General features: G+C 54.3%; 57 protein-coding genes (1 of these 57 cut by a window edge). 21 read left to right on the top strand and 36 right to left on the bottom strand.

Annotated elements, in window-relative coordinates:
- The 10 genes from AAC086_RS10410 to AAC086_RS10365 form a co-directional block, all read left to right on the top strand.
- Positions 1-184, top strand: the 3' end of a protein-coding gene (locus tag AAC086_RS10410) for an ABC transporter ATP-binding protein (protein ID WP_339778510.1). It extends 917 nt beyond the left edge of the window; only the last 184 of its 1,101 coding nucleotides appear in the window; its start codon lies off the left edge, out of view; the stop codon is at positions 182-184.
- Between the two features lie 3 nt (positions 185-187).
- Positions 188-1,078, top strand: coding sequence for an ABC transporter permease (locus AAC086_RS10405; protein WP_339778508.1), 891 nt, complete (start codon positions 188-190; stop codon positions 1,076-1,078).
- A complete protein-coding gene (locus AAC086_RS10400; protein WP_339778506.1) occupies positions 1,075-1,869 on the top strand; it encodes an ABC transporter permease in 795 nt (264 codons plus the stop codon). The genes AAC086_RS10405 and AAC086_RS10400 overlap by 4 nt, the downstream gene beginning before the upstream one ends.
- A gap of 100 nt (positions 1,870-1,969) precedes the next feature.
- Entirely contained in the window at positions 1,970-3,016 is a 1,047-nt protein-coding gene (locus tag AAC086_RS10395; protein ID WP_339778505.1) for an extracellular solute-binding protein, read from the top strand.
- Between the two features lie 114 nt (positions 3,017-3,130).
- Positions 3,131-4,051, top strand: coding sequence for a nitrilase-related carbon-nitrogen hydrolase (locus AAC086_RS10390; protein WP_339778503.1), 921 nt, complete (start codon positions 3,131-3,133; stop codon positions 4,049-4,051).
- A 127-nt stretch (positions 4,052-4,178) separates the two neighbouring features.
- The gene (locus AAC086_RS10385; protein WP_339778501.1) at positions 4,179-4,904 is read left to right on the top strand and encodes a GNAT family protein; all 726 of its coding nucleotides are present in this window, start codon (positions 4,179-4,181) and stop codon (positions 4,902-4,904) included.
- Between the two features lie 193 nt (positions 4,905-5,097).
- On the top strand, positions 5,098-5,733 hold the full coding sequence (locus AAC086_RS10380; protein ID WP_339778499.1) for a CDP-alcohol phosphatidyltransferase family protein: 636 nt from the start codon (positions 5,098-5,100) through the stop codon (positions 5,731-5,733).
- 165 nt (positions 5,734-5,898) lie between these two features.
- Entirely contained in the window at positions 5,899-8,193 is a 2,295-nt protein-coding gene (locus AAC086_RS10375; RefSeq protein ID WP_339778497.1) for an EAL domain-containing protein, read from the top strand.
- Complete coding sequence (locus tag AAC086_RS10370) at positions 8,190-8,453, top strand: hypothetical protein (protein WP_339778495.1); 264 nt, start codon at positions 8,190-8,192, stop codon at positions 8,451-8,453. The genes AAC086_RS10375 and AAC086_RS10370 overlap by 4 nt, the downstream gene beginning before the upstream one ends.
- The gene (locus AAC086_RS10365; RefSeq protein WP_339778493.1) at positions 8,450-10,402 is read left to right on the top strand and encodes an ATP-binding protein; all 1,953 of its coding nucleotides are present in this window, start codon (positions 8,450-8,452) and stop codon (positions 10,400-10,402) included. The genes AAC086_RS10370 and AAC086_RS10365 overlap by 4 nt, the downstream gene beginning before the upstream one ends.
- A gap of 158 nt (positions 10,403-10,560) precedes the next feature.
- Here the strand turns inward: AAC086_RS10365 and AAC086_RS10360 are convergent, their stop codons facing one another.
- The 12 genes from AAC086_RS10360 to cyoA form a co-directional block, all read right to left on the bottom strand.
- Positions 10,561-10,908 carry a hypothetical protein gene (locus AAC086_RS10360; RefSeq protein WP_339778491.1) on the bottom strand — a complete coding sequence of 116 codons (348 nt, stop codon included), beginning with the start codon at positions 10,906-10,908 and terminating at the stop codon, positions 10,561-10,563.
- Between the two features lie 95 nt (positions 10,909-11,003).
- Positions 11,004-11,258, bottom strand: a complete 255-nt coding sequence (locus AAC086_RS10355; protein WP_339778489.1) for a GIY-YIG nuclease family protein — start codon at positions 11,256-11,258, stop codon at positions 11,004-11,006.
- A gap of 8 nt (positions 11,259-11,266) precedes the next feature.
- Positions 11,267-12,049 carry an SDR family NAD(P)-dependent oxidoreductase gene (locus AAC086_RS10350; RefSeq protein WP_339778819.1) on the bottom strand — a complete coding sequence of 261 codons (783 nt, stop codon included), beginning with the start codon at positions 12,047-12,049 and terminating at the stop codon, positions 11,267-11,269.
- Positions 12,050-12,121: 72 nt separating this feature from the next.
- Positions 12,122-12,733, bottom strand: coding sequence for a 2-dehydro-3-deoxy-6-phosphogalactonate aldolase (locus AAC086_RS10345; RefSeq protein WP_339778488.1), 612 nt, complete (start codon positions 12,731-12,733; stop codon positions 12,122-12,124).
- A 47-nt stretch (positions 12,734-12,780) separates the two neighbouring features.
- Positions 12,781-13,725, bottom strand: a complete 945-nt coding sequence (locus AAC086_RS10340) for a 2-dehydro-3-deoxygalactonokinase (protein WP_339778486.1) — start codon at positions 13,723-13,725, stop codon at positions 12,781-12,783.
- 113 nt (positions 13,726-13,838) lie between these two features.
- Positions 13,839-14,831: an Ldh family oxidoreductase gene (locus AAC086_RS10335; RefSeq protein WP_339778484.1), complete on the bottom strand. Its 993-nt coding sequence runs from the start codon at positions 14,829-14,831 to the stop codon at positions 13,839-13,841.
- A 213-nt stretch (positions 14,832-15,044) separates the two neighbouring features.
- On the bottom strand, positions 15,045-15,509 hold the full coding sequence (locus AAC086_RS10330; protein ID WP_339778482.1) for a MaoC family dehydratase: 465 nt from the start codon (positions 15,507-15,509) through the stop codon (positions 15,045-15,047).
- 160 nt (positions 15,510-15,669) lie between these two features.
- Positions 15,670-16,437 (bottom strand): SURF1 family protein, encoded by a 768-nt coding sequence (locus AAC086_RS10325; RefSeq protein ID WP_339778481.1) that lies wholly within the window; start codon positions 16,435-16,437, stop codon positions 15,670-15,672.
- A 92-nt stretch (positions 16,438-16,529) separates the two neighbouring features.
- Entirely contained in the window at positions 16,530-16,913 is a 384-nt protein-coding gene (cyoD, locus tag AAC086_RS10320) for a cytochrome o ubiquinol oxidase subunit IV (RefSeq protein WP_339778479.1), read from the bottom strand.
- Entirely contained in the window at positions 16,910-17,533 is a 624-nt protein-coding gene (cyoC, locus tag AAC086_RS10315; RefSeq protein ID WP_339778478.1) for a cytochrome o ubiquinol oxidase subunit III, read from the bottom strand. The genes cyoD and cyoC overlap by 4 nt, the downstream gene beginning before the upstream one ends.
- A 10-nt stretch (positions 17,534-17,543) precedes the next feature.
- Positions 17,544-19,547: a cytochrome o ubiquinol oxidase subunit I gene (cyoB, locus tag AAC086_RS10310; protein WP_339778476.1), complete on the bottom strand. Its 2,004-nt coding sequence runs from the start codon at positions 19,545-19,547 to the stop codon at positions 17,544-17,546.
- A gap of 75 nt (positions 19,548-19,622) precedes the next feature.
- Positions 19,623-20,723, bottom strand: a complete 1,101-nt coding sequence (cyoA, locus tag AAC086_RS10305) for a ubiquinol oxidase subunit II (protein WP_339778475.1) — start codon at positions 20,721-20,723, stop codon at positions 19,623-19,625.
- Between the two features lie 393 nt (positions 20,724-21,116).
- Here cyoA and AAC086_RS10300 point away from each other — a divergent pair, with 393 nt between their 5' ends.
- On the top strand, positions 21,117-22,457 hold the full coding sequence (locus tag AAC086_RS10300) for an MFS transporter (protein ID WP_339778473.1): 1,341 nt from the start codon (positions 21,117-21,119) through the stop codon (positions 22,455-22,457).
- 151 nt (positions 22,458-22,608) lie between these two features.
- Here the strand turns inward: AAC086_RS10300 and AAC086_RS10295 are convergent, their stop codons facing one another.
- The 3 genes from AAC086_RS10295 to AAC086_RS10285 all read right to left on the bottom strand — a co-directional run bounded on the left by AAC086_RS10295 (position 22,609) and on the right by AAC086_RS10285 (position 24,779).
- Positions 22,609-23,664: a methyl-accepting chemotaxis protein gene (locus AAC086_RS10295; protein WP_339778471.1), complete on the bottom strand. Its 1,056-nt coding sequence runs from the start codon at positions 23,662-23,664 to the stop codon at positions 22,609-22,611.
- Positions 23,665-23,816: 152 nt separating this feature from the next.
- Positions 23,817-24,293, bottom strand: a complete 477-nt coding sequence (locus AAC086_RS10290) for an Rrf2 family transcriptional regulator (RefSeq protein WP_339778470.1) — start codon at positions 24,291-24,293, stop codon at positions 23,817-23,819.
- A gap of 267 nt (positions 24,294-24,560) precedes the next feature.
- Positions 24,561-24,779: a DUF3126 family protein gene (locus AAC086_RS10285; protein WP_085589144.1), complete on the bottom strand. Its 219-nt coding sequence runs from the start codon at positions 24,777-24,779 to the stop codon at positions 24,561-24,563.
- Positions 24,780-25,089: 310 nt separating this feature from the next.
- Here AAC086_RS10285 and AAC086_RS10280 point away from each other — a divergent pair, with 310 nt between their 5' ends.
- On the top strand, positions 25,090-25,836 hold the full coding sequence (locus AAC086_RS10280) for a glutathione S-transferase (protein WP_339778467.1): 747 nt from the start codon (positions 25,090-25,092) through the stop codon (positions 25,834-25,836).
- A gap of 63 nt (positions 25,837-25,899) precedes the next feature.
- The gene (hpt, locus tag AAC086_RS10275; protein ID WP_339778465.1) at positions 25,900-26,436 is read left to right on the top strand and encodes a hypoxanthine phosphoribosyltransferase; all 537 of its coding nucleotides are present in this window, start codon (positions 25,900-25,902) and stop codon (positions 26,434-26,436) included.
- Between the two features lie 101 nt (positions 26,437-26,537).
- Here hpt and AAC086_RS10270 read toward each other — a convergent pair whose 3' ends face one another.
- The 5 genes from AAC086_RS10270 to AAC086_RS10250 form a co-directional block, all read right to left on the bottom strand.
- Positions 26,538-27,110, bottom strand: coding sequence for a hypothetical protein (locus AAC086_RS10270; protein WP_339778463.1), 573 nt, complete (start codon positions 27,108-27,110; stop codon positions 26,538-26,540).
- Complete coding sequence (locus AAC086_RS10265) at positions 27,107-27,406, bottom strand: hypothetical protein (RefSeq protein WP_339778461.1); 300 nt, start codon at positions 27,404-27,406, stop codon at positions 27,107-27,109. Before AAC086_RS10265 ends, AAC086_RS10270 begins: the two co-directional genes overlap by 4 nt.
- A gap of 127 nt (positions 27,407-27,533) precedes the next feature.
- Positions 27,534-28,706, bottom strand: coding sequence for a 4-hydroxybenzoate 3-monooxygenase (pobA, locus tag AAC086_RS10260; protein WP_339778459.1), 1,173 nt, complete (start codon positions 28,704-28,706; stop codon positions 27,534-27,536).
- A gap of 189 nt (positions 28,707-28,895) precedes the next feature.
- Positions 28,896-30,530, bottom strand: a complete 1,635-nt coding sequence (locus tag AAC086_RS10255) for a glucan biosynthesis protein (protein WP_339778458.1) — start codon at positions 30,528-30,530, stop codon at positions 28,896-28,898.
- Positions 30,511-30,717, bottom strand: a complete 207-nt coding sequence (locus AAC086_RS10250) for a hypothetical protein (RefSeq protein WP_339778456.1) — start codon at positions 30,715-30,717, stop codon at positions 30,511-30,513. The genes AAC086_RS10255 and AAC086_RS10250 overlap by 20 nt, the downstream gene beginning before the upstream one ends.
- A gap of 147 nt (positions 30,718-30,864) precedes the next feature.
- Here AAC086_RS10250 and AAC086_RS10245 point away from each other — a divergent pair, with 147 nt between their 5' ends.
- Entirely contained in the window at positions 30,865-31,692 is an 828-nt protein-coding gene (locus AAC086_RS10245) for an HAD-IIB family hydrolase (RefSeq protein WP_339778454.1), read from the top strand.
- A gap of 2 nt (positions 31,693-31,694) precedes the next feature.
- Positions 31,695-32,930, top strand: coding sequence for a glycosyl transferase (locus AAC086_RS10240; RefSeq protein WP_339778453.1), 1,236 nt, complete (start codon positions 31,695-31,697; stop codon positions 32,928-32,930).
- A gap of 85 nt (positions 32,931-33,015) precedes the next feature.
- Here the strand turns inward: AAC086_RS10240 and AAC086_RS10235 are convergent, their stop codons facing one another.
- Complete coding sequence (locus tag AAC086_RS10235) at positions 33,016-34,830, bottom strand: alpha-amylase family glycosyl hydrolase (RefSeq protein ID WP_339778451.1); 1,815 nt, start codon at positions 34,828-34,830, stop codon at positions 33,016-33,018.
- Between the two features lie 150 nt (positions 34,831-34,980).
- A complete protein-coding gene (locus AAC086_RS10230; RefSeq protein ID WP_339778450.1) occupies positions 34,981-36,699 on the bottom strand; it encodes a thiamine pyrophosphate-requiring protein in 1,719 nt (572 codons plus the stop codon).
- Between the two features lie 148 nt (positions 36,700-36,847).
- Between AAC086_RS10230 and AAC086_RS10225 the strand changes: the two genes are divergently transcribed.
- Positions 36,848-37,621, top strand: coding sequence for an IclR family transcriptional regulator (locus tag AAC086_RS10225; protein ID WP_339778448.1), 774 nt, complete (start codon positions 36,848-36,850; stop codon positions 37,619-37,621).
- A 233-nt stretch (positions 37,622-37,854) separates the two neighbouring features.
- Entirely contained in the window at positions 37,855-38,811 is a 957-nt protein-coding gene (gene coaA, locus AAC086_RS10220) for a type I pantothenate kinase (protein ID WP_339778447.1), read from the top strand.
- Positions 38,812-38,832: 21 nt separating this feature from the next.
- Here coaA and AAC086_RS10215 read toward each other — a convergent pair whose 3' ends face one another.
- Positions 38,833-39,813: an AraC family transcriptional regulator gene (locus tag AAC086_RS10215; protein ID WP_339778446.1), complete on the bottom strand. Its 981-nt coding sequence runs from the start codon at positions 39,811-39,813 to the stop codon at positions 38,833-38,835.
- A 90-nt stretch (positions 39,814-39,903) separates the two neighbouring features.
- On the opposite strand from AAC086_RS10215, the gene AAC086_RS10210 reads away from it, so the two are divergent.
- Positions 39,904-41,118 (top strand): MFS transporter, encoded by a 1,215-nt coding sequence (locus AAC086_RS10210; RefSeq protein ID WP_339778445.1) that lies wholly within the window; start codon positions 39,904-39,906, stop codon positions 41,116-41,118.
- An 89-nt stretch (positions 41,119-41,207) separates the two neighbouring features.
- Here the strand turns inward: AAC086_RS10210 and araD1 are convergent, their stop codons facing one another.
- Complete coding sequence (gene araD1, locus AAC086_RS10205) at positions 41,208-42,197, bottom strand: AraD1 family protein (RefSeq protein ID WP_339778444.1); 990 nt, start codon at positions 42,195-42,197, stop codon at positions 41,208-41,210.
- A 47-nt stretch (positions 42,198-42,244) separates the two neighbouring features.
- Positions 42,245-43,018 carry an SDR family oxidoreductase gene (locus AAC086_RS10200; protein WP_339778443.1) on the bottom strand — a complete coding sequence of 258 codons (774 nt, stop codon included), beginning with the start codon at positions 43,016-43,018 and terminating at the stop codon, positions 42,245-42,247.
- A 637-nt stretch (positions 43,019-43,655) separates the two neighbouring features.
- Here AAC086_RS10200 and AAC086_RS10195 point away from each other — a divergent pair.
- Positions 43,656-44,402 (top strand): FadR/GntR family transcriptional regulator, encoded by a 747-nt coding sequence (locus AAC086_RS10195; RefSeq protein WP_339778441.1) that lies wholly within the window; start codon positions 43,656-43,658, stop codon positions 44,400-44,402.
- A 116-nt stretch (positions 44,403-44,518) separates the two neighbouring features.
- Here the strand turns inward: AAC086_RS10195 and yjfF are convergent, their stop codons facing one another.
- The 4 genes from yjfF to AAC086_RS10175 form a co-directional block, all read right to left on the bottom strand.
- Complete coding sequence (gene yjfF / locus AAC086_RS10190) at positions 44,519-45,493, bottom strand: galactofuranose ABC transporter, permease protein YjfF (protein WP_339778439.1); 975 nt, start codon at positions 45,491-45,493, stop codon at positions 44,519-44,521.
- Complete coding sequence (locus AAC086_RS10185) at positions 45,483-46,541, bottom strand: ABC transporter permease (protein WP_339778438.1); 1,059 nt, start codon at positions 46,539-46,541, stop codon at positions 45,483-45,485. Before AAC086_RS10185 ends, yjfF begins: the two co-directional genes overlap by 11 nt.
- Positions 46,538-48,043: a sugar ABC transporter ATP-binding protein gene (locus tag AAC086_RS10180; RefSeq protein WP_339778436.1), complete on the bottom strand. Its 1,506-nt coding sequence runs from the start codon at positions 48,041-48,043 to the stop codon at positions 46,538-46,540. The genes AAC086_RS10185 and AAC086_RS10180 overlap by 4 nt, the downstream gene beginning before the upstream one ends.
- A 122-nt stretch (positions 48,044-48,165) precedes the next feature.
- Positions 48,166-49,119, bottom strand: coding sequence for an ABC transporter substrate-binding protein (locus AAC086_RS10175; protein WP_339778434.1), 954 nt, complete (start codon positions 49,117-49,119; stop codon positions 48,166-48,168).
- A 26-nt stretch (positions 49,120-49,145) separates the two neighbouring features.
- Here AAC086_RS10175 and AAC086_RS10170 point away from each other — a divergent pair, with 26 nt between their 5' ends.
- Positions 49,146-50,264: an aldose epimerase family protein gene (locus AAC086_RS10170; RefSeq protein WP_339778432.1), complete on the top strand. Its 1,119-nt coding sequence runs from the start codon at positions 49,146-49,148 to the stop codon at positions 50,262-50,264.
- Positions 50,265-50,269: 5 nt separating this feature from the next.
- Here the strand turns inward: AAC086_RS10170 and AAC086_RS10165 are convergent, their stop codons facing one another.
- The 7 genes from AAC086_RS10165 to AAC086_RS10135 form a co-directional block, all read right to left on the bottom strand.
- The gene (locus AAC086_RS10165; protein ID WP_339778430.1) at positions 50,270-50,836 is read right to left on the bottom strand and encodes a hypothetical protein; all 567 of its coding nucleotides are present in this window, start codon (positions 50,834-50,836) and stop codon (positions 50,270-50,272) included.
- A complete protein-coding gene (locus AAC086_RS10160) occupies positions 50,836-51,642 on the bottom strand; it encodes a DNA-binding domain-containing protein (protein ID WP_339778428.1) in 807 nt (268 codons plus the stop codon). Before AAC086_RS10160 ends, AAC086_RS10165 begins: the two co-directional genes overlap by 1 nt.
- A complete protein-coding gene (locus AAC086_RS10155) occupies positions 51,639-52,547 on the bottom strand; it encodes a DUF692 domain-containing protein (protein WP_339778426.1) in 909 nt (302 codons plus the stop codon). Before AAC086_RS10155 ends, AAC086_RS10160 begins: the two co-directional genes overlap by 4 nt.
- A gap of 73 nt (positions 52,548-52,620) precedes the next feature.
- Positions 52,621-52,917 carry a DUF2282 domain-containing protein gene (locus tag AAC086_RS10150; protein ID WP_339778424.1) on the bottom strand — a complete coding sequence of 99 codons (297 nt, stop codon included), beginning with the start codon at positions 52,915-52,917 and terminating at the stop codon, positions 52,621-52,623.
- Positions 52,918-53,862: 945 nt separating this feature from the next.
- Entirely contained in the window at positions 53,863-55,089 is a 1,227-nt protein-coding gene (arsJ, locus tag AAC086_RS10145) for an organoarsenical effux MFS transporter ArsJ (RefSeq protein WP_339778422.1), read from the bottom strand.
- A gap of 9 nt (positions 55,090-55,098) precedes the next feature.
- Positions 55,099-56,115, bottom strand: a complete 1,017-nt coding sequence (locus AAC086_RS10140; protein WP_339778420.1) for an ArsJ-associated glyceraldehyde-3-phosphate dehydrogenase — start codon at positions 56,113-56,115, stop codon at positions 55,099-55,101.
- A 72-nt stretch (positions 56,116-56,187) separates the two neighbouring features.
- A complete protein-coding gene (locus AAC086_RS10135; RefSeq protein WP_339778418.1) occupies positions 56,188-56,706 on the bottom strand; it encodes an arsenate reductase ArsC in 519 nt (172 codons plus the stop codon).
- A 434-nt stretch (positions 56,707-57,140) separates the two neighbouring features.
- Here AAC086_RS10135 and AAC086_RS10130 point away from each other — a divergent pair, with 434 nt between their 5' ends.
- On the top strand, positions 57,141-57,287 hold the full coding sequence (locus AAC086_RS10130; protein WP_339778416.1) for a hypothetical protein: 147 nt from the start codon (positions 57,141-57,143) through the stop codon (positions 57,285-57,287).
- Positions 57,288-57,304: the final 17 nt, after the last annotated feature.

The following is a 57,304-nucleotide window of genomic DNA, read 5'->3' as shown; positions in this document are numbered from 1 at the left end:
GCGCGGCAAAATCGCCGATGTGGTCTATTTTGGGACCGACACCACCTATCACATCGCCATCGACGATCAGACCGCACTTTTGGCCCGGGTGCAAAACCGCGATGGCAGCACAATACCCTTTGCCCAAGGCAACGATGTTAACATTACCCTGCCATCGGGTGCCATTCGCGTGCTGGTGGATTAACTCATGGAAATATTCACACGTCACAAACGTTTTTGGCTGATCGCCCCTGCCGTTGTTTATATCGGCTTTTTCATGGGCCTGCCGCTGGTGCAAATGGCCTATGTTTCAATTCTGGAACGCGGGGTCAATGGCGGGGTTGAATGGGGGAACTTCTCGTTTGAATCCTATATCTCGTTCATTTTTGAACGCGATCTGATGGATAATTTGATGGTCAATACCGACTATCTGCAAATTTTCCTTCGCTCGTTCGAACTATCTGCCATTACCACGGTTCTGGCCCTGATCCTTGGGTTCCCCACCGCGTTTTACATTGCCATGCAGCCGCAAGGCCGGCGCAACATGTTTATCTTTCTGGTCACCATTCCGTTCTGGACCAACATTTTGGTGCGCAACTATGCCTGGATGCTGTTATTGCGCAATGGCGGGCTGATTGACAATTTACTGGCCTATTTTGGCATCGATACCGGCGGGCTGGATATTCTCTATACCCCCTATGCCGTCTCCATCGGGCTGACTTACACCTATTTGCCCTTCATGGTGCTACCGATTTATGCCAGCCTTGAAAAACTGGATCATCGCCTGATCGAGGCGGCCTTTGACCTGGGTGCGAACAAGCGCAAGGCCATGACACGCATCATTCTGCCCCTGGCAGCCCCTGGCATTGTTGCCGGTGCCATCCTTGTTTTCATTCCCAGCCTGGGGGCATTTGTTACGCCCGAATTGTTAGGCGGCGGTAAATTCATGATGATCGCCAATCTGATCGGCAGCCAGTTTGGGGCGGCACGCAACTGGCCGTTTGGCTCCGCCCTTGGTTTCGTGTTGCTGGCGATGGTGTTGCTAGCGATGATGGTCTATTCACTGAAATTCAAAAAAACGGCGAAGGACGCATCATGAAAGTCGATCGCGCCAATCCGCTCTGGCGGTTTCACGGCATTACGCCCATGGCGATTTTCTTTTTCGCCTATCTGTATTTGCCAATTATTGTGTTGCTGGTGCTGTCCTTTAATGAAAACCGCCTCGCCACCATCTGGACCGGGTTTTCAACCAAATGGTACAGCGTTGTTCTGGGCAATGACGACATTCTGCGCGCGGCAAAAAACTCGCTGGTCATTGGGTTATCGGCAACCGTTCTTGCCACTTTTGCCGCCACCCTTGCGGCCATGGGCATGGCACGCGGGCGGTTTCGCGGCGAAGGCGGGGTTGCCGCCATGCTGACCCTGCCGCTGCTGGTACCCGAAATTGTTACCGCCATCGCAACCTTGCTGTTTTTCATCGTCATTGGTGTCAAGCTGGGGCTGATCAGCATCATTGTCGCCCATACAGTATTTTGCATTCCCTTTGCCTATCTGCCCATTCGCGCCCGGCTTGAGGGCATGGACCCCGCCTTGATCGAGGCGGCAAACGACCTGTATGCCAACGAATGGCAGGCCTTTAAGCGCATCACATTCCCGCTATTATGGCCGGGTATTTTATCTGGCGCGATGTTGTCTTTCATCATCTCGCTCGACGATTTTGTGATTTCGTATTTTGTTGGCGGGGCCGGGTCCACCACCTTGCCAATTTACATTTTCGGCATGATCCGCATTGGCATCACGCCCGAGGTCAATGCCGTTTCGGCCCTGATGCTGATCATATCGATCCTCTTTGTCAGCATCTCGTTTTTGATCGACCGGATACGCTATTAGGCGTTGATGCCGGTTGTTTAACCCGATGAAAACGCATGCGGTTTGGGGACGGGCCGTACGCCACAACACAAATCATTCCGTCCGTTCAGGGAGTTTTAAAATGAAACTGCGTTCTATCCTTTTAGGGGCATCCGCCTTTGCGATGCTTTGTGTTGGTGCCGGCACGGCCAAAGCCGACGGCGAACTGTTTTTCTATAACTGGTCAAACTATTTCCCGCCCGAACTGTTTGAAAAGTTTGAAAAGGAAACCGGCATCAAAGTAACGCTGGATGTCTATGATTCCAACGAAACCATGCTGGCAAAACTGCAAGCCGGTGCTTCGGGATACGACATTGTTGTGGCGTCAGACTATATGGTCGATGTCATGATCAAGGAAAAGCTGGCAACCGAGTTCGACGCCAAAAACCTTGAAAACTTCAACAATGTCGCCAAACCGCACGACACCATGAAATACGACCCGGAGCGCAAATATTCTGTCACCTATTTGTGGGGCACCACCGGCTTTACCTATGATTCCGCCGTGGCCAAAGAAAAGCTCGACGATAGCTGGAAAGAGTTTTTCGAACCGCGCGAAGAATTCCAGGGCAAAATTGGCGCATTGAATGACGAAGTCGAAATGTATGCCGCCGCCGCCTATTATGCCGGGGTCGACAAATGCACCGAAGACCCGAAGGAAGCGCAACAAATCCTCGATATTTTGCAAAAACAAAAACCCTATGTCGCGGTTTACAGTTCCGAGGGCACCATTGACCGCATGGCCGCCAAGGAAGTTTCGATGCATATGCAGTGGAACGGCGCATCCCATCGAACGAAGGAAAGCCTGCCCAGTGCCGTTTTTGTTTACCCAAAAGAAGGGCTTAGCTTCTGGTCAGATCACTTCATTATCCCGACGGGCGCACCCGACTTTGAAAATGCCAAAACATTCATTAACTGGATGATGCAGCCCGAAAATGCCGCTGCCGCGTCGAACTATACCGGTTATATGAATGGCATTAAGGGATCGGATGCCTATCTTGACGCGGCCTTAAAGGCTGATCCGGCTGTGAACATGCCCGAGAAATATGCCGATCGCCTGGTTGCCGGTAAAAACTGCACGCCCAAGGGCCGCGATTTACGCAACCGCGTCTGGACCAAGCTGAAAAGCTGATCTTGCGCGCCGCCACCGCCAAATCCCGAAATGGCCGCCGGAAATCCTGCTTTTCCGGCAGCCATCTCTAGCTTACCGACCCAGCCCCGCCCCGCACGAACAATGGACGTCCCCATGCCCCATGATCTGACCGACACCATCAATATCGCCCTGTGGGCCACCAATCTGGGCGTATCCCTGACCGGGATTGACGACTGGATCAGTCATATTGACCGTAAAATGAAACAGGCCCGTGCCGACGGGGCCAACATTTTTGTCATGCCCGAATATGCCAGCGAACAATGGATGGCCTTTAAGCCCGATGGCCTGCGCCCCGAAGACGAAATGGCATGGATGGCCGACCTTGCCCCCACAGCCATGGATGCGGCAACCACCCTTGCCACCCGCCATGACATGTTGCTGGTGGCAGGCAGTATGCCCTGGCACATTGGCGATGACCCGCGACGCGGCCAAACCAACCGCGCGCTGGCCTTTTTGCCCGATGGCAAAATCATCGCGCAAGACAAACTCAGCCTGACACCGGGCGAACAGGAACCCGATAGCTGGAACCTGACACCGGGTAAAAAATTATCGATCTTTGAATGGTGCGGTTTGCGCATTGCCATTCTGATCTGTCTGGATATCGAAATGCCTGCCCTGTCCTGCCTGCTGGCCAAACAGAATGTCGATCTTGTTCTGGTCCCTTCCATGACCGGCAAGGCATCGGGCTATCACCGTGTGTTTAGCTGTGCCAAGGCCCGCGCGGTAGAACTGATGTGCGTTGTTGCTGCTTGTGGCACCACCGGCACGGCGATTAACACCACCCAAAACCCCACCAATTACAGCGGTTGTGCTGTTTACATTCCGTGCGAACCCGATTTGGGCCATACCGGCATTTTCGCCGCAACCACCCCTGATGGCGGCGACGGGGCCGATGGCCCGGTTTTACTGGCCCGCGATGTGCCGGTCGGCAAAATTCGCCAGTTGCGCGCAGGCGATGCCGAAGTCTGGCCGGGGAACTGGTCGGCCAAACAGGTCGAAATCGTCAGTGCCTAACCTTCGGCGGTGACAACGCCCAAAAGCCTGCTCAAATGGCCCCTGCGTTATTTTTCAAATGGACCTTCGCATGGGGCCAATTTAACCCCACATTGCGCGCAACCTTTGCATTAACAGGATAAGCGCCATGACAACACCAAAGCCGCATAACACGTTCGACCAGCCCGTTGGCGTTCCCGTGCAAAACTGGCAGCCCTGTGTGCTTCCGCCCGCCACGGCCATGACCGGGCACCATTGCCGGGTGGAACCGATTGATCCGGCAAAACATGCTGCCGACCTGTTTGCCGCCAACAGAGCCGCCGACGGCGAAGACCGTTTTACCTATTTGCCAACCAGCCCATTTGAAAGCATTGAAAGCTACCGCAATTGGCTGGAGACAATGCGTGGCCCGGACCCGATGCTCCATGCCATTATTGACCTTGCCACAGAAAAGGCCGTTGGTGTTGCCGCCTTCATGCGGTTTGATACCGCAAATGGCAGTATGGAAGTGGGCCATATCAATTATAGCCCTGCCCTTGCCAAAACCATTGCCGCAACCGAAGCCATGTTCCTGATGATGAAACGTGCTTTTGAAGAATTGGGTTATCGTCGCTATGAATGGAAATGTGATGCCTTGAACGCACCTTCGCGTGCTGCTGCCACACGATACGGCTTTACATATGAAGGTACATTCCGCCAGCATCTTGTCTACAAAAACCGTAACCGTGACAGCGCGTGGTTTTCTGTTATCAGCCCGGAATGGCCCATAATCCGTGCCGCCTTCGAAGCCTGGCTTAACCCGCAAAATTTTAACGCCAGTGGCACGCAGATAGCCCGCCTGCAAGATTTGCGGCACGCCCTTGCCAACAGATAAACCTGCCCGACACAACCGCTTTGCAAACGCCGCCGCCATCAGGCGGCGTTTTTTATGGCACATTTGATACAGGCCGATGCCCCTGACAGATCAATTTTTGGCCCAAGCGCCCATTGTCATCATCCCATGATTATGCAACGGGTTAAAGGCAGGGTATAAAGGCACTTGGCCCTTTCGCAAACCGGAGCCCGTGATGTTTGATGCCCGCCTGCGCCCCCTGATCGATCCGCCGCTTAACGCGCTGGCCCGTCGCCTGTCGGGCAGTAACGTTACCCCCAACATGGTCACCGCACTGGGGTTTCTGATCGGTTTAATGGCAGCCTTTGCGCTGGTTATTCAACAATATTACACTGCGGCATTCCTGATCGTGCTAAGCCGCCTTGCCGACGGCATGGACGGTGCCATTGCCCGCCATGCCGCCCCGCGCAGTCGCCACCCCAATGCCAAAACCCAGGAAAGTGACCTTGGCGGTTATTACGACATTGTCGCCGATTTTCTGTTTTATTCCGGCATGGTTCTGGCCTTTGCCGTTGGGCGCCCGGAAAATGCGTTAATGGCGGCATTCCTGATTTTCTGTTTTGTCGGCACTGGCAGCAGTTTTTTGGCCTATGCCATTGTGGCCGCCAAACGCGGCGACAACCACGAAAAACAGGGTAAAAAAAGCTTTTACTATCTAACCGGCATTACCGAAGGCAGCGAAACCATCGCCGTCTTACTGGCTTTTTGCATTTTTCCGGCCTGGTTCACCCCGATTGCAGGCATTTTTGGCGCATTGTGCCTGATCACAACGTTTGGTCGCGTTTTGCAGGCAACCCGGGATTTTGGCTAACCCCGCCCGATAAAAATATAAAACCATATCTTTGCTTTAAATCCGACTGCCTGATCTTGACGTACCCAAAACGCGATACCTAATACAAACGTATATAAATGTGTTATCTTGTGAAACTGATATCATTCGTTTGGTCAAACGAATAAAGCAGAAGGGTTTCCTCCCTTGAGTAACGACGAATTTGTTTTTCTCGACGAAGACGATCATGCGCCGTCGCCACCCGGGCGAAAAACACACCCCGTAACATCGACGTCCTGGCGCATCCTGGTTGTCGATGACGATATTGATGTGCATGAAATCACCGGTCTGGCCCTGGACAATCTTGCCTTCCTCGGCCGCCCCGCACAGCTTTTGCACGCCTATAGTGCGCAGGAAGCCAAACAAATTCTGGCGACGGAAAAAGACGTCGCCATCATTTTGCTCGACGTTGTCATGGAAACCAGCGACGCAGGGTTAAAACTGGTTGGTCATATTCGTGAAGATTTGGGGATGCGTAATGTTCGTATCATTCTACGCACCGGCCAACCGGGCCAGGCCCCGGAAATGGACGCGATCACCAAATACGATATTGATGACTACAAAACCAAAACAGAACTCACCCGCAACAAGCTGTTTACCTCCATTACCACGGCATTGCGCTCGTTCGAGCGCATGCAAAAGCTTGATGCAAACCGGGCGGGCCTGGAAAAAATCATTGCCTCCAGCAACGAGTTTTTATCGCGGCGCGGATTACGCAATTTTGCCGAAGGTGTGATCACCCAGCTTTCCAGCCTGATGCATGTCCGCCCTGAAGGGCTGGTTTGCGCCATTGGCGGCGGCGAACATCTTGACCTTGTCGATGACCCGCCCCGTACAACCACAGGCCAAATTCAGATCATTGCCGCCGCGGGCCGATATAGCGACATGATCGGTCTCGATCTTGAAGAACTGCACGCAAACGACATTGTTACGGCGTTGCGCGAATGCATGATCCGCCAGGAAACCATTATTCTGCCCGGCTGTGTCGTTCTGTATCTTTATGTCCGCGAGGGTTACACCCTTGCCGCCTATATTGGCACGCCCGAACCGGTCAGCAGCCTTGACCAGCATTTATTATCGGTTTTTTGCGGCAACATGACCCTGTGCGCCGAAAACATTCAACTGGTCGAAAAACTGAAACGTCGTGCCTATATCGACGAGTTAACCAACCTTGCCAGCCGCACGGCCATCCTTGACGCCATGACAGCGGTTTTGAACGACCCGAACCCGGAACCCAATTCGCTGATCCTGATCGATTTGCAACTGTTTTCCGAAATCAACGATGTGCTGGGCCACACCTATGGTGACCACTTGCTCAATGCTGTCGGCAAACGTCTTTCAACGGTGTTACCTGACTGCATTGTTGGCCGAATTGCGGCCGACCTGTTTGCCGTCGTTGGTCGCAGTGAAATGCTCACCCAGGTTTCGATGTCGGCCATTTTTACCGCCCCCTTTACCATCGGGCATTTCGAAATTCCCATTCGGGTTGCCGCCGGGTCGACCCAACTGATACCCGACGGTCAAACCGCCCTGGACTGTATGAAGCAGGCCTATATTGCCCTGAAACGGGCAAAATCAAGTGGCTTTGGCCAAGTCACCAAATATGACCCGCAACTTGCCGCGGTGACCCGTGAACGGGCAAAACGGCTGGGCGATTTGCAAATGGCGATCGAACGCAACCAGCTTGAAGCGCATTATCAGCCCCTGATCGATTTTAAAACCGGTACACCCTGCGGGATGGAAGCCCTGATCCGCTGGCGCCGCGACGATGGCATTCTGGTTCCGCCATGCGAATTTATTCCGCTGGCCGAATATTCCGGACTGATCCGCCAGATTGGTGACTGGGTCTTGCGTGAAGCGCTGGACATGATCGGCAAGGTTCACGCAGCGGGTTTCCCCGACATGCGGGTGTCGATCAATGTGTCAAAGGTGCAAATGGTTGCCGACAATTTCCTCGACAACCTGCAACGCCAACTGACCCAGTCAAAAATCGCACCGCAATTTGTGGAAATCGAAATTACCGAAAGTGCCTGTGATATTGGCATCGCGGATCTTGAAACACTGCTAGGCCGTATTCGCGCCCTTGGGATTTCGATTGCCATCGATGATTTTGGCACCGGGTTTTCGTCATTGTCCTATCTGGACCGCCTGCCCGTCGACAAACTTAAAATCGACCGCTGTTTTGTCACCCCGCTTGATGACGACAACGACACCAGCCGCATTGCCGAACTGATTATCCCGCTGGGGCAACGTCTGGGCATGAAAGTGGTCGCGGAAGGCATTGAAACCGAAAAACAGGCGCAAAAATTACGCGATATGTCCTGTGATATCGCGCAGGGTTACTTCTATGGTTACCCGATGCCAGCCGACAAATTTCTGGCGTGGCTCAAAAATCCTCCTGCCGTTGTATCAGTGCTGCCAGCGCAACCGGCAACGCCATGATCCGTTTTCCCGCTTTAAAAGCCATGGTGTTGCCTGTCGTCTTGATGCGGGCGGGATGCGGCGACCCCGAACCGGTTAAGACAGGTTTTATCGCCAGGTTAAAACGCCAGGCCAGGAACGGCGTCACGCTTAAGAAAGCAGTGCTGCAATTACGCGATGTTCAAGGCTTGCAACAATTGTTGAGCTTTAACGCGCATGGCGACCGCGAACGCCAAAATTTTCACATCACCATCCAAAACGGCCAGTTTGTCAGACAATGAAAATCATCCGGCCTTATCCGTTTCGAACCTGGCTGATCATGCTGTTGTTCGCAACGTCGCTGTTCACTTTTCTGGTGGTGGGCAGTCTTATTTTGCTGGTGAAGATTCCGCAAATCCGCGCCACGCATCAATCATCCATCGTCCAGGCTGCGTCGGAAATCACCAACCGCGTCGAAACAGTGCTGAACTTTGTTGAATCGGACCTCGACCTTGTCGGTCGTATGCTGGCCCTGCTACCGCATGACGATATTCAAAAAGCCATTTCCCACACGCGCGAGGGCCGGTTTGATGCCCTTTATATCATTCACAAAAACGGTGAATTGTCGGCGGCCTATATCCGCGATACCAACGAAAACCGTCGGGGCGAGCTTTCCGGCCTCGATCTGTCAGACAATATTCTGTTTCAGGAGGCTGTGACGTCGGGCCGGACGGTTTGGAGCAACCATTACCTGTCGGTCATCACGGGTAAAATGACCGAGGCCGTCGCCATCCAGGCGTCAGAAAATGGCGATATCATAATTGGCGAGCTATCGATCCGCCAGCAGATAAAACTGGACCACAGCTTTGCCAGCAACCTGTCGATCCGTTTTTCCATCCTTGATAGCAACGGTGAAATCATCGCCGACAGCGACCACGACGCCCTTGGTCAAACCGACATACCCGAGGTTACACAATTTATCGCGCAGGACCACGGGCGCTCGGGTTTGGGACATGTCGTTATAAATGATGTCGAATATGATATGGCATCAAGATATTCCGATATTCTGGGCTGGCACTTCACCGCGCGTGTTCCCATCGGCCTCGACAACCCGGAAATTCGCAGTCTGACCGAAATAGTCATCGCCTGTTTTGGCGGGTCGCTGATCATTGGCCTGATCATGGTGTCGTTATGGGCGCATGTAATGGTATCGCCGGTAAACGGGCTTGTTGATCATGCATCCCGTATAGCGCGCGGGGCCATTTTGCCTGCCCGCAAAAAAGGCGGAGTTTACGAATTTAACCAGCTTTCTTCGGATCTCGACAGCTTGGCAACCGCCGTTCGCATTCGCCAGCAGGAACTGGGCCGATTAAATGACAGGCTGGAACTGCGCGTTCGTGAACGCACCGCCGAACTTGAACATATCAACACCGAACTGTCATCGACCCTGCAGGAACTTGGCGTGACACAGGATGAACTGGTGCAATCGGAAAAAATGGCGGCACTGGGCCGTCTTGTTGCCGGCATCGCCCACGAACTCAACACCCCGCTGGGCAACAGCCGCATGGCAGTAACCACTTTGTCCGACCAGAATACTGCTTTTGCCAAAATGCTGGCACATGGCCTGCGAAAATCGGACCTGAACGACTATCTGGCCCAGGTTCAAACCCTGACCACCATGATCGAACGCAATGTCATGCGGGCGGGGGATCTGGTCAGCAGTTTCAAACAGGTCGCGGTTGACCGGACCTCGTCGCATCGGCGCCGCTTTTCAATCACCGAAGTGGTTGATGAAACAATTCTGACCCTGATGCCGTCGCTTAAAAACCGGCCCGTCACAATCGAAAAACAGATCGAAACCGACAGTGTGCTAAACAGTTTCCCCGGTGAGTTTGGCCAGATCATTACCAACCTGATCGACAATGCCCTGATCCATGCGTTTGACCCCGATCAGCATGGGACTGTCACCGTTCGTGTCATCGACGCGACGGACCGGGAAAATGCCATCCTGCTTGAAGTGATTGATAGCGGAAAGGGCATGCCCCAGGATGTGCTGGAACATATTTTCGACCCGTTTTTCACCACCCGCATGGGCAGTGGCGGCACCGGACTGGGCCTGTCGATTGCGGCAAACGCCGTTAGCTCGCTATTGGGTGGCACCATTTCGGTCCGCAGCAAACCTGGGCAGGGCACCTGTTTTCGGATCATTTGTCCCTGTAACGCCCCCGACAATACCGACGAAAAGGCCTAAAGCGCTTTTCCTTTAATATGACGGAACTTGAATGGCTCGCGTTGAACGACAAAACCCCAAGGGCGCAAATACCGCACCTTGGGGTTTCATCTCATATTTGCCCTTAGCCAAGTTACCGCCCGATAACAAAATGCCGGTAATTGGGGAGAAAGCCGGTTTTAGTGATCAGACTCGCTGACAAAATGTTCCGCAAGCCCGGTATCATATTCCATACCTTCCGCCGTCAGGATAACGGTTTGCGGATAACCTTCCTGGGCTAACCCCTTACGTGCCAATGCGACCCAAACCGACGGGTTGCTAAACCCGCTGGCATCGCGCGCGGCGACAACAAATTCACCCACATGCACATGATCGCCATGGCCGTGCGGCAAACGGGTAATGGTGCCTTCGCCCGTTTGCGCATCAATCACGCCTGAATTGGGATTTTTGGCCAAAATCTGCGCCAAGGCAAGGGTGCGCGCCTGCAAGGCATTCAATTTTTTAGGATTGGCTTTTTGTACCGGCATTGCTGTGTCCCTGGCAAAAAGGTTAAACGAATTTATCGCCTGACTTAGCCGAAAACACCCCCCTGCATCAAGCCCGTATTTGCCGCTATCAGCCGCTATTGCCCGCGCGCCAGCTCTTTGCGCAGCTTGCGATCACGTTTTAAATGCCATTCGCGGCTCATGGCTTGGCCAAAGGTGCGAAAGCGTTCCATGTAAACCACTTCCCACTGCCGCCCCCGGGTCGTTTTGGCCCCCTTGCCGCCATTATGGGCGGCAAGGCGGGCTGTAACATCGGTGGACCAGCCAACATAGGTGCGCGGACTGGGAACCCCCAGTTCGCGCAACACATAAACAAAAGTCTGGTCGGCCATGCTGGCAATCAACCCATGGTGGAATTAAAGGCCCCACCGTCAAGCAGCACATTCTGGCCGATCATAAAGCTGGCATGTTCGCTGCACATGAAGGCACAGGTCGCACCGAAATCCAGCGGATCGCCAAATTTACCGGTTGGCAACGCCGCCTGGGCGCGCGCACGGGCTTCGTCCAGGGTAATATTTTCGGTTTTGGCCCGGTTACCCATCAACACCCCGATGCGGTCGGTATCATGCTGGCCCGGCAACAGGTTGTTCATCACAACACCGTCCCTGGCCACCTGGCGGGCCGTCCCGGCAACAAAACCGGTCAAACCGGCACGTGCCGCATTGGAAAGACCGAGTTGGGCAATCGGCGACTTAACCGAGCCCGATGTAATATTAACAATCCGGCCCCATTTGCGGGCAATCATGCCGGGCAAAACAGCCGTTGCCAGCAAAATCGGTGTTAACATATTGGACTGAATGGCAGCCTGCCATTCATCCTGGCCCCAGTCAGACCAAACACCGGGGGGCGGGCCACCGGCATTATTGACCAGAATATCCACATCCGGGCACGCGGCCAGCACCTTGTTGCGGCCTTCTTCGGTGGTAATGTCGACGGCAACCGTCTGCACAGTCACACCATAGCTATCCCGAATATACTGCGCTGTTTCTTCCAGCGGGCCTTCGCTACGCGCATTCAGTGTCAAATCAACCCCGGCTTCCGCCAGTTTGATGGCACAACCGCGCCCCAGCCCCTTTGACGAGGCACAAACAATAGCCTTGCGGCCCTTAATTCCCAGATCCAACGGATCCTCCATGGCTTGGTCGGTTTTCTCGATGGCGCAAAGATAGCCCGCCTGCCAATCCCGCGTCAAAGATCAATGACGATAAACCGCATCATAGGTATAAACATATTCCACGGCACGTTTGCCAACCTCGTCGGCACTCATGCCCGGTTTATAAATCCCCGATCCCAAACCGAAACCGTTGCATCCGGCCTTGGCAAAGCTGGAAAAATTAATCGGTTCAACACCGCCCACGGCAAAAACCGGCATGTCTTTGGGCAAAACAGCGCGCATCGCAGCAATGCCCTCTGCCCCAACCTGGCTGGCCGGAAAAATTTTAAGCCCGTCGGCACCGGACTTGATGGCGGCAAAACATTCGGTGGGGGTCATAACGCCCGGCCACGAACCCATACCGCATTTTTTGGTGTGCGCAATAACCTCGATGTCGCAATTGGGCGACACAACAAATTGCGCGTTGATCTCCTTTAGGCGATCAACGTCTTTAACTGTCAAAACAGTCCCCGCACCAATTTTTGCCGCATCGCCAACCGCTTTTTTCATAATCGGAATGGCCTCAAACGGATCGGGCGAATTTAACGGAATTTCGATCAGGGTAATTCCGGCATCCACCAACGCCCGGGCAATATCGCCCGCCTCGGACGAATGAACCCCGCGCAGAATGGCAATCAGGTTACGATGTGACATCACATTAATCCTTTCCGGTCAGAACGTTTTCCCAAGGGGGCCGATTTTTATTTTACAAGTCCATGATAGGCCCGGCGCAACCCGCCCAAGGTCACACCTTCAACATCGGCAATCGCGCTGTCAAAGCCATGCACACGCAACGCCTGGCGATAGCGTGCCGCCAGCTTGCCGTCGCCGATCAGGGCAATGGTATCCCCTTTGCCAAGTCTTGCAACAATATCAGCAATTTCACTGCCAATAACGTATCCGGACAATTGCGCAGCACCCGTTTGCCCGTTTGTTGCCCCAACCAGCCCACCGGCACGAATGGTAAACAGCCGGTGCAACAAATCCCCCGACGGCAGCGCCACATCTTTTACAGCCTGTTCAAAGGCCTGCGCGTCCTCGGCCCCTTGCATGGAATGGCGCAAAATCGATTGTTGCGACAACAGGGCAAAAACTTCGCCGCTCATATAGGTGCGAAAACCGGCAATGGTGCCATTGGCAATTTGCGCCCATTTGCTATGCGTGCCAGGCAAACAGACCCAGCCCGCAAAATCGGGGTTTTCGGCCATAAAACCCACCAGTTGGGTTTCCTCGCCCCGCATCACATCGGGGTCATCAACCTGTTTTAATCCCGGCAAAATATAAACAATCAACCCGGATGCATTTAAATCAGGCTGCACCGCCCCGGCGGCCAGTGTGGCAGGCTGTGCGGGCAGGCTGGCATAAGGCGCTTCGCGCCAGCCCTGTTTGGCACCCGCCATCCCACAGACAATCACCGCAATAGCGGCACCATCCGCACCGGGATGATCGGGCAACCAGCCTGCCACCAGATCGCGCAGCACCGTTTCAAAACCACCATCGGTAATTTTGTTCAAACCCAAATCAGACTCGCATCGCGCCAAAACCTGCCCGGCCCCATCCATTGCCCACAGGCGCAAATTCGATGTCCCCCAGTCTGCGGCGATCCATTCAAGCTGGTCGGATATTTTGCTGTGCGAGTCTGCCACGTTTGCCTGCCCCCTGTTTTTGACGGATGTCTTTGTTTCCTCACACAATTAAACCCGAATCAGGCCGATGTACATACCGCAGATAAAAACTGTCCATGCAGATATGGCTCCCGTTACAAAGTATTGATCAGGGCGATCACATCATCCTCAATCTCGATGCCGTTTTGTGCGGCCATGGCGCGCGCCGTTTGCCCCCGGCGACCTGGCAGGCGAACGGCAGGGTCGCTGGCAATTTCACCGGCAAGATACGCAATGCGTTCCAGCGGGTTAAATCCCGGTGCCGTCGCCTTGGGGTCAATCGCAATAATCATATGGCCCAAGGCAGGCGGTGCGCCCTTGTCATCAAACAGCGACGTTGCCTCGTGGGAAAAATGCGCCCCGGTCAAGCCGGCGGACAATATTTCAACCATCAATGCCAGGGCGGCGCCTTTGGCATCCCCGGCGGGCACCATGGTCCCGGCAAGGGCATCATTGGCGTCGGTGGTGGGGTTACCGTCGCGGTCCAGCGCCCATCCTTCCGGAATATCGGTGCCCTTTTGTTTGGCCGCCATAATTTTACCGCGCGCCACCTTGGACAAGGCCAGATCAACCACGATCGGATCACTGCCAGGCACCGGTGTGGCAAAAGCCAGCGGATTGGTGCCATACATGGGCCGCAACCCGCCCCAAGGGGCCATTGCTGCCGGGGCATTGGCCACCATAATCGCCACCAGCCCCTGTTCGGCAAACCGTTCAACGGTTAACCCCATCACCCCGGCATGATGCGACCGGCGAATGGATGCCAGGGCAATGCCCTGCGAACGGGCTATTTTGGGCAATTCAGCCACGGCAAGATCCAACGCAGGAAAAGCAAAGCCAAACGCGGCATCTATTGCCAAAACACCTGGTGCGGGACGAGAGAAAGTCGGGCTTACCTGCCCGTCGGTTTTACCGGCCCAGGCCTGCTTGCTATAGGCCTCAACCCGGCGCAAGCCATGCCCGCCCTGCCCTGCGGCCTCGGCGGACACCAGTGCCGCTGCGACAGAGGCCGCATTTAGCGCGGAAACATTATTGCGAACAAGGGCGTCAATCACCAGGTGGCAGGCTTCGGAAAGGGATAAAAGCATATGGGCAAACCTTGGAATGAGGGAACGATATGCACAGCCTTCGCAACGAAAAACTGCATACCAGACAGGGTGGTTCACACTAATCCTTCCGCAGGACGGCGACCAGTCTGTTTGACAACAATTTCAACGGCTAAAGCATATCGGGTTGCGCGCAAAACAGACCATCCAAAAATCGGGGCTATGGCATTCCACCAGGCAGATATCTAATCCCCTTCAACCCGCTTTGCGTGGCACAACAATCGTGGCCTCCAGCTCTTGCACCACATCGCCCGTGGTATTCAGGGTCAGGCTTTTCATCACTACCCGCCCGCGGTCAGCCCGGCTTTGTGACGGCGTAATCGACATAATTTCGCTTTTTACACGCAAAATGTCGTCCGGTCGGGTCGGACGTGGCCATTTAACCACGACATTGCTGCCAATCACGCCGCTGGAAAACGGGGTCGATTGCACAATCAGCTTCATGGTTACGGCGGCTGTGTGCCAGCCACTGGCGGCCAGCCCGCCAAAAAGCGAGCTTCTGGCAGCATCGGCATCAAGATGAAAAGGCTGTGGGTCAAACTGGCGGGCAAAGGCAATGATCTGATCGGCATCCATCGCATGGGTTGCGCTTTCAAACCGTTGCCCGACCCTTAAATCATCCAGATAAAGGGGCGACGTATTTTGATCATTTTCGTGCAAAACCTTATCCTTTTCCTACAGACACGACACGCCGGGCGTCTTTCAAACACCCATCATGTGACAGCACCGCGCACGCGTATATGGAAAATTCAGGCACAGCGTCACAAGCCTGCCGCCCAATCACCGTTCCGAACAAAGCTAGCCGCCAAACCGGGGGAACTCAGCCCCGTTTTTGCCCTCCGCGCAGGGCAAAAATGGCCCCTGCCGCAACCATCAGGGCCAATGCCGACCATGTCAGGGCATAAATCAGATGGCTGTTGTGAAAAGTGATTTGCGTTAAACCGCCCAAAGGCAAACCACCGGGATTTTTACTGTTATCGGCATCAATGAAATAGGGCGCAACATTGGCCGGGACGAGGCCATGAAACTGTGCCATGGCTTTCACATCGCGCGAATACCAACGGTTATCTTGCGGCACATTATCGCGAAGGGCGGTGCCGCCCGGTTCATCCATGCGCAAAAGGCCGGTGACCGTAACGGTGCCATCGGCCTGGCCCTGTTTGCGCGTTGCGGGGTCTTTGTGGTCGGTTGGAACAAACCCGCGATTCACCATGACAATCGTGCCGCTATCATCGCGAACCAGCGGCGTCATCACCCAAAACCCGGCACCATAATCGGTGGCAGCATAAACAACCGTCTCCTGATCGTTCAGGAAATGCCCGGTAACACGAACATGGCGGTATTCGTCATTTTGCGCTGTAACGCCCGCCCAGTCCGCGCGGGGCGGTGCCGATATTGCCGGGGCGGCAACCCGTGTTGTCACCCGGTCAATCAGGGCCAGCTTCCACGCCCGTCTTTCCACCTGCCAGACGGCAAGGGCAATGAACCCGCAAAACAGGATCAACGCAATCACGCCAATGATAATTCGGGCCGCAAGCGAACGCGACGAAGATGAGCTGGCGGGCGAAGAAGACGGCGTATCTACCATGGAACAACACTTTCGATTGGCAACCGGAAAAGCCGGAATAAAAAAGGCGCGACAGGTTCCCCCGCCGCGCCTTGAATTCAAACCCGTGCCGGTTAAGGCATGGTTTTCATCATGCCTTCGGTCATGGCGGGCATCATGTTGGTGTTCAAATGATACATCACCCACAAGGAACCACTAATCGTAATCGCCACGATCACAATCGTGAAAATCAGCGCCAGCATCGACCAGCCGCCTTCGGCTTTGCTGTTCATATGCAGGAAGTAGATCATGTGAACCACAATCTGCACCACCGCCAGCAACATCACGGCAACTGCCGTCGCCGTTGAGCTGGACAACACATCAGCCATCACCAGCCAGAACGGGATCGCGGTCAGGATTACCGACAGGATAAACCCGGTCAGATAGCCCTTGAACGAACCATGTCCTTCGGTTTCGCCGTGATGCCCGTGGGAATGTTCAGTCGCGTGCGATGTCATCCCAGAACTCCCATCAGATAGACGAATGAAAACACCCCGATCCAGATCACATCCAGAAAGTGCCAGAACAGGCTAAGGCACATCAGGCGGCGTTTGTTGGCCGCACCCAGGCCGTATTTACCCACCTGAACCATCAGCGTAATCAGCCAGATAATACCGACGGTAACGTGAACACCGTGGGTGCCAACAAGGGTAAAGAAAGATGACAGGAACGCGCTGCGCTGCGGACCGGCCCCTTCCATGATCAGATGGGCGAATTCGTAAAGTTCCAGCCCAACGAAAGCCGCCCCGAACAGCCCGGTAATTGCAAGCCAGATCAGCGTTGCTTTTTGTTTGTCCTTTTCCATTGCCAGCATGGCAAAGCCATAGGTAATGGACGAGAACAGCAGCATCGACGTGTTGACCGCCACCAGCGGCAGATCGAACAGGTCTTGCGGGCCCGGCCCGGCCGCATAATTGCGGCCAAGCACCCCGTGGGTTGCGAACAGGACCGCAAAGATGAGGCAATCGCTCATCAGATAGATCCAGAATCCAAGCATCGTACTGCTTGGCGCATGCGGTTCTTCCTTGGCAAGAAAGACCGGTGTTTGCGCGTCATAAGCGGCGGTTTGCGTAACCATTATCGAGTTCTCACGCCTGTTTTGCCAGAAGCTTGGTACGTGCTTCTTCGGTCTCGATCACTTCTTCCGCAGGAATGTGGAAGTCACGGTCGTAATTGAACGAATGCCCGATGGCGACAGCGATCATGCCGACAAATGCCAGGATGGCAAGCCACCACATATGCCAGACCATGCCAAAGCCAAGCGCCACGGCCAGGGCGGCGATGATGGCCCCCGTCCCCGTGCCTTTCGGCATGTGGACGGATTTAAAGCCTTCGGTCGGACGGACAAAGCCACGCTGTTTCATATCCCACCACGCATCATGGTCATAAACCACAGGCGTGAAGGCATAATTATATTCAGGCGGCGGCGAAGAGGTAGACCATTCCAGGGTGCGTCCATGCCAGGGATCGCCGGTTTCATCGCGCAGCTTGTCGCGGCGCATGACACTGACAACAATCTGGATCACGAAGGATGCGATGCCCCCGGCAATCAGAACCGCGCCAAAGGCCGCAATGATGAACCATATCTGCAATGACGGATCATCGAAATGGTTCAGACGGCGGGTCACGCCCATCAGACCCAGAACATAAAGCGGCATGAAGGCGAAATAGAAGCCGATGAACCAGAACCAGAACGACATTTTGCCCCAGAACGGGTCCAGCTTGAAACCGAACGCTTTCGGGAACCAGTAGGTGATACCGGCAAAAACGCCGAACACCACGCCCCCAATGATCACGTTATGGAAATGCGCAATCAGGAACAGGCTGTTATGCAAAACAAAGTCGGCAGGCGGAACAGCAAGCAGAACTCCGGTCATACCACCGATAACAAAGGTCAGCATAAAGCCGATGGTCCACAGCATCGGCACTTCAAACCGGATGCGGCCCTTATACATGGTAAACAGCCAGTTGAACATTTTCGCGCCCGTCGGGATCGAAATGATCATGGTGGTGATACCAAAGAACGAGTTCACACTCGCCCCGGAGCCCATGGTGAAGAAGTGATGCAGCCAAACCAGATAGGACAGGATCGTGATCACAACGGTCGCATAGACCATCGAGCTATAGCCAAACAGACGCTTGCCCGAGAAAGTCGCAACAACTTCTGAAAATATACCAAAGCAAGGCAGGATCAGGATATAGACCTCGGGGTGCCCCCAAATCCAGATCAGGTTGATATACATCATCACGTTGCCGCCCATATCATTGGTAAAGAAATGGGTGCCGACATAACGGTCAAGGGTAAGCAGGGCCAAAACAGCGGTCAAAACCGGGAACGCCGCCACGATCAGCACGTTGGTGCAAAGCGCGGTCCAGGTGAAAACCGGCATTTTCATCATCGACATGCCAGGCGCGCGCATTTTGACAATCGTCGCAATCAGGTTAACCCCGGAAAGCAGGGTCCCCAGACCGGCAATTTGCAAGCCCCAGATGTAATAATCAACGCCAACGCCGGGACTATGCGAAATATCGGACAGCGGCGGATAGGCCAGCCAGCCGGTTTTTGCAAATTCACCAACGAACAGCGAAATCATGATGATAATCGCGCCCGCCGCCGTCATCCAGAAGCTGAAATTGTTCAGATACGGAAAGGAGACGTCGCGAGCACCAATTTGCAGCGGCACAACAAAGTTCATCAAACCGGTGACGAACGGCATCGCGGCAAAGAAAATCATGATCACGCCGTGGGCGGTAAATACCTGGTCATAATGGTGCGGCGGCAAAAACCCTTGCGAGTCGCCAAATGCCATTGCCTGCTGCGCACGCATCATCAGCGCATCGGAAAAACCGCGCAACAGCATTATCAGGCCCAGAATGATATACATCACGCCGATCTTTTTATGATCAACGCTGGTAATCCATTCCTGCCACAAATAGGTCCATTTACCGAAATAGGTGACCGCGCCCAGAACAGCCAGGCCGCCAATCACCACACCAATAAAGGTCACGACCAGGATCGGTTCGTGATAGGGAAATGAATCAAGGGAAAGCCGACCAAAGATCAACTTTAACAGATCCGGATTTGAAGGCATCGGTTTACTCTTCTTTTCAATGCGGCGGTGCCAGGCACAGCCGCCAAGGTCCGATAAACTAGGATCGCGGTTCGATCAGGGCTTCGCGGCATCAGTGCCATGCTCGGGCATGTCCGCCATCGGCGCACCCCCGGCGGCATGACCATCATGGTTCATTCCGGCCATCGGCGCGCTTTGGTCCGCATTGTCCCCAAGCGGCATCGCATCGTGGGACATACCTTCCATCGGCGCATCCATGCCTGAATGCTCACCCTGCGACATGTGACCGCCTTTGGCATCGATCATCATCATCTCGTTCATGCACATCTTGGATGTGTCGACGCACATGTTAACCACCGCATCAAACAATTCCGGGTCAACACTGCTATAATAGTGCACCGGCTCTGCCGTGGTCGGCTTTGCCAGGTCCAGATATTGTGCCCGACCAAGCTCGCCTTTGCCGTCAGACTTCACTTTTGCAACCCAGTTGTTAAAGTCAGCCTGGTTCATACCGTGAAACTTGAAATGCATGTCTGAAAAGCCAGCCCCGCTATAGTTCGCAGAGAAGCCCTTATAGACACCTTCCTTGTTGATCACGGCATGCAGTTTGGTTTCCATGCCGGCCATCGAATAGATCTGGCCAGCCAAAGCCGGGATGTAGAAGGAGTTCATGATCGAAGAAGACGTGATCTTGAAATTGATCGGCACGTCAACCGGGGCGGCAACTTCATTAACCGTGGCAATACCCAGTTCAGGATAAATAAACAGCCACTTCCAGTTCAATGAAACGACTTCAACGGTCAGCGGTTTCATGTCCTGGGTCACAGGCCGCGACGCATCCAGCCGATCGAGCGGACGATACGGATCAAGCGTATGCGTGCTGACCCAGGTGATCGCGCCCAACGCAATAATAATAAGCAGCGGAGCAGACCAAATGATCACTTCAAGACGGGTGGAATGGTGCCAGTCCGGCTCATATTTCGCGTCTTTATTTGACTGACGGTATTTCCAGGCAAAAAACACAGTCAATGCCATCACCGGAATGATGATGATGAGCATGAGAATGCTGGAGACAATAATCAGGTCGCGTTGCTGCACCGCAATGTCGCCCGAGGGGTGCATCACAACCAGATTGCATCCGTTTAGCAGAAGCAAAAGAGGGGCTATCAGCAGGCCGCGTGAAAGTTTTGATGACATACGCTTGATCTTTTGACCAGTCTCAGGACGAGACCATTTTTAAACAAAACAGCAACATCCGCATTGAGCCCCAAAGGCCCCAATCACGTCAATTGCCTGTCGTTCCCGGATTCAGTTTCAAAAACATGACAGTAAAAGCCATCATGTTTGACGAAAATTAAGCTGGTCAAATTCCAACCAGTGACCGGATTGCTACATCCGACCGCCAATTTTGTCAACCCCGACACCCCAGCTTTTCCGCCACATTTGCCATGCCTGTGCGTCATAAGTCACATCCCCAATCAAGGGGCGATTTGACTTCAATGATTTACAAGGTCATAGTTGTTATAAGACCAATTCAAAATCTGGCTTTGACCCAACCATAAAGGTCATGAAACACAAGGGAGGGGTATAATGAGTTATCCCAGTCAGTCTTACGTAGCAGCATCTTCATCACAACTCGAACGTGATGTTCGCCAGCTTTCAACGCGCACGCAAGTAGACCCCGGCAAGATCGCTTTGGGTGTCATTATTGGTCGCACAGCCGAGTTTTTCGACTTTTTTACATATTGCATTGCAGCAGTAATTGTATTTCCCCGCCTCCTGTTCCCGGCTGACGATCCCGTCACCGGAACATTGTATTCCTTCGCCATTTTTTCACTCGCGTTCATTGCCCGTCCGGCAGGGTCGCTTTTGTTTATGGCGGTTGACCGGCGATATGGCCGGGGTGCGAAACTCACAGTTGCAATGTTCCTGTTAGGTGGCTCCACCGTCGCCATTGCCTTTATCCCCAGTTATGAAAGCGCTGGTGTCCTGGGTATTTACCTGCTGTGCACCTTCCGTTTTGCTCAGGGACTCGCCCTTGGCGGCGCATGGGACGGGCTGGCATCCCTTCTGGCCCTTAATGCGCCACAAAACCGCAAAGGCTGGTACGCGATGATGCCCCAATTGGGTGCGCCCGCGGGCTTTATTGTTGCCGCCGCTCTCTTTGCTTACTTCATGATGACGCTAAGCGATGCCGATTTTATCGACTGGGGCTGGCGTTATGCCTTCTTTGTCGCCTTTGCCATCAATGTCGTCGCTTTGTTTGCCCGCTTGCGCCTGGTGGCAACCACCGAATTTGGTCATCTGCTTGACCAGAACGAACTTCAGGCCGTGCGGATAGCTGACACCTTCAAGGTTCATGGCCGCACCATTTTGCTTGGTGCCTTCCTGCCGCTGGCAAGTTATGCCCTGTTTCACCTCGTCACTGTCTTCCCTCTCAGCTGGGTCAATCTTTATACCGACCATTCCGTGGGCCGGTTCCTGATCATTCAGCTGATTGGTGCGGTCCTCGGCATGGGCACCATTGCGGCATCGGGCATCATTGCGGATCGCATCGGTCGGCGCAAATTACTGGGCATTTGTGCCGTTGTGATTGGTCTGGGCAGTTTTGCCGCCCCCTTCCTTTATGAGGCCGGGGCGATTGGTGAAGACATTATTGTTCTGGGCGGCTTTGCCATTCTGGGCCTGTCCTTTGGTCAGGCTGCCGGGGCACTGGGGTCAAATTTCCGCAAGCAATACCGTTATACCGGCTCGGCCATCACATCGGATCTGGCGTGGCTGATCGGGGCCGGTTTTGCCCCGCTGGTCGCCCTGTTTCTGTGTGACCGGTTTGGTCTGATCATGGTTGGCGCCTATCTGTTATCCGGTGCGATCTGCACGCTGATCGCACTTTATTTCAACAAACAGATGGTCGAAACCCGGGCAGACTAACCCGCAACGCGCACCACGCACAGCTTGATCTGGCATGAAGGGCGGCATCAGAACGATGTCGCCCGTTGCCATTTAAAGCACTTTTGCACCCGATCACCTATGACGGAAACAGACCGCACCGCCATCACGCAAACGTACAAGTCCACTGTGATTACGGCTGTGTGCGGATCATGCGACGCAAACGCTGCATCACATCGTAATTGCTGGCTTCCATCACACTTAATGCCATAAGGGCCTGTTCAATATTTCCGGCGCGATATTGCCGAACGGCGACGCGGGCTTTTTCATGCACCAGGCGGTGCGGTTCTTCCATTGCGGCAAAATCCGGCAGGTTGGCAAATTGTCCCTGCCCCGCCCCGCCATAATACCATTGGCCCAGCCGACAATCGGTTTCCGGGGGAAAATCGGCCTCGGTTGCGGTTGAAAGGCCCATAAACACCCGATAAACCTCCAGCTTCAGCTCCAGTTCTTCAAGATTGGCCAGCTCGATCTCGCTTAACATCGCCGCCGTTGCCAGCGCGTGCGACGATTGATCGGAAATTTCAACAATCCGGCCCGTGCGTGTCAGAATATCGCGCGCTTCATCCTTCAAATGGCTGGCAGCGTCGGAATTGGCCCGCATATTGTCATCGGTGGTGCTGGCGGTCTTTTTAATGTCGCGCACCAGCGCGCCGATATCGTCGGTCGCCGTTGCCGCCTGCCCGGCGAGGGTGCGAACTTCGGTTGCAACCACAGCAAACCCGGCCCCGGCGTCACCGGCGCGCGCCGCTTCGATGCTGGCATTAAAGGCCAGCAAGCGGGTCTGACGCGAGACATTATCAATCAGCGCTAAAATGGTGCTGATGCGGTTGGCATCGGCGTTTAATTCGGAAATTTTCTGCGATGCCTGATCAACCTTGGCACTGATTGAAATAATCTCGGCGACCATTTCCTGCAAGCTGACCTGGCTGGCCTCGGTCTCGCGCCGGGAATCCTGGTTCGCGCGGCTATGATCAATCAGCAATGACGATAGCTCGCCAAATGATTCCCGTACCGACACCAGCGAATGGCCAAACCCGTCAAGATTGCGAAAAACAACCTTGTAAACATCGCGCTCATGCTCAAGCTCGCGAATGCGCGCCAAAAGCCCGGCTTCGCGCGCCGTCGCTACCGCCGCAGAATTCGCGCCTGTTGCCCCACCATCCGGTCTTTCCTGCAATGCGTACATGCTGTCCTCCGCACTTTGCGTCTGTTCATCCCGTCTTTCGCTGCACCGGGTTTGGGCAACAAAACATCTTCTCTTAACATATATATTAAATACATGTTAATCCGCAAAATGCATGGCTGATGTGACGGCGCGCCGCACTGCAAACGGCATTTTCATTTTTTCGGGGTGAAAATTCGCGGATTGCTTAAAGCAGGCACCAGCCCCAATATATCGGCAAGGGCTGCTTGTGGCGCAATCAGATCGGCCAGCACATAGCCATCGAGAACGGCATAAAATGCTTCGCGCGCCTTATAAAGGGCACCGCGCAAAATGCAGGCCGCTTCTATTTTGCAACAGCCCGCATGTGCCGGGTCAAAACATTCAACGATATGGCTGTCTTTTTCGGTTTCGCGCACCACCGCACCAATATTGATCTCGCCCGCGTCGCGCGCCAGCATCATGCCGCCGCCCTTGCCGCGCACAGTGGTAATGATGTTTTGCCGCGCCAGGTGATGCACAACTTTCGTCAAATGATTGCGCGAAACATCATAGGCAATGGCAATTTCATCAATCGTCGCCAAACCGTCGCCGTGCACCCCCAGATAAATCAGGGTACGCAAGGTATAATCGCTAAAAACCGTCAACCGCATTGTGAATTCCTGACACGACAATTGCCGACAACACCAACAGATCCGTCATTTTCCGGTCTGTGGCCCTCTTTGGTGCCCGGCGCCACCTGGCGCATATACCGCAAAGCAGGCCTCAGAACCAATATTTTAAATGCATCTTATATTCCAGACACGGCCTGCCCGATAAGGCCGTTTCTTTCACCAGCCATAAAAAAACGCCCCCGCGAGAAGGGGCGTTTTTCATGCTTGCTCATTCAGGGTGCAAAACACCAAGACAAATATGTCCGCTTAATCCAGCGGCGGCAAATCTTCTTCAAGGATCATGATCTGCAGCGAATAACTAACTTCGCCTTCGTCTTCATCACGGTGCAAAACACCTAGAAATTCCTCGCCGACACGCATTTCAATCGGATGATCCTTGGCGCGCGGCGGATCAATGGCAATGCGGTTATTGTCAAAGGTGCGACGCAAATACTTGGTTACCCGTGCGATTTCGGTCGGTGTCATGCTCTGCTTCCTTGTTTACATCTGTGGTCGACGATGAGCCGTGCCCAAACAACGGCACCTGGCGCGTTTGCGTCCCGGTTCGGTGAAAGGCGATAAATTACGTGCTTTTCCTTTCACAAACCGGACCGATAAATCAAGCCCGTCAATCGTAAAACGACCATTTTTTTACCTCGTTCCAATAAAATACACATCCTGCCCCGTCATATCCAGCCCCTGGCGCATGATAAATATGCTGGTATCGGGGTGCGCCCGTTCAAGGGGCACCGCAAAGGTGGTTGCAAACAGGACCCCATATGTTTAAGCCAAAAGAATGACCCATCACAGCAATGACGCCCTTTCTCCTGCCCCGGCAGCCCCCACCGGGCAGGCAGATCACCCGGTATTATACAGCTTTCGCCGCTGCCCCTATGCCATGCGCGCCCGCATGGCCTTGCTGGCCGCGGGTATTGATGTAGAACTGCGCGAAGTTGTCCTGCGCGACAAACCAGCCGCCATGATCACCGCATCCCCCAAGGCCACTGTTCCGGTGCTGGTGCTGGCCGATGGCACCGTCATTGATGAAAGTCTTGAAATTATGGTCTGGGCCCTGGCCGAGGCCGATCCGCAACAATGGCTTACCCCGGCCAGCGGCAATCTTGACGATATGCTGGTTTTGATCGCGCAAAATGACGGCCCGTTTAAAAACCATCTTGATCGTTATAAATATGCCTCTCGCTATGAGGGGGCGGACCCGGTTTTTCACCGTGAACAGGCCGAAAAAATCCTGAACCGGCTTGATGGCCGACTTGCGGTTGGCCAATACCTGTATGGAAGCCGCCCGGCCCTGGCCGATTTTGCCATTGCCCCGTTCATTCGCCAGTTCGCCCGCACCGACCTCGAAAAATTTAACGCCCTGCCCTTTGCGCATTTGCAACGCTGGTTGCATGACATGCTGCAAAGCCCGTTCTTTACCAATGCGATGACCAAATATGCCCAATGGCACGAAGGTGACAAACCGGTCTTGTTACAGGCGACCGACAAAACAACATCCAATATTCAACCGCAAGCAGGCTGGTAAAGGCCCATTGCCTGTGGTAGCAACGCCTGCATTGAACCATTCCACCTTCGGGGACCCGGACTGATGGCCGATTATGATGTCAAGCCGTTGATCACTGCTGAGGAAATTGCCGCGAAAATCGATACGCTGGCAACCCAGATCAACGAAAATTTCAAAGATACCCAAAAGCTGATCGTGGTCGGCTTGTTGCGCGGATCGTTCGTGTTTATCGCCGATCTGGTCCGTAAACTGACCGTACCGGTCGAAGTCGATTTCATGGTGGCGTCAAGCTATGGTGACTCGACCGAAAGCTCGCGCAATGTGCGCATCATCAAGGATCTTGACGGGCAAATTCGCGGCAAGGATGTGCTTTTGGTCGAAGACATCATTGATACCGGCTACACCCTGTCCGAAGTGGTGCGCCTGTTAAACACCCGCGACCCCAACCGCCTTGAAATTTGCACCTTGCTGAACAAACCCTCCCGGCGCGACATCAATATCGACATCGATTATTGCGGCTTTGATATCCCCGACGAATTTGTGGTCGGCTATGGTATTGATTACGCCCAGAACAATCGCAACCTGCCTTTTATCGGCACGGTGCATTTTCACGGCGAATAAATCATTCTTCGCTTGTCTGCGAGCAAAAATACAAAACCGGCGATCGGGCTTTCCCGTTCGCCGGTTTTTCTTATTCAGCATCGCTGCCCGCACCCTGAAAGCTATTTTTGCATCATGCCGGGGTCACGCGGGAACGGTTCGGTCTCAGGACCAACCAAATCCTCAGCTGCATCACGGGCGTCGTGGGCCGCACGTTCGCTGGCTGCGGCATGGGCGGCCTCGGCCTGCGCCACGGCAACTTCAGCGGCGCGCTGGCGCTCGAACGTGCCCAAGCCGTGCAAATCCTGCAAGACGCGCTCCAACCCCTGATTCATAGCTTTTTTATCCCCTTGCCCGGTCGCAAAACCGGCACGGGCGGCATCCATCAACAAATCTATAATAACATCTTCCTCGGTGCGGCCCGCTTTTGGTGTCTGCCCGGGTTTGTCCTGCGAGAATGTCGGGCTTTTACCAAACCAGATCGCAGCCACAACAAGGCCCAGCACAATCAACACAATGCCAATGGTCAGTGCGGAAACCACAGGCCCAACCTGGGCTGCCAGCGCCATATAAATACCCGCCAGCACAAACCCGGAACCCACCAGCATAACCAGCCCAATCACGGCGATGGCCGCAAGCCTTGCAGCTGCGGCCTGCGCCATGTCACCGATGGCATCGATGAGCTGATCGATCATCGTTGCAGCAGACGACCAATTAACAGGCCGACGCCAAAGGTCGCGGCAACCGTTAGAAGCGGCCGTTCACGTACCTGATCAACAGCCACGTCACGGGCGTGGTCAAACTGTTCGCGTGCCTGGCCTGAAACTTCACGGACCCGCTGAGCTGCTTGTGCGCCGCGGGTTCCTACACTTTCGCCAGCAATCGCCTTCAGGGTTTTGGTCACCTCTGCCAAATCCTTGCGCAGAGTTTCGACCTCAGCCTGAAGTTTTGAGGTGTCGGCACTCGTATCGGCTTCGCTTTTGGTCACCATTAAGACCTCCTTGTTTTGTTTTCAACCGTTGCCTCACACAACACCCCCCTCTAACGCACGACAAGGCCTGCCGGTTCCAAATCAATTGTGATGATTTAGAGGCAGCTGATATTAAGGGAAGCATGCTTTAATAAGGCAAGCCGACATAATTTTCCGCCAGCATCGTTTTGCCTGCCTGCGATGACAGCACATAATCCAGTTCGGCCTGGCGCACCCGGCCATCAAAACTGTTTTCATCGCCAAACCGGTGCAACATGGATGTCATCCACCAGGAAAAACGTTCCGCCTTCCACACCCGTGCGGTTGCCGTTACCCCGTACCCCGCCAGAAGCGTATCATCATTATCCTTAAATCGGGCAACCAGAGCACGAGAGAGATAATGAACATCGCTTGCCGCCAGGTTTAATCCCTTCGCCCCGGTTGGCGGCACAATATGGGCGGCATCGCCTGCCAAAAACAGCCGCCCGTGCGCCATGGGTTCGGCCACAAAGCTGCGTAGCGGCGCAATGCTTTTTTCAAACACCTCGCCTTCATTAACCAGATCGGCATCTTCCGCGCCCAGCCGCAGGCGCAATTCATGCCAGAACCGGTCATCGGACCAGTCTTCTATTTTATCATCGATCGGCACCTGCACATAATGGCGCACCACCGTTTGGGATCGCATTGAACACAGGGCAAACCCTCGCGAATGGCTGGCATAGATCAGTTCATCGGCCGCAGGCCTGGCCTTTGCCAACACCCCTAACCAGCCAAACGGATAAACCCGCTCGAAGGTTTTTAATGTTTCCTTGGGCATGGTCTGGCGGCCGACCCCGTGATAGCCATCGCACGCGGCGATATAATCGCAGGTTATGCGATATTCGGTGCCATCTTTAAAATATCGAACACCGGGCCGATCACTTTCAACATCGTGCAGACTGACATCTTCAGCGCCAAATACAATGTCGCCGCCATGTGCCAAACGCGCCGCAATCAGGTCCTTGGTCAGTTCGGTCTGACCATAAATCATTACCGTCTGCCCGCCGGTCAGGCTTTTCATATCAATATGATGGCGCTTGCCTTCAACGCTGATGTAAATGCCATCATGTAAAATGCCCTCGGCATTCATCCGCGCATCCACACCCACGTCGCGCATCAAGCCAACGGTTCCCATTTCAAGCACTCCGGCGCGAATGCGGCTTTCAACATAGTCGCGGCTTTTGCGCTCCAGAATAACGGAGTCGATGCCCCGCACATGCAGTAAATGCGACAACAACAGGCCTGCCGGGCCACTGCCAATAATAACAACAGGAACATGCATGACGTTTTCCTTTATGATCTTTTTATAAAACGGCGCAAAGGCCGCCTCCCGATTGATCACAGGATAAAACGTCGTCGGTTGGGGTTGAATGGACAAACCGGGAAAAGAACAGCACAAAACGAACATCTATAACCAAATGGCTATTGAAAACATTTTAATGCTTATAAGTGCCAAACGGGCCGGAATAATTTACCCCGAAAAATTATGTTCGCGATGCTCGAACACCCAGCTTTCGGTCAATAATCGACCGTTGGCTTTTAGGGCGGCGCGCAAGTTAACCGGCCCGGTGCCATCGGGGAAAATATCAAACACCAGCCGCCAGTAATCCTGCCCGACCACGCGCAAACAATAGGCGTTTTGAATGGCGGCGTGACTGGCCGTCACATCGGGGACCACGGTTTTTTGTTCGGTAGTATAATTGGCCAGATCCCCCCCGGCAAAATCGATGGCGTATTTCAAACCTTTATCCGGGCGTTTTTGCCCCGGCACCCCGGCCCGCCCGGTGCGGGTTGCGATGACGTGGCCAACTTTTGCATCGCCAAACAGGGCATCCACCATCCAGTGCATCCGGTATTGAAAGGCGCGTTCTTCGCCCGCTGGCACCTCTTCGTCCGTTGTCCAATAGGCAACGATATTGTCGTGGATTTCATCGTCAGTGGGAATTTCCAGCAACTGAACCATGCCTTTTTGCCACTCGCCCTTGGGTTCAATCCACAAAGACGGGCGGCGTTCGTAAAACACGCCGTCATCTTCGTAATTGGCAAAGTTGCGGTCGCGCTGCATTAGCCCGAACCCCTTGGGCGATTGATCGACAAAGCTGCTGGTGCGGGTTTGCTTTGGGTTATCAAGCGGTCGCCACAGGCGCTCGCCGGTCCCGGTCCAAATGGCCAGCCCGTCATTGTCATGAATTTCCGGCCGCCAATCGACCGCTTCGTCGCGGTTGATTTCCGAAAACCAGAACATGCTGGTTAACGGTGCCACACCAAGGCGGCGCACCGCCTGGCGGGTAAAAAACCGCACTGTCACATCCATGACGATATCATGGTCATTGGGCTTCTTGCATGTCATCTGCATCGCCCCGGTCAGGCTGGGGCTGTCTAGCAACGCGTAAATCCGCATACCACCATCATGGGTGGGCGCCAGCCAGAACTCGGTAAAGCGGGGAAATTCTTCGGTTTTGTCATGCAATGCCGTGTTAATCGCCACCGCGCGCGCCGACAGTCCATACTGGTCTTGCGGCCCGGCAGAGCGAAAATACGACGCGCCCAAAAAGGCCAGCCAATCCCGCGATGGATCATTGTCATATAGCAGGCGAAACCCGCCCCACCCGGCATCCTGTGGCATATCGGCGGCTTTGATATCGCCGCTATAGCGAAACGCCGACGGGTCATATTGCACTTCCTGTGCCTGCCCGTCGGTGACGGTATAAATGCGGACCTTTTCCATACTGACGCGGTTTTGGTGAAACAGGGCAACCGGCGGCACGCCATCGGTATGCCGCCACAATGACTTTTCGGTATCAAATTTGATGTGCTGATAGGCATCGTAATCAATGCGCGATAAGACGTTTTTTAACGCATCGGAAATTTCAGGGGCCTGATAGGGCTTTTGCGCCTGTTCTCGCGCCCAACCAAGCACCCCTTCAAACGAAAACGGTTTTTTCGCCCCCATTGGCAATGGGCCCCCTTCGGCGGCAAAGGCGCGTGATACCACACCAGGCACAAGGCCCGCGGCGGCGGCGGCACTTACAAAACCAATAAAATCCCGACGTCCCATTTTCACGCCCATCAAACGACCTTCACCTTTAAAATCCTGTTTCGGCATTGGTTTTTCTTAAATCACAAAGACTTGCAACCAAATTATTGCCTTTAGCGGCACCGATATGCCGGTTAAAAATGGCATTGGCAGGGCCAGCATCAATCGCCCCCCCATCAATCAACCAACGAAAACCGGCCCCGTCAGTTCCCGCAGCAGCGCAGAACGCCAAAATTAGAATGCGGTCGGCAAACATTAAGTGATGATTTTCCACACACTTTTATAATCATGTAAAAATGTGCATAAAATTTAATCTCAGCACTGTCGCCCAATCGGGGGCGCTGTGCTAGACTTCAATTGTTACTTCTACAACACACTGTTTTCACTACGTTTTGCGAGATAGATGCAACATCTGACCGGACTTGTCGTTTTCACCGACCTGGATGGCACCCTGCTGGATCACGATGACTATTCCTGGGAGGCCGCCCGCCCGGCCATCTCCCGGTTGCGCGAAAACGACATTCCCCTGTTGGCAATTTCTTCAAAAACCCTGGCCGAATTACAGGTTTTCAACACCCGGCACCATCTGTTTGCCGGGCTGATTGGTGAAAATGGCGGCGTGATTGAAATTAACGGTAATTTGCGCCTGCTTGGCCCACAAACCGCCACCATTGATGCGGCGCGAAATGAAATTGCCAAGGCAATATCCGTCCCGGTGGCGGGGTTTCGCACCAGCACAGCGGCTGACATCGCCAGTGCCACCGGCCTGCCACGGGCCGATGCCGCCCTTGCCGGGCAACGCAACTGCTCCGACCCGCTAATATGGTCCCCAAGCGAAAATGACATTGCCCTTGCCGGGAACATTGCCCGCCAATTTGGGTTAAAACTGGTAAAGGGAGGCCGCTTTTACACATTATGCGGCCAAACAGACAAGGGGGCGGCCATGCAAATGGCCCTGACCATGTTGCAAGAAGGCGGAAAACTTCCGCAAAACCGGGCCGACATCACCACCATTGCGCTCGGCGATTCCCCCAATGATGCCAGCATGCTGACCCATGCCGACATTGCCGTGCAAATTCCGGTTAAACACGGCCCTGTTCCCAGCCTTGAGCTTGGTGGCCATCCGGCCCGCCTTGCGCCAAAACCGGGGCCTGATGGCTGGAACACCAGCATTCATGCGATACTTAACGATCTGTCGCAAATAACACCATCAAAAACAAAAGCGAGGTAAAAATGGCCGATTTTCATCAGGGTGGCCCGATCACAACCCTGCATTCGATTATTGATCGCGACCCGGAAGAACTCGCTTATGAAATGACGGCATTTGCCCGATCCCGCCGCCAGACCCTGATTTTGCCGTGTCTGTATTCCGAACTGGAAACACCGGCAATGACCACCATTCTTGAAGGGCTTAAAAAAGCCACCTATATCGACCAGATCGTGGTCGGGCTGGACCGGGCCAACGAAACCCAATACGCTTATGCCCGCGAATTTTTCAAAGACCTGCCCCAACGCACCCGCATTTTGTGGAATGACGGCCCCCGCCTGCGCGCCGTGCATGACCGGTTGGCAAACTATGACCTGGCCCGCTATGAACCCGGCAAAGGCCGCAATGTGTGGTATTGCATGGGCTATACGCTGGCAACCGGGCGCAGTTCTGTTATTGGTATTCACGATTGCGACATTGCCACCTACACTCCCGACCTGCCCGCGCGCCTGATGTATCCCATTGCCAACCCGGCATTTAATTTTGCCTTCGCCAAGGGATATTATGCCCGCGTTGCCGGTGGCACACTTAAAGGCCGGGTTTGCCGCCTGTTTGTAACCCCGCTTATTCGCGCGTTAAAACAGGTGGTCGGCAAAACCGATTTTCTTAATTATCTTGATTGTTTCCGCTATGCGCTGTCGGGCGAAATTGCCATTCGCACCGATGTTGCCTATGGGCTGCGCGTGGCGTCCGACTGGGGATTGGAAATTTCGATGCTGTCGGAAATGTATCGTAACCATACCGTCCATCGCCTGGCGCAGGTCGACATTGCCGACATTTACGACCATAAACACCGCGAATTTGACCCGGCCGAGAAAGACGATGGCCTGTCACGTATGGCCAGCGACATTGCCAAATCGCTGTTTCGCAAACTCGCCACCCAGGGCACAGTTTTCTCGCACGAAACATTCCGCACGCTTAAAGCCACCTATTACCGCACGGCCCTGGACCTGATCGAACAATACCGCGCCGATGCCCTGTTTAATGGCCTTAAAATCAACCGCGATGAAGAAGAAAAATGTGTCGAGGTTCTGGCTGAGGTCATCATCAGTGCCGGCCAGCATTACCTTGAAAACCCGCTGGAAAGCCCGTTCATTCCCAGTTGGCAGCGGGTTGAAAGTGCGATGGACGACATTTTCGAACAGCTTTCGGCCGCTGTTGAAGATGATTTAAATGACGGTGAAATTGGCAAAGGCGTATAATTCCAGCTTCACGCGATCATGATTTAAAACAGGTCGGGGAAGTTGCCTTCCCCGACCTGTTTTAAATTTAGCGCCCCGATAATTATCACACCGGCATGGCATCGCGATAACGTTGCAACAAACGGCTTTCGGTGCGATGACGCCCATCCAGATTGGAAATCCACAAAATCTGATAGGAGGCCAAGGTCATGATGCCGTCATAGTCAGGAATAATTTTGCCCGTGATCAGGTCCTGCCAGCCTTCATTCATGATCAGGTTAATGCGCGACAAATCCAGGTCCTGATCCTGGGCTGTCAGGTTAAAGACGCAGAAAATGCTTTGATCATTCAAATGGCTTTGCCGCCAAACCCCCAACAATTCCGACCCCAGATTAAGGGTATATTGGGTAGCATTGGGATGAAAAGCCGGTTGCCCCTGGCGGATCGCCATCAAGGCGCGCAGTTGCTCGAACACCTGCCGGGCCGGGCCGGGCGTTTCCAAAACCGCTTCTGCATCGGCCAATTGCCAGATTTTACGGTTTAACCGCCGTGGAATACCAGTTTGCTGATAGCCGTTCTGGTCATTTTCCGATGCAAAGATCGACTGCACATAAATCGCCGGAATACCTTCCAGCGACATGGCAATCGCCTGCGACATCACAAACCGTTCCATGCCAAAATCCCGTTCCCCGGCAAAACTTTCGGCCAGCATGCTAAACAATGTCACATTCAGCTCATAGGGGCGCTGCCCACCGCCCGCGAGCGAGCGATAGCTGACCTCGCCGCCCATTTTGCGCGCATGTTCTGTCATCTGGGTAATATCATCATCGGGCACGATATTTTCCGCCGGGCGCAAGCCAATACCGTCATGGCTGGCGGTAAAGTTAAAAAAAGTGCAGCCCGCCGGGGCGGGCGGCATCGCCATGATGCATTTGCGGATATAATCCGACCGACCGCTCAGCAGCGCGTGCAAAATCACCGGCGGCAGGGAAAAATTGTAAATCAGATGGGCTTCGTCCTGCTGGCCAAAATAAGACAGGTTTTCAACCATCGGCAGGTTGGTTTCGGTAATAAACACCAGATCGGGTGCCACGGCATTGGCCGCCAAACGCAGTGCCTTGATGATTTTATGGGTCTGTTCGGCGTTAATGGATGCTGTGCCGGATTCTTTCCAGATGAACCCGATCGCATCAAGCCGAATCACACTGACCCCGTGACTGACATAATCAAGCACGATTTTCAGAATTTCAAAAAACACATCGGGGTTGCTGTAATCAAGATCAACCTGATCATAGCTAAAGGTACACCAGACATGCTTTGGCCCCAACGCGGTTTCAACCAGATTTAACAAAGGGTGGCTGCGCGGGCGCACCACCTGTGAAATGTCGTCATCCGGGCTGGCGGTTTTAATGTAATTAACACCCGGTTCCTGCCCGGCCAAAAATTGCCCAAACCATTCATGCGAGGCCGAAATATGATTCGCCACCAAATCGGCCATCACTTTGGCATGTTGGGATAAATCTTCGACATCCGCCCAACTGCCCAGTTCCGGGCGCAGGGTGGTAAAATCGGAAACCGAAAAACCATCGTCGGATGTAAAGGGGTGAAACGGCAAAATATGAATGCCCGGCAGCCAGTCTTTCAGCCATTTCTGATGAAAATCGCGCAAAGATTTAAGGCCCTGATAGCCATTGCGTGAAATGCTGTCGCCATAGGTAATTAAAAAGGCGTCGCGCTGGTCCCATTTGCGCAGGGTTTCTTCGCCGGGTTCGGGGCCGTCGCCTTCAATTGGCAAGTTCAGCACATCGAACACGCGCCGCACCAGCAAAACCGGGTCATGCTGCGGGTAAACATCGGTCAGCAAATTTCGCATTGCACTGGCAAAGGCGATCCGCCCAGACGTTCCAACAACCCGGTCCATTTGACCTCCTTAAAACAGGCAATTCAAATAATTGAATTCAATCAAATAATTTTTCTGCCTGGGATGCAAGCAGGGATTTGCGATTGCCCGGAAAACAGGCAGCACAAATCCACCGCATCGCAACATCATGATGTGCCCGGCACCCCGTCTTTATGGGGCAATGGTAATTTCAACCAGCGCGTGGGTAGCCGTGGTTTCAATATGGGCAATGGCCTGTGTTAACACCCCCATCAAATCATCGGGTTTTTCCACCCTGGCGGTCCAGGCGCGGCTGGCTTGGGCCGTTTTAGTAAAATCGGGGCTGGGTTTTAACGACGTCAGCGGCATACGATTGGTTTTTGAAGCATAGCCATCGGGATACATCCCGGTGACGGACTGGCGGACCGCCCCCCATTCGTTATTGTTTAAAACCAAAATCAGCACCGGCAGGTTCAAGGCCTCGGCGATTTGGTGGCAGGCGGTCGGGTTGGCAAACATATAGGACCCGTCACCCATGGTTGCGACCACCAACCGGCCCCGATTGGCCAGCGAAAAACCCATGGCCGCCGGGAAGGACCACCCCAAACCACCCGAATGCGGTTCCTGATACCACGCCTGATGATGGTCCATATCCATCGGTTCTAACGGGCAACCAAGTTCGGAAAATACTGTGGCGTCCTTGTTCGCGATTGCAGCCGAAACACAGCGCGACACATAGGCCTTTGTCATTGGTGTGGTGGCACCGGCATCGGCGGCGGCCAAGGCCCTTTGCCGGGTTTCGTGGTTGCGCGCGGCCACCGCGTCATAGCGCGTTTGGCATTTGTCGGCATGGTCGGCATATTTGGGGGCCATTGCTCCGGCCAGTGCCAAAATAACATTGGCGGTTTCACCCGCCAGCGACACATCAGCGGGGAAATTTCGCGCTGGAAACCGGGCATAAAGCGGGTTCTGTCCAATCTGGATCACCTTGCAATCATCGGCCAGGGTATGAATATCGGGTCCCCACGGGGCCAAACAATCAATCACCACCACCAGATCGGCCTGTTTCATATAGGCCGCCGGGTCCATACCGCCAAACATGGCGTGCCCGGTGGGGATCGCCAGCTGGATCGCCCAATAGTGCACCACCGGAATGCCCCATTGGCTCGCCAGATACGATAGTGCCGCGAACCCCGTAGCAGACCCCGCCCCACGCTGGGCTATGATCACTGGGCGCTCTGCCTGGGCCAGCATATCGGCGGCCTTCGCCAGCACATGCCGGGGCGGGGCCACCTGCACGGGCATCATGCGCGACGGGCTTTCAATGGCATCACCCGGGCATGGCTCGCACAAAACCTCGCGCGGCAGGCTGACATATACCGGGCCTTTGGGCACCGAATTGGCAATCGCATAGGCGCGATCCACGGTTTCGGGTACTTGTTCAGGAAATTTCAGTTCGTAATCCCACTTTACCGCTTCGCGCACCAGGGCGGTTTGATCGCGCATTTCCTGGCCCCAGCCAATAGGCACGGTGCGCGCGCCCAAGCGCCCCTTTTCCATCACCGGGGTGCGCCCGGAAAACAACAGGATCGGCACATGTTCGGTCGCGGCATTAATCGCGCCAATCGCACAATTGGCCAGGCCAACATTGGTATGCGCCATCACCGCCTGGGCGCGCCCGGTTGCCAGATAATAGCCATAGGCCATGCCCATGGCGGCATTTTCGTGCGGCATGATCAGGGCTTCGGGCAGGTCAATATCCCTCGCGGCGGCTTCGGCCAATCCTTCAATAATCGGGGGAAAATCGGTACCGGAATTGGCAAAAATATAATCAACCCCCACCGCCTTCATCCGCGCCAAAAGCGCACCACCCGCCGTCAGAGTTAATTCTGTTTTGGTATGACCCGACATGTACCACCCTGCTAATATTTCTATAATTGAAATTTTATTTACAATATAGTATACTACCCCGGATTTGCCGCCGTCAAGCTGCGGCAAATTCTGCGCCACCATAACCACACCCCACCCCGGCCCTTTTTGATTTTGCAAAGGCACTGGCATGACGACACAGTTAAACGGATCGGTGTTAAAGGCATTTCGCATTCTTGACCTGTTCGCCGCAGGACGCAGCGAAATGACGGCTGGCGAAGTTGCAAAGGACCTTAAAATCAACCTGATCACGGCGCACAGGTTTTTGCATAGTCTGGAACAGGCCGGGGCCTTGCGGGCAAGCGCCCGCGGGGTTTTTCGCCTGGGCTATATGTTTGCCGACCTGGGTGAACGGGTTATGCGCGATGGCGGCCCCGCCCCGACCCTGCAACCGATATTGGACAATCTGGCACGGGTCACCGGCGAAGCCTGCATGGCAACCCGGTTTGAAACCGATATGGCGGTGTGCATTGCCAAGGCCATGCCGGGCCGGTCACTGTATGTGGATATCCGCATTGGCAGCAAACTGGATGCCTTTTGCACCGCCCATGGCAAATTGTGGCTGGCCTTTATGGTGGATGAAAAACGCGAGGCCTACCTTGCCACCGCCCGCCTTTCCCCCCTGACAGCCACCACCATTACCGGCAAGTCGGCGTTAAAACAGGAACTGGACCGCATTCGCGAAGATGGTTTTGCCTTAAATGACGGCGAACGCGAAAGCGACATTTACGCCATTGCCGTGCCGATCACTAACCGCACCGGCCGCATGGTTTGCGCCATTTCCACCTTTGGCACCGCAAGCAGCATCGTTAACCAGCGCAGCACCAGCCTGTTGCACTACCTGAAAGATGCCGCCCGTGCCGCGCAAAACGCCCTTTATGGCACCAGCAGTGCTGGCGCGTGAGTTGACACATGCCCGTTAGCGCCTACATGCCAGGCGCTTTATACGTGGGAAACCAGCCTGCCCGCCCCGTGGTGAAACGTCAAATCGACGAATTTTCCGCCTTTTTCGACAAAACTGCCCCTTTTGGTCAAAGATAATAACCAAATCATCACCGTTAACATTGCATCGCCCCCGCCCAAACGGCATAAAGCGACACGTCAAACTAAACCAAAACAAAAGCAGAGAAGGCCGCAATGCCCCTTTCCCCGTCATCACCTTACCCTGACCGCTATGCCCTGTTTGATCGGGATAAATGGCAGGCTGTGGGTGAAAACACGGCCTATCATCTTGCTGCGGCCGACCTTGATGCGCTGCGCGGTCTGAACGACACCACCGATCAGGACGATCTGTCGGCAATCTTTGCGCCGCTGATCCATCTGATTCGCAGCCACCGGGACCATTTGGCAGCCCTTAAAACCGGGATGGGCAATGTTTTGGGCACCCCGCCGCGCAAAGCCCCCTATATCATTGGCGTTGCTGGCAGCGTTGCGGTGGGCAAAAGTACGTTTTGCCGGGTTTTACGGCAAATGCTGGCGCAATCGCTTGGCGCAAATGGCCAGGTTGATTTGATGTGTACCGACGGGTTTTTATGGCCGCTGGCCGACCTCGAAGAACGCGGCCTTTTGGCGCGCAAGGGTTTCCCCGAAAGTTACGACCGCCGCGCCCTGCTAGATACCCTAGAGCAAATCAAGGACGGGGTGGAGCGGGTTGAAATACCGGTTTATTCGCACGTCACCTATGATATCGACCCGAACCGCAATCAGATTATCGACACCCCCGATATTCTGATTGTCGAAGGGTTGAATGTATTGGAAATCAGCACGGTAGGCAGCCCGGTTGCCCCCACCCATGCCGGGGACTATTTTGATTTCACCCTGTATCTTGATGCCGACGAAGATGACATTCGCACCTGGTACATTCACCGTTTTCTCACCTTGAAAAACAGTGTGTTCCAAACGCCGGAATCCTATTTCCACCGCTATGCCCATTTAAATGACGACGAAGCCCGCACCCTTGCCGGCGACATATGGGCCAATATCAATGCCAAGGTTTTGGAACAGCACGTTGCCCCGTCGCGTTTTCGCGCCGATGCGATTTTGCGCAAGGGCAAAGGCCACCGGGTGGAAACGGTTGCCGTGCGCAAACCGTAAAACATGCTTTAACCCGGCAAGCTATGCCCGGCGGGCCACGCCCGGCGATGCCCCCGTTACCCGCTTAAACGCCCGGCTAAAGGCCGCAGCCGACCCATAACCCAACCGTTCGGCCACCGTATCAACTGGCAAGCGGTCCTGGCTGATCCACTGGGTTGCCAGCCGCATCCGCAAATCGGTTACATAGCGTAGCGGCGTCACACCGGTAATGGCCAAAAACCGTTCAGCAAAAACCGACCGCGATGCCCCCATTTCGGAAGCCATGCTGGCCACCGTCCAGTTGCGGCCCGGTTCACGGTGTAAAGCACCAATGACGCGCCCCAAACGCGGATCGCGCAGGGCCGCGACCCAGCCCGTGGCATCACCGCAGCCACATTCCACCCAGCCCCGGATAATGGATGCCGAAACAACATCGGCCAGACGGGTCACAATGGCGCCATAGCCCGCCCGTTCACGGCAAACTTCGCGTTCCATGGCCTCAAGCATCGGTAAAATTTCCGGGCTGCGTTTAAGAAGGGTGCCGACATGCATGATTTCGGGCATCATCGAAATCAACAACCCCATGCTGCCAAGGTCAAATTCCATACAGCCACTGAAAAACAAAAGACGATCAATTTCGGTCTTTTCGCTTTCGCAGGTATCTATGGCGTCCACTTGCCGACAAATCGGAACGGCGTCAAACCCGGTAATATCAAGCGCCCCCAAATTGGGTGATGACACCATTTCATGGCCCCCGCCGCGCGGCAATAATACCGCATCGCCGGTTTGCAGCACACATTGCGCGCCACTATCGCAACGCACATATACCGGCCCACGGGCGACAAAATGAAATTGCGCCCGCCCCACGTCGGCATCAAAGCGCACGCCAAAAGGCGGCGTCATTTGCACACGGCGGTAATGCAGGCCAACCAGACGCATCCCCAACAGCAATTCGCTTATCAGGTCTGTTGCGCCGCGCCCCGGATCTGTGGCGCGAGATTTCCCGGACGATTGATCAATCATTTAAGAGTATCTGGCATAGATCGTCTGCAATTTCCAGCCTATTTTAGGATCAATCAAAATCACATCCTTATGGACAGGACCGAAACAACAATGACCGACACACAGACAAGTGCTCCGCGCGCTGGCGGGCCTTCGGCCCCGGCGTGGGCGGCCGTCATTTCAATGACGCTGGGCGTTTTCGGGCTGGTAACAGCCGAATTTTTGCCCGCCAGCTTGCTAACCCCGATGGCACATGACCTTGCCATTACCGAAGCCATGGCCGGACAGGCGGTTTCGGCCACCGCCATTATTGCCCTGATCACCTGCCTTTTAATCGCAACATTAACCCGCCGGTTTGACCGCCGTTACGTCTTGCTGGGATTTTCGATTTTACTGATCATATCGAACATTCTGGTGGCAATCGCACCCAACCTTGAATTCCTGATCATGGGGCGGGTGCTGTTAGGGATTGCACTGGGCGGGTTCTGGACGATGGCGGCGGCTGTTGTCATGCGGCTGGTCCCCGAACATCTGATCCCGCGCGCCTTGTCCATTTTGTTTAGCGGCGTATCGATTGCCACGGTTTTTGCCGCCCCATTGGGCAGTTTTCTGGGCGATATTATTGGCTGGCGCAATATCTTCCTGCTGACCGGGGGCGTTGGTGTTGTGGTGTTAATTGTTCAATTCGCCACCCTGCCCCGCCTGGCCCCGGTCGGACATGCCAGTTTACGCACCTTGTTTGAGGTAATGATACGGCCCCGGATGCGCGTTGGCCTGATCCTGACCATGATGATCTTCACCGGCCATTTCGCCATGTTTACCTATGTCCGGCCTTTTTTGGAAAATGTTACCGGCGTTGCGGTTTCAGGTGTCTCGGGCATTTTGCTGGGCTTTGGCATGGCCAATTTCCTGGGCACTTATTTGGGCGGCGCACTGATTGAACGCAATTTAAAGCTGACTCTCAGCGTTATGCCCGTGATCATGGGTCTTGCCGGGCTGGGCCTTGCCACCCTGCAGGGCAGTGCCCCGATTGGCGATGCCATTCTGATTGCCATTTGGGGCATGGCCTTTGGCTCCATGCCCGTAGGCTGGTCCACATGGATTACCCGCACCGTTCCCGACGAAGCCGAAAGTGGCGGCGGGTTGCTTGTTGCCGCCATCCAGTTTGCCATTGCCCTGGGCGCGGCACTGGGCGGGGTTGTTTACACCGCCAGCGGTGCCCTTGGCGTGTTTAGCATCAGTGGATGTTTGTTGCTGGTGGCCGGTGTGGTGGTTGCCATGGGGTTGCGGACAGCCCCGCTTGCCGCGGAACAAAACGAAGCCTGATCGAAAAAGCAAACCCAAAAGAAAACCCGGCCCTCAAAAAGGGGCCGGGCTCGCTTAAAAGAAGCATCGTGCGACCGGGTTGACCAGCCTTAAATCGCACGAACCTTCACCGGGCGCTCTTCTTGAACTTTCAACCGGTTCCGGATCGGACGGCCAAAAGTTTCCGACGAAATTTCAAATTCGTCGCCGTCCCGGGTCGTCACGCCATCGGCAAAGCTAAGGGTTGCTGTACCAAAATAATGGGCATGAATATCGCCGGGATGACAGAACAGATCATATTTAAAATGGTGATATTCCAGGTTCGAAAGCGAATGCGACATATTGTCTTCGCCGCTGACAAACTGCTTTTCCCAAATCACTTCGCCATCACGATACAGCCGCGATGTGCCTTCGACATGGGACGGCAAATCGCCCAGCAATAATTCCGGCCCTAACGCACAGGCCCGCAATTTTGAATGCGCCAGATAAAGGTAATTCTGGCGTTCCATCACATGGTCTGAAAATTCGTTGCCAAGGGCAAAACCCAAACGCACCGGCGTGCCATCATCGTCGATCATGTAAATAGCGGCGATTTCGGGTTCTTCACTGCCATCAAGCGCAAAGGACGGGCTGGGAATGTCGGCACCCGGTGCCACAACCACCGATCCGTCGCCTTTGTAAAACCATTCGGGCTGCACACCCTTCTGGCCTGCGGCAGGTTTGCCCCCTTCAACGCCCATACGGAACATTTTCATCGAATCGGTTTCGTCGGCCTGTTTGTTGGCTGCCGTATGCATGTTGGCGCGCGCCGATGCCGACCCCAAATGGGTCAACCCGGTACCGGTGACCAGAAAATGTGCCGGATCGGTATGGCTGATCGGCGGCAACAAACGCCGGGAACGGGCGACATCTTCGTAATCAATACGGGCATCGCCCATATGTGCGCTTGCCGCGTTGGCAAGGGTTGTGCCATCGGCCAGGGCGATTTTCGCCAGATCCCGCACCGACGCAACACCGCGCAAGGGCACAAGGGTGGCGTTATCTTCAACCACGGCAACAGCAGCGTTGCCTTCTTCATCACGAAATTGAACCAGTCTCATTTTTTTATCCTGCAAGAACGTTTCAGGGCGGGCCAGATAAATCAGGTTTAAACCCAGCCACCATCAACAATAAAATTCTGCGATGAAATCATCCGGCTTTCATCGGATGCCAAAAACAATGCCATCCGGGCAATATCGTCGGGCATCACCTTGTTTTTCAGGCATTGCCGTTCGGCAATTTCCTTTTCGGCGGCTTCATCCACCCACAGGTCAAGCTGGCGTTGCGTCATCACCCAGCCCGGCACCAGTGTATTCACCCGGATACCATCCTTGCCAAGATCCCGCGCCATGCCACGGGTCAGGCCCTGTACCGCCGATTTGGCCGTCGTATAGCCCGGCATGCCGCCCTGCCCCATCATCCAGCTGACCGAACCGAAATTCACAATCGAGCCACCACCCGCCTTGATCATCATGGGCGCAATCGCCTGAATGGCAAAAAACGCGGGGCGGATGTTAATCGCCTGGCGCTGGTCCCAATATTCGGGGGTGACGTCCTGCCATTTATGGCGGGTATCGTTGGCAACATTGTTCAGCAACACGGAAATAGGCCCGTTCTGCGCACTTGCATCCTCCACCGCACGCCGCAGGGCATCAATGTCGGTTAGATCGCATTCGATAAAAAGCGGCACATGCGTCAATGACTTTGCCAGTTCCGTCACCAGCGCGTTACCGTCATCAGCCAGAATGTCAACAAAGGCCACCTTCGCACCCTGCGCGCAAAAGGCTTCGACCAAAGCCTTGCCAATGCCGGTGGCCCCACCGGTGATAAAAACCGAGGCATCCTGAAGGCTGGTATAATGGGTTGGTTTACGATCAGCCATGATGGCGATTTCTCCCTTGATCGGTTTAACCTTGAACCGTCTGGCAACCAGGTTGCAAACGGCAAATATATCGGAAAACCCCGGCGGCACCCCGTGTTAAAACCCGCAGCACATCTAAAACCATCTTTGTTGCGCCCGGCCCTGCCCAAACAACACCGCGATCCCCTTGCAGGAAACGGTTTCACAAACGGTGTTGCAAGGTGGTTTCTGGCGAAAAATGATACATAAACCGGGTTTACGGGTTGGGCAAACGTCACGCAAAACAAGGCACAGGATTACCCGCAAAAGCCATGTTGATGACCGGCCCTGGGCTGCATTCCGGTTTCCTCCTGATATTTGGCTGTCTTTTGACATCATTATTCTTCATACTATAACAGTAATGATCAATCCCGCCGGAGCTGTCAAGACAGCAGGCAGGGGAATGCGAAAACATCACCGCTTTTACCCCTGACTGTCATGCGCTATAAACCGGATGGGTAAAATATCGAAACTCTGGGTCCTGTGCAAAAAACCGGCGGGCAAAGCTGGTTGACCCGAAATGCTTTTGCGGATCAAATAATATTCATATGATATGAATAATGTGCCCTGCGGGCGAAACCGGACGGCTTTGCACGCTGCACCAGGGGAAAATAAATATATGTCATCCATGTCGCGAACCTATGCCAGGCGCAGTCTGCACAGCATCGTGGCCCATGATCTGGGCCGGCGGATTGTTTCGGGGCAATTGGCACCGGGTGACCACTTGCCAACCGAAGCCCTGTTAAGCGAAACGCTGGAGGTATCGCGCACTGCACTGCGCGAGGCGATCAAGATTTTATCGGCCAAAGGCCTGATTGAAAGCCGCCCCAAAACCGGCACACGGGTTAAAGCACGGCATTTCTGGAACCTGCTGGACCCGGATGTTTTGTCGTGGCATTTCCCCGAACCGGACCCGACATTTTTATATGGCCTATTTGAAACCCGCCTGATCATTGAACCCAACACCGCCGCCATGGCCGCCGAACGCCGCAGCGAAAGCCAGCTTGAAACCATTCGCAAGGCTTATCTGGACATGGAACAGGCCGAACCGGGCACCGAAGCGGTTTACCTGACCGACCTTGAATTTCATCAGGCCATTCTTGATGCCTCGCAAAATGATTTCATGAAATCGCTGGGGATGCTGATTGAAAGCGCGCTGATCGGATCGTTCCGCATGTCAAGCGGCGGGCCGAAGGCCCAGGTGCAATCCCTGCCCGACCACAAGGCCGTTTATCAAGCCATTGCCGATCGCGACCCGGATGCCGCGCGCAGTGTGATGCGCCAGTTGCTGCGCCAGACCATGATGCAGTTGCGCGACCAGTTGGGCATGAAAGGCAGCACGGACTGGGAACGGATTACGCTGTAGGGCCGACATTGCCCGGAAAAAGACATATCCGCCAAAATAATGGGCCGCCCGCAAGGACGGCCCATTGATTTTGACACCCATGTTCAAACGGTTGCCCGATATGCTCTGGCCCGTCATCATGTCGCCCCGGCGCGCATGCCGGAAAAGGACCGCGTGATCAGGCGTTGCAGCACGATAAAGCCAAACAGCAAACCACCAATCACGATTTTGGTCCACCAGCTGTTAAGCGACCCGTCAAACGCGATCAGGGTTTGAATAACCCCCATGATGATGCCGCCAAAGAATGTACCGGCAACAAAGCCCATTCCCCCGGTCAACAGGGTGCCGCCAATCACAACAGCGGCAATCGCATCCAGTTCCACACCCACAGCCGCCAGCGGATAGGCCGATGCGGTGTAAAAGGCAAAAACCACCCCGGCCAGTGCACTGAAAATGCCGCTTAGCATATAAACCTGAACAAGGGTCTTCTCGACCGGAATGCCGAGCAATTGTGCCGATTGCCGGTCACCGCCGATGGCATAGACATTACGGCCAAAGCGCGTGTAATGGGCAATGATCATGCCCGCCACAACCGCAACCAGCATCACCAGTGCCGAGGCACTTAACCAACCCCGCCCGGGCAGCGGAATGCGAAAACTGCCAAATGCGCCGACAAAATCATGGGTAATCGGCACGGAATCCAGATTGATCAAAAAGCACATGCCGCGCAGAAAAAACATCCCCGCCAGCGTGATGATAAAAGGCTGAATATCAAATTTGGCAATGATCAGCCCCATAAAGGCCCCGAAGGCCGCCCCAAATACGAGCGACACCATAACCGCGACCAGCGGATGAATACCAAACCCGGTGACCAGTTCGGCCATCAGCACCCCGACAAAGGCAATCATGGAACCGACCGAAAGATCAATCCCGCCCGATAGAATGACAAATGTCATGCCAACGGCAGTAATGATCAAAAAGGCATTGTCGGTCAGAAGATTTCCCAAAACGTAGGTATCGCTGAAGGCGCGATACTCAACCATGCCATACCCGTAAAGCAGCGCACAAACCGCCAGGGTCGCCAAAAGCGGATAATAACGTTCATTGACCATTGCCTGTCCTCCTGCGCCAGAATTTGCCCATCATTTGCCGTGCCCGTGGTGCCTGCACCAGCAAAACCACCATCACCACAGCGGCCTTGACAATCAGGGTATATTGCGATGGCAAGCCCGACAGCAAAATGCCAGTGCCAAGGGCCTGAATGATCAGAACCCCCACCACCGTCAATGCCAGATAAAACCGCCCGCCCATCAGCGCAGCACCGCCGACCACAACGGCTAAAATGGCATCAAGTTCGAGCCAAAGACCGGCATTGTTGGCATCGGCCCCGCGAATGTCAGCCGCAATGATGATCCCGGCCACCGCCGAGCACAGCCCGGAAATAACATAGGCCAAAACCTTGATTCCGCGGGCATCGATCCCGGCCAGGCGACTGGCCCGGGCATTGCCCCCAACCGCCTCGACAAACAGGCCAAGGGCGGTTTTGCGCATGATGGCCCACAAACCGGCAATCACGATGGCGGCAATAATCACGCGCCACGGAATGCCCAGCAAATAGCCGCTGCCGATGGCCTCAAAAAACGCGCCATGAAAGGTGACGATTTGCCCGCCAGTGATCATTTGGGCAATACCGCGCCCGGCCACCATTAAAATCAGCGTGGCAATAATCGGCTGAATATCGAGGAAGGCGACCAGAATACCATTCCAAAGCCCACATAAAAGCCCGGCCCCAAGGGCGGCTAAAATAATGACAAAGGGCGACAGGCTGGTATCGCGGATCAGAACCGCCATCACCGCGCCTGAAATGGCAATGACAGAGCCAACCGACAAATCAATGCCGCGCGTGCCAATGACAATGGCCATGCCCACCGCCACCAGCGCGGTTGACGCCCCGCGATGAACAATATCAACCAGCGAACCATATAAATGGCCGTCAACGACCTTGATGTTAAAAAACGATGGTGAAATCAGCCCGTTGGCCACAATAACCAGCACCAGTGCAATCACCGGCCCCAGCCATTGCCGCGAGACAAGGGCGCGCGGTGCGCCGTTTTTTCCGTCATTTTGCGACGATTTTTTCGTATCTTGCAGTGTTGTCATCGTGCAATCGCCTCGATGATATTGTTTTGGGTAATGTCCGCACCGGAAAGTTCGGTTTCCAGTTCGCGGTCACGCATCACGGCGACCCGGTCGGCAAATGCCACGATTTCTTCAAGCTCCGACGATGCCACCAGCAAAGCCAGCCCTTCGTCGCACAAATCGCGGATCAGCTTGATGATGTCGGCATGTGCGCCCACATCAATCCCCCGGGTTGGTTCATCCAAAATCAGAAAAACCGGTTTTGATACCAGCCAGCGCGCCAAAATAACCTTTTGCTGATTCCCGCCCGAAAGCTGGCCGACCGGCTTTTCACGGTCCGGTGTGGCAATGCCCAATGCCGCGATCATATCATCGGCGAATTTATCCTGCTCGGCGCGCGGAATGGGGCGCAACCACCCCCGCCGCCCCTGCAAGGCCAGGGCGATATTTTCGCGCACCCCCAGTTCCGGCACAATGCCATCCTGTTTACGGTCTTCGGGGCACAGGCCAAACCCGGCCCGGATCGCCTGGCGCGGAGAGCGCAACATCACCGGTTTATCATCAAGAAACACCAATCCGCTATCGGCACGCTGGGCACCGAAAACCAGTTCGGCAAGCTCGGTCCGGCCCGAGCCCAAAAGCCCGGCCAGACCGACAATTTCCCCACCCGACAAACTGAGCGTTACCGGTTTAAGCACCCGTTTTTTGCCCAGATTTTTAATGCGAATATGATTGCCGCGGTCCACCACCTGATCTTTGGCATGGTGGCGATGCGCGCTGATTTCCGCCAGTTCGCGACCCAGCATATGATTGATCAGGTCAATTTGCGGCAACGTTGCTGTTTTAAAGGTGCCCACCAGCCGCCCGTTGCGCAACACGGTGATACGGTCGGTAATTTCGTAAACCTGATCGAGGAAATGGGTGACAAAAACAATGCCAAGGCCCTTTTCGCGAAGGTCGCGCATGATGCGAAACAGGGTTTTAATTTCATCGGCATCCAGCGATGCGGTCGGTTCGTCCAAAATCAGAACCCGCGCATCCAGCGCAACGGCACGGGCAATGGCCACCAGTTGCTGGATCGCCACCGAATATGATCCCAGCGCACGATGAATATCGATATCCAGGCCCAGAATTTTCAGGGCATTCTGGGCATCTGCGATGGTTTTCTTCCAGGAAATCAGTCCAAATTTGCGCGTCTGGCGCTCCAGCATCAGGTTTTCTGCCACCGACAGGGTCGGCACCAGATTAACTTCCTGAAACACTGTTGAAATACCAAGATGCTGTGCCTCGCCGGGGTGGCCTGGATGAATTTCAACACCATCAAGCTGTACTGACCCGGCATCGCGCGGATGCACACCGGTCATCACCTTGATCAAGGTTGACTTACCCGCCCCGTTTTCACCCAAAAGCGCGTGAATTTCGCCCGGCATCAGCGAAAAGTCCACATCCTGCAAGGCTTTGACACCGGGAAAGAATTTACCCACACCACGCGCAGACAGCACCGGTTGTGCGTTATCTGCCATATGATCCTCCCTGATCTATCGCCGCTGTTGCACAAAAGGGCGTGTCCCCGGTTTGCCAAAGGACACGCCAACTTGCCAGCGTTCGCCAGGTGTTTTTCACCTGACGCAGTTATCAGCTGCGATTAGTTGCCGCTGCGTTTTTTGTATTCTTCTGCTGCTGTATCAGGCAGGTAAAGCGGACCATTGGCCATGATCCATTTCGGCACGTCTTTGCCATCCTTCGATGCATTGATCGCATCAAATGCCGGGCCACCCAAATGCGGATTCAGTTCGATCGAGGCATTGGTTTCGCCATCGGCCATGGCCTTGAAAATATCGGGAACACCGTCAATCGACACGATCAGAATGTCTTTGCCCGGTTCCAGGCCAGCTTCCTTGATCGCCTGAACGGCCCCCAGCGCCATATCGTCATTATGGGCATAAACAGCGCAAATGCCTTTGCCGCCATTTTCCGCCTTCAGAAAACTTTCCATCACTTCCTTGCCGCCCGAACGGGTAAAGTCACCCGACTGCGACCGCAGGATTTTCATGCTGGGAAAATTATCGATAACGGCCTGAAAACCAGCCTTGCGATCATTGGCAGCAGACGAGCCAACGGTGCCCTGCAATTCCACCAGATCACACACACCACTGGTTTTTGCGGCCAGCCACGATGCCGCAAGTGCACCTTCCTGAACAAAGTCAGACGCGACCTTGGTCAGATAAAGCGATTCATCGGCCGCCACCCCACGGTCAATCAACACCACGGGAATGCCGGCATCCTTGGCTTCTTTCAACACCTGGTCCCAGCCGGTTTCCACCACCGGGGCCAGCAAAATACCATCCACGCCCTGGGCAATGAATGAGCGAACGGCTTTGATCTGGTTTTCCTGTTTTTGCTGCGCGTCGGAAAATTTTAAATCAATGCCGCGTTTTTCGGCTTCTGCCTTGATCGACGCGGTTTCAGATGTGCGCCAGCCACTTTCCGACCCGATTTGGGAAAAACCGATGATCATTTCTGCCTGTGCCGCAACCGAAAGCCCCATGCCGATGCACATGGTGGCACCCGCAAAAGCCAGTTTTTTAAGCCGTTTCATTATTTCCTCCCTGAATTAGCCTTCTCATGAAAAGCCATATAGTATTACAATATGATTGTTACCAAGACAATCACATCCATAACCACAAATTGATAATCGCAGGTTTCTGCGGTTTTATCAGGGACAGAAACAGAAAAAAGGACGCCGGAATGTCGCTTGGCCGCACTTCCCACAGGCTCACAACCTTAGAAAACAAACAGATTCGCGTGGGGTTTTGCAATCAAGGCGCGCGAATTATGTATTTTTACCTGAAAAATGATTCCAATGATCCCGTAAACATCGCATTGGGGTTTCCAGACATCGCCGATTACGCCCGCCAGGACAGTTACATTGGCGCAACCTGTGGGCGATACGCCAACCGTATTGCCGGTGCATCCTACACCGATTTACACGGCAACAAAGTATTGCTTGCCGCCAATGAAGGGCAAAATTTGCTGCATGGCGGCCCGGACGGATTTGACCGCCGGACATGGATGATCATGGAAGAAACCGCAACCAGCGTGATTTATGCCCTGTCATCGCCCGATGGCGATCAGGGATTTCCCGGTGCATTTCACACCATTGTTCGTTATGAAGTGGCGGGAAACAGCCTGCGCTGCGAAATTTCGGCCACCTGTGATGCCCCCACCATCGTCAATATGACCAATCACAGCTATTGGAACCTGTCGGGCAGATTTGACCAAAGTGCCGCCGATCATGAACTGGAAATTCACGCCGACCAGTATTTGCCGGTGGATGAGAGTTTGATCCCGCTGCCCGGTCGGGCCGATGTTGCAGGCACCAGATTTGATTTTCGCACATCCCGGCCCATCCATGATCCGTCTGACAGCGATCCATCCTATGATCATAATTTCTGCCTGACGGGAAAACGCGGCACCTTGCGCAAAATTGCTACGCTGTATCATGGCGCAAGCAACCGCAAACTCACCCTGTCAAGCACCGAGGCCGGGTTGCAGTTTTATCTGTCCAAACATTTCAACGCCACCATGACGGCGCAAAATGGCGACAAACTGCATCCGCAAGCCGGGATCGCGCTGGAACCCCAAACCTTTCCCGACAGCCCCAACCGCGATGACTTCCCCGCTCCGTTCCTTTTGCCGGGCGATACCTATTCCCACATCATGGTCTGGCGGGTTGATAGCTAAAACCTTCAGGCACGCAGGCGCCGCCACAATCGCCGGTCAAGGGCAAAGCGCCCGCCGCCGATGGCGACCAGAACAACCAGCGGGAAAATCCACAATATCCGCTGGTCCAGTACACTTGCCGGGTCGCCATCAAACAAGGCCCCCGGCATTGCCCCATGGGCATAAATATCGACCAGCGACTGCACCGTGATAAAGCCGACCATCCCCAACGCTGCCAACCGGGTGGCTACACCCAAAACAATCAATATGGGCAAAACAAACTCGGCCAGTGTTCCGGCAATCACGATGATGTGCCACGGAAAAAAGGCAATCGCACCGGGGTCATAGGAATGGGCCTCGGCAATCGCCGGAATAATCTGGGCAAAGGCACCGGCACCGGGCGAAAAAACGCCCAACGGTCCCATGCCCGGCTTGGTCAGGGCGCTGTTTAAATAATAGGGCCACAGCACGGCAGCAAAAATAAACCGCGCGGTTAAACCGCCCAGCCAGTCATTCCAGTATGCTGTGCCGGTTTGTGCCAGTTTATACCCCTGTTTTGCCAGTGCAGATATTGCCAACCTTGCCAAAACCATTATTCCCCCACCGTAAATCCACCAAACATTCCCGATGCCAGCAATTGGGCAAACACCGGCGTGACGTCAAATGCCGCGTGCTTTGCCAATGCATCCTCAAAAGCAGCCCCAACCGACAGTCCTGCCCGCAACTGCCGTGCAAAAACCGTCGCCCCGGCATCAAGCATCGCGATTTGCACCTTGAAATATGGTCGCGTGATCAAAACCGTTTCCGCACGATCCGGGATCGTCACCGGCCCGGATCTTTCATGATCTGCCTGATGGGCCTGCCACAGCGATACAATTGGAAAATCCGATATCATCAGCCGTGCTGCGGGATGAACTGTGAACCGTATGTCCACCAGCCTGTCTTCCAACCCGGCCAGATCAGAAGCCGCCATTGCAGGGGCATCGGCTTCGTGCAGGGCTTCCAGCCATGCCCGCTCCAACCGTGCTACATCAGGAAGATAAGGCACGCGGGCAATGGCTTCATGCTGTGCTAGAAATGCAGCAAAACCGCCCCCATACAGGGCCAGCGACGGCGCACATTGGTCCTCGGCCCGCATATACTGCGCTGCCATTGCATAAAAAAAGCTGTCCCCGACCAGTTTTTTCACCACCGGATAGGCTGCGGCCAATGCCTCTTGCAAACCGCGATGGACATTGTTGCGATAAATGGCAAACCGCTGTGATGCACGCGGATCAAACCCGGCGGGAGCGGCCGAAGGATTTTCATCCATCAGCGCATTGGCAAAGGCCCGATGAAAAGCAGCATCACCATTTTTTACGCCATCCGGGTCCAACGCGACCTGTGCTGTTCCGTTCATAATGCCCCCCTACGAGGTTGATTTTCACAAGCGTCAATCACCCTGTTGGCCTGTTCTGCCTCGCGCGCCAGCATTTGCCAGTCGGGTATGTCGTTATCCCATTCAATCAGGGTTGGTTTGGCACCAATGCGGTCAATCAACCGCTGATACAGTGCCCAAACCGGGCTTGCGACCGGGCGGGAATGGGTATCAATCAACACATTGTCGCTTGTATCGGCATCCTGTTCATGCCCGGCCAAATGAATTTCACCAATCAGGTCGCCGGGTAAAACATCGATATAGCTGTTGGCGTCAAATCCCAGATTATGGGCGCTAATGAAAATGTTGTTCACATCAATCAACAACCCACAGCCCGATTGCCGGGCCGCTTGAAGGATGAAATCGGTTTCCGGCATCGAATTTTGCGGCAAGGCCAGATAAGAGGTCGGATTTTCAATTAATATCCGCCGCCCAACCGCGCTCTGCATCTGGTCAATCGCGTCAACCAGATGCGCAAGGCTTGCGCTCGTCAGCGGTGTTGGCAGCAAATCGGCCAGATATTTTCCGTCATGGCCCGACCACGCAATATGCTCAGACACCAGCCCCGGTTCAAACCGGTCAACCAGCGCCCGCAAAGATCGCAGATGATTTTTATCAAGCGGCGCGCCGCCACCCAGCGATAACCCCACCCCGTGCATGGACAGGGGAAAACGTTCACGCAATTGGGTCAACATATGCAAGCGCGGCCCGCCCGATACCATATAGTTTTCGGGATGAACCTCGAACCAGGCAACCGGATCGGCATTTTCAAAAATATCGACCGCATGTTCGGCCTTAAACCCCACCCCGGCACGGGCTGGAATAGCGCCAGACGGCATAACGGTTTTGAAAATATTGTCCGAATTCTGGGCACGGGGCGCGATCACAAAACGTATCCTTTTGGTATGTCAGATGCAAAAATTTCGGCGCGCCTGTTTAAGAGCCGCGCCGAAAAATGGCTTACATTGCAGGCAGGTCACGATCGAGCTTGGTCAGGCTGCCATGAACCATACGGCCATCTGCCGTGGTAAAGGACATATCTTCGCAGGTGCCAGCCGGTACCAGCTTCCAGGAATTACCCTGATAATCGACCTTGGAAGTCCCGGCACATGTGGTCCCCGGACCAGCGGCACATTCGTTCTGGCCTGCCATGGAAACACCAAAGCATTTCTCCTGGCCATCTGCGGCAGAGGCATGGGTTGCAGCCATTGACAGGCCGGCCGAAAGTGCTGCTGCCAAAACAAGTGCTTTTTTCATTTCTGTTTTCCCTTTGGTAAAAGTTCCCGATTTTGAATGTCGCGGCGGTTTTTCCCATTCGCTGCGACACTCTTTTGATAGCAACCACAAGGCACACCGTCACTGCAACTCGTGCACACGACCCTTCAACACGATGTGACAATAAATCCTTTTGATTTCACGCCGATGTGAGGATAAATCGGCGTATTCATTCCCCCTCTGCTCCCATCAGCCTCGAAATGCCCCTCGTAAATCGCCCAAATAATAAACCAGGGGTTGATGAAATCAGCACCGCGAAATTTTGTGAAATCGTCAGAATATCGCCCCTTGCCAGAGACAAACAATTGGCTGTCAGGCATTGAAAATACTGGAATAATCGTTTTAAAACTCCGAAAACCAGCCGCTCGTCGCAGCGTTTCCTATCGCCGTTTGGGCCCGCTTTTGACGCACAAAAAGCACACCAATAACGTTCAACCCGGATCCCTCACCAAAATCCGGAAAAATCCAAATAGATCCATTGATAACAAACAGTTATGCTGAATTTTGACTTCATCCGAATTGACAGGGTGTTTTTCGCGATCCCGTCCCGCCACGACAAGGGCGCCTGGGGTTGAGGTCCGGGCCTTGATGGCGTTCATGACATAGAGGACAGCTTCTCTGGTTCACGGCGAGTCCGGCTTTGCCCACGACAACCTGACGCGCGGGTCAAAACCAACCGCATGGACTATATCTTCTGCCTGGCGCGCAACGACCGTCTGCGCCACAAGGTCCATAGCGTGCCCGACGCCTGCCGCTGTAAACAGACCTTCTTCATAGCCTGGAAAGCCCTGGTCCCGACATCAGAACGATCCCGTCACCCTGCCAAAATCCCATGGCGGGCAATCCGGGTCCGTCCTCATTTCCCGATCAATCGTGAAAAATAAGATGCTAAAAAAGCCTGGTTCCATCGCCGGGTTAAAGCCAGCATCACTCCGGCGATGAAACCTTTTTTGCCTTGGGTAATCCAAAGCTAATCGCCCACCCTGCCAAAAGGAACAGGGCCGATACAACCAGGCATCCCACCAGCCCGCCATACAAATAGGCGACACCCGAAAGAATGGTTCCCGCCAGACGCCCGACTGCGTTTGACATGTAATAAAAACCGACATTCATTGCGACCTTGTCGCCGTGGGCATATTCCAAAATAAGATAGGAATGCAGCGATGAATTCACCGCAAAAACCAGCCCGAAAACAAGAAGCCCGCCCAAAACCGCCAGTTCCGGGGCAATATTGAAATGAACCGTGGCAGCAATCGCAATGGTTACAACGATCAGAGCAAAAATCCACAGGCGTGCTGTTATGCCATCGGGCGCAGTGCTGTCGGCCCGCAGCAATTTGGGGGCAATAGCCTGAATAAAACCATACCCAACCACCCAGAGCGCCATATAAGAGCCGACTTCGATCTCTCCCCAGCCCAGTTCGGATGTCAGAAAGACGGGCAGCCCGACCACAAACCAGATATCGCGTGATCCAAACAGAAACAACCGTGCCGCAGAAAGAATATTGATGCGGCGATCTTTGGAAAAAACTTCGCGAAATTTCGGCTTGGCACTGCCTGCGGGTTTCGCCATCTCGTTGCCCAGGCTAACTGCTACGGAAATCAGCAACAGGGTCAAACCCGCCGACATGGCCAGCAAGGCCCCGCCAAAACCAAACCACGCCAACAAGGCTCCGCCCAGAAAAAACCCTGCCCCTTTAAGGGCATTCTTTGATCCGGTCAGAAGCGCGACCCAGCGAAACAATGCACCATCAGCATCGGTCGGAACAAGAACCTTGATCGCGCTTTTGGCCGACATTTTGGTCAGATCTTTGGCCACACCCGAGGCCGCCTGCAACCCCATCACATAAGCAACTGATATCCAGGGTAACCAGTGCGGATCAATTTGCGACAGGGCGGAAAGCGACAGAATTTGCAAAATCAGGCCGGCAAACAGGGTAAATCGCAATCCTTTTGCCTGTGCCAGCCACCCTCCGACCAGATTGGTTATGATCCCGGCGAACTCATAAAGAGTAAACAAAAGGGCTATTTCAAACGCGGAATATCCCAGATTATAGAAATGCAACAAAACGAGCATTCGCAACGCACCATCTGTCAGGGTAAAACCCCAATAGGCGGCGGTAACAAGAGCATAGTTGCGGATGGCGACCGACATTCCGGTTTCCTACAGGCTGGTGCCGACCTTGGTCAACAGATTGACCATACGGCACACATAACCCCATTCGTTATCGTACCAGGCAAGAATTTTGACCTGTCGTTTATCGATGACCATGGTTGATGCGGCGTCAATAATCGACGAGCGCGGATCGTTCAGGTAATCCACACTGACAAGCGGTCGTTCCTCATAACCAAGAATACCGGCAAGATATGTTTCCGATGCCTCGCGCAGCAAAGAATTAACAGTTGAGACATCGGTATCCTGGGCCACCTCGAACACACAATCGGTCAGCGACGCATTTAGCAAAGGAACGCGGACGGCAATCCCGTTCAGCTTTCCGCTCAGTTCCGGATAAATCATCGTGATCGCCGTTGCCGATCCGGTGCTGGTCGGTATCAGCGATTGCAGGCAGGAACGCGCCCGGCGCAAATCCTTGTGCGGCAGATCCACCACGGTCTGGGTATTGGTTACATCATGAATGGTCGTGATCGATCCGTGCACAATGCCAATTTTTTCATGAATAACCTTGACCACCGGGGCCAGGCAGTTGGTTGTGCAACTCGCCGCTGTCAAAAGATGGTGCCGGGCGGGGTCATAAAGATCATCATTCACGCCATAAACAATATTAAGCGCCCCTTCCTTCACCGGCGCGGCAACAATCACCTTCCTGACACCCTGATCGAAATAAGGCTGAAGCGTATCTGGCGTTTTGAATTTTCCCGTGCATTCCAGAACAATATCGCAACCAATCCCGGCCCAATCCGTATCGCCAGGATCGGAATTGTCACTAAAGCTCAGGACATGCATCTGATCAATGATGATCTTGTCATTCCCACACGTGACCTGCTTGTTCCAGCGCCCATGAACGGAATCAAATTCCAGCAAATGGGCTGCCGTGGCAGCCCCCCCGCTGATTTCGTTGACATGAACAAACTCAAGATCGGGATGCCCCCACCCTGCGCGTAATGCAAGTCGGCCCATTCTGCCAAAGCCGTTAATCCCAATTCGTATCTTGCTGTTCATTATCACGTCTCCGAAATCTTGTCTTTCCCCACAGGCCCGGCCCGTGACATGTTTTGTCAGATTTGGCAATTGTCAGGCCGGGTCACTTACGGGCATGGTCGTTTCGCCAATTTGATCCAGTCTGCGTTGCAGCGACATGCGATCCAGTGACGCAAACGGCAAACTGGTGAAAATCGAAATCCGGTTCCGCAACATGCGATAGGTTTCAGCAAATGCAAGACGAATTTCAGCTTCTGTCCCTGTTGCAGCGGCAGGATCAGGAACCCCCCAATGTGCACTCATCGGGGCACCGGGAAAAACAGGGCAGCTTTCTTTTGCGGTCTGATCGCAGACCGTAAAAATAAAATCAAATTTGATTTCGTCCTGCTGCGAATAAACTTCCATCGGCTTGGAGGAAAACACCGTCAGATCATGCCCCAATCCTGAAAGCAAGTCTGCTGTATAGGGGTGCAGGGCGCCGCGGGGATGGGATCCCGCGCTATAAGCATGAAAATGATTACTTCCTTCGCCGTTCATAATGGCCTCGGCCATGATCGAACGCGCCGAATTCCCCTGACACAGAAACAGGATATTATAACTTCCGCCTGACATGTTTTTTACTCCGGTATGTAAAAACGACAAAATATAATCAGCAGTATTCAAACATCCACACAAAGCGATCAGGACCGCAGCTTTCTGTCTAACCGCACAACTGTCATGAACGCGGAACCCCCAAAACGGATGCCACATTCAAAAATTCCATATGTCCGGATTTATCGACATGAATAAGATAGGGCAAGTGACACTTTCATGTCAGAAATTCCGGATGCTTTCCGGGTCCACAATCCGGTGATTTTCGCGACACCCCGGGATTATGCATCCTTACATAATCGGCCCACCCTCGACCGTTCCCTCAGCGTGAAACGATATCAACCCGGATTCCCCCGGATTCATCCTCAGATTTACGCATCATCCTCATTTCCGTAATAAAATCTGAATGTTAGAATGAATTCCCGGTTTCCAAAAAATAACAGGGTGTTTTTTCGATGCCGTTTTCAGATTTCGGTCGGCGCAAGGTTCTGGCGGTATTTGATGGTGACGGGTCCGGGGGGATGTATGTGCAAGACGATCCGCAGTCTGAAACCCTGCTTTATGGTAAGCGTCTCACCACGGCTACCTTGACAGGTTTGTGATACCAGTTTCCGAGAGG

The sequence above is a fragment of the uncultured Thalassospira sp. genome, from assembly GCF_963976115.1.
Classification (GTDB): Bacteria; Pseudomonadota; Alphaproteobacteria; order Rhodospirillales; family Thalassospiraceae; genus Thalassospira.
The sequence above is the reverse complement of the archived record's forward strand: the minus strand, read 5'-3'. Positions and strand labels throughout refer to the sequence as shown.

What these genes read in the sequence shown, in the direction of transcription:
- AAC086_RS10255 (WP_339778458.1), bottom strand. Translation starts at nt 30,530, where the DNA reads ATGCCGAAACAGGATTTTAAAGGTGAAGGTCGTTTGATGGGCGTGAAA.
- hpt (WP_339778465.1), top strand. Translation starts at nt 25,900, where the DNA reads ATGGCCGATTATGATGTCAAGCCGTTGATCACTGCTGAGGAAATTGCC.
- coaA (WP_339778447.1), top strand. Translation starts at nt 37,855, where the DNA reads ATGCCCCTTTCCCCGTCATCACCTTACCCTGACCGCTATGCCCTGTTT.
- AAC086_RS10130 (WP_339778416.1), top strand. Translation starts at nt 57,141, where the DNA reads ATGCCGTTTTCAGATTTCGGTCGGCGCAAGGTTCTGGCGGTATTTGAT.
- AAC086_RS10240 (WP_339778453.1), top strand. Translation starts at nt 31,695, where the DNA reads ATGGCCGATTTTCATCAGGGTGGCCCGATCACAACCCTGCATTCGATT.
- AAC086_RS10175 (WP_339778434.1), bottom strand. Translation starts at nt 49,119, where the DNA reads ATGAAACGGCTTAAAAAACTGGCTTTTGCGGGTGCCACCATGTGCATC.
- arsJ (WP_339778422.1), bottom strand. Translation starts at nt 55,089, where the DNA reads ATGTCGGTCGCCATCCGCAACTATGCTCTTGTTACCGCCGCCTATTGG.
- AAC086_RS10195 (WP_339778441.1), top strand. Translation starts at nt 43,656, where the DNA reads ATGTCATCCATGTCGCGAACCTATGCCAGGCGCAGTCTGCACAGCATC.
- AAC086_RS10290 (WP_339778470.1), bottom strand. Translation starts at nt 24,293, where the DNA reads ATGCGGTTGACGGTTTTTAGCGATTATACCTTGCGTACCCTGATTTAT.
- AAC086_RS10170 (WP_339778432.1), top strand. Translation starts at nt 49,146, where the DNA reads ATGAAAAGCCATATAGTATTACAATATGATTGTTACCAAGACAATCAC.
- AAC086_RS10200 (WP_339778443.1), bottom strand. Translation starts at nt 43,018, where the DNA reads ATGGCTGATCGTAAACCAACCCATTATACCAGCCTTCAGGATGCCTCG.
- AAC086_RS10140 (WP_339778420.1), bottom strand. Translation starts at nt 56,115, where the DNA reads ATGAACAGCAAGATACGAATTGGGATTAACGGCTTTGGCAGAATGGGC.
- AAC086_RS10270 (WP_339778463.1), bottom strand. Translation starts at nt 27,110, where the DNA reads ATGATCGATCAGCTCATCGATGCCATCGGTGACATGGCGCAGGCCGCA.
- AAC086_RS10250 (WP_339778456.1), bottom strand. Translation starts at nt 30,717, where the DNA reads ATGTTTGCCGACCGCATTCTAATTTTGGCGTTCTGCGCTGCTGCGGGA.
- AAC086_RS10225 (WP_339778448.1), top strand. Translation starts at nt 36,848, where the DNA reads ATGACGACACAGTTAAACGGATCGGTGTTAAAGGCATTTCGCATTCTT.
- AAC086_RS10165 (WP_339778430.1), bottom strand. Translation starts at nt 50,836, where the DNA reads ATGGTTTTGGCAAGGTTGGCAATATCTGCACTGGCAAAACAGGGGTAT.
- cyoC (WP_339778478.1), bottom strand. Translation starts at nt 17,533, where the DNA reads ATGGTTACGCAAACCGCCGCTTATGACGCGCAAACACCGGTCTTTCTT.
- AAC086_RS10400 (WP_339778506.1), top strand. Translation starts at nt 1,075, where the DNA reads ATGAAAGTCGATCGCGCCAATCCGCTCTGGCGGTTTCACGGCATTACG.
- AAC086_RS10335 (WP_339778484.1), bottom strand. Translation starts at nt 14,831, where the DNA reads ATGCTTTTATCCCTTTCCGAAGCCTGCCACCTGGTGATTGACGCCCTT.
- AAC086_RS10385 (WP_339778501.1), top strand. Translation starts at nt 4,179, where the DNA reads ATGACAACACCAAAGCCGCATAACACGTTCGACCAGCCCGTTGGCGTT.
- AAC086_RS10390 (WP_339778503.1), top strand. Translation starts at nt 3,131, where the DNA reads ATGCCCCATGATCTGACCGACACCATCAATATCGCCCTGTGGGCCACC.
- AAC086_RS10295 (WP_339778471.1), bottom strand. Translation starts at nt 23,664, where the DNA reads ATGTACGCATTGCAGGAAAGACCGGATGGTGGGGCAACAGGCGCGAAT.
- AAC086_RS10135 (WP_339778418.1), bottom strand. Translation starts at nt 56,706, where the DNA reads ATGTCAGGCGGAAGTTATAATATCCTGTTTCTGTGTCAGGGGAATTCG.
- cyoB (WP_339778476.1), bottom strand. Translation starts at nt 19,547, where the DNA reads ATGCCTTCAAATCCGGATCTGTTAAAGTTGATCTTTGGTCGGCTTTCC.
- AAC086_RS10405 (WP_339778508.1), top strand. Translation starts at nt 188, where the DNA reads ATGGAAATATTCACACGTCACAAACGTTTTTGGCTGATCGCCCCTGCC.
- AAC086_RS10395 (WP_339778505.1), top strand. Translation starts at nt 1,970, where the DNA reads ATGAAACTGCGTTCTATCCTTTTAGGGGCATCCGCCTTTGCGATGCTT.
- AAC086_RS10235 (WP_339778451.1), bottom strand. Translation starts at nt 34,830, where the DNA reads ATGGACCGGGTTGTTGGAACGTCTGGGCGGATCGCCTTTGCCAGTGCA.
- AAC086_RS10160 (WP_339778428.1), bottom strand. Translation starts at nt 51,642, where the DNA reads ATGAACGGAACAGCACAGGTCGCGTTGGACCCGGATGGCGTAAAAAAT.
- AAC086_RS10245 (WP_339778454.1), top strand. Translation starts at nt 30,865, where the DNA reads ATGCAACATCTGACCGGACTTGTCGTTTTCACCGACCTGGATGGCACC.
- AAC086_RS10380 (WP_339778499.1), top strand. Translation starts at nt 5,098, where the DNA reads ATGTTTGATGCCCGCCTGCGCCCCCTGATCGATCCGCCGCTTAACGCG.
- pobA (WP_339778459.1), bottom strand. Translation starts at nt 28,706, where the DNA reads ATGCATGTTCCTGTTGTTATTATTGGCAGTGGCCCGGCAGGCCTGTTG.
- AAC086_RS10285 (WP_085589144.1), bottom strand. Translation starts at nt 24,779, where the DNA reads ATGACACCGACCGAAATCGCACGGGTAACCAAGTATTTGCGTCGCACC.
- AAC086_RS10325 (WP_339778481.1), bottom strand. Translation starts at nt 16,437, where the DNA reads ATGGTAGATACGCCGTCTTCTTCGCCCGCCAGCTCATCTTCGTCGCGT.
- cyoA (WP_339778475.1), bottom strand. Translation starts at nt 20,723, where the DNA reads ATGTCATCAAAACTTTCACGCGGCCTGCTGATAGCCCCTCTTTTGCTT.
- AAC086_RS10345 (WP_339778488.1), bottom strand. Translation starts at nt 12,733, where the DNA reads ATGTCACATCGTAACCTGATTGCCATTCTGCGCGGGGTTCATTCGTCC.
- AAC086_RS10365 (WP_339778493.1), top strand. Translation starts at nt 8,450, where the DNA reads ATGAAAATCATCCGGCCTTATCCGTTTCGAACCTGGCTGATCATGCTG.
- AAC086_RS10215 (WP_339778446.1), bottom strand. Translation starts at nt 39,813, where the DNA reads ATGATTGATCAATCGTCCGGGAAATCTCGCGCCACAGATCCGGGGCGC.
- cyoD (WP_339778479.1), bottom strand. Translation starts at nt 16,913, where the DNA reads ATGACATCGCACGCGACTGAACATTCCCACGGGCATCACGGCGAAACC.
- AAC086_RS10370 (WP_339778495.1), top strand. Translation starts at nt 8,190, where the DNA reads ATGATCCGTTTTCCCGCTTTAAAAGCCATGGTGTTGCCTGTCGTCTTG.
- AAC086_RS10355 (WP_339778489.1), bottom strand. Translation starts at nt 11,258, where the DNA reads ATGGCCGACCAGACTTTTGTTTATGTGTTGCGCGAACTGGGGGTTCCC.
- yjfF (WP_339778439.1), bottom strand. Translation starts at nt 45,493, where the DNA reads ATGGTCAATGAACGTTATTATCCGCTTTTGGCGACCCTGGCGGTTTGT.
- AAC086_RS10210 (WP_339778445.1), top strand. Translation starts at nt 39,904, where the DNA reads ATGACCGACACACAGACAAGTGCTCCGCGCGCTGGCGGGCCTTCGGCC.
- AAC086_RS10265 (WP_339778461.1), bottom strand. Translation starts at nt 27,406, where the DNA reads ATGGTGACCAAAAGCGAAGCCGATACGAGTGCCGACACCTCAAAACTT.
- AAC086_RS10150 (WP_339778424.1), bottom strand. Translation starts at nt 52,917, where the DNA reads ATGAAAAAAGCACTTGTTTTGGCAGCAGCACTTTCGGCCGGCCTGTCA.
- AAC086_RS10360 (WP_339778491.1), bottom strand. Translation starts at nt 10,908, where the DNA reads ATGCCGGTACAAAAAGCCAATCCTAAAAAATTGAATGCCTTGCAGGCG.
- AAC086_RS10280 (WP_339778467.1), top strand. Translation starts at nt 25,090, where the DNA reads ATGACCCATCACAGCAATGACGCCCTTTCTCCTGCCCCGGCAGCCCCC.
- AAC086_RS10185 (WP_339778438.1), bottom strand. Translation starts at nt 46,541, where the DNA reads ATGACAACACTGCAAGATACGAAAAAATCGTCGCAAAATGACGGAAAA.
- AAC086_RS10180 (WP_339778436.1), bottom strand. Translation starts at nt 48,043, where the DNA reads ATGGCAGATAACGCACAACCGGTGCTGTCTGCGCGTGGTGTGGGTAAA.
- araD1 (WP_339778444.1), bottom strand. Translation starts at nt 42,197, where the DNA reads ATGAGACTGGTTCAATTTCGTGATGAAGAAGGCAACGCTGCTGTTGCC.
- AAC086_RS10300 (WP_339778473.1), top strand. Translation starts at nt 21,117, where the DNA reads ATGAGTTATCCCAGTCAGTCTTACGTAGCAGCATCTTCATCACAACTC.
- AAC086_RS10230 (WP_339778450.1), bottom strand. Translation starts at nt 36,699, where the DNA reads ATGTCGGGTCATACCAAAACAGAATTAACTCTGACGGCGGGTGGTGCG.